The sequence below is a fragment of the Ruegeria sp. BB7 genome (assembly GCF_056539365.1).
The window spans coordinates 443,561-500,401 of sequence record NZ_JBQFUV010000002.1; the positions used below are offsets into that span (position 1 = coordinate 443,561).

General features: G+C 56.4%; 51 protein-coding genes and 2 tRNA genes (2 of these 53 only partly in view). 23 read left to right on the forward strand and 30 right to left on the reverse strand.

Going from position 1 to position 56,841, the window contains the following annotated elements; all coding sequences use genetic code 11:
• On the reverse strand, positions 1-102 hold the start of the coding sequence (locus ACR0D7_RS07385) for a corrinoid protein (RefSeq protein WP_480678445.1). It extends 597 nt beyond the left edge of the window; the window shows 102 of its 699 coding nt (coding positions 1-102); the start codon lies at positions 100-102; its stop codon lies off the left edge, out of view.
• Positions 103-401: 299 nt separating this feature from the next.
• Here ACR0D7_RS07385 and ACR0D7_RS07390 point away from each other — a divergent pair, with 299 nt between their 5' ends.
• Positions 402-1,466, forward strand: a complete 1,065-nt coding sequence (locus tag ACR0D7_RS07390; RefSeq protein WP_480678446.1) for a PA0069 family radical SAM protein — start codon at positions 402-404, stop codon at positions 1,464-1,466.
• Positions 1,467-1,514: 48 nt separating this feature from the next.
• Here ACR0D7_RS07390 and gltA read toward each other — a convergent pair whose 3' ends face one another.
• The gene (gltA, locus tag ACR0D7_RS07395; protein ID WP_480678540.1) at positions 1,515-2,810 is read right to left on the reverse strand and encodes a citrate synthase; all 1,296 of its coding nucleotides are present in this window, start codon (positions 2,808-2,810) and stop codon (positions 1,515-1,517) included.
• A gap of 121 nt (positions 2,811-2,931) precedes the next feature.
• The gene (gene gltX, locus ACR0D7_RS07400; protein ID WP_480678541.1) at positions 2,932-4,332 is read right to left on the reverse strand and encodes a glutamate--tRNA ligase; all 1,401 of its coding nucleotides are present in this window, start codon (positions 4,330-4,332) and stop codon (positions 2,932-2,934) included.
• 78 nt (positions 4,333-4,410) lie between these two features.
• Between gltX and ACR0D7_RS07405 the strand changes: the two genes are divergently transcribed.
• Positions 4,411-6,462 carry a ComEC/Rec2 family competence protein gene (locus tag ACR0D7_RS07405; protein ID WP_480678447.1) on the forward strand — a complete coding sequence of 684 codons (2,052 nt, stop codon included), beginning with the start codon at positions 4,411-4,413 and terminating at the stop codon, positions 6,460-6,462.
• Here the strand turns inward: ACR0D7_RS07405 and lexA are convergent.
• From lexA to ACR0D7_RS07435, 6 genes are all read right to left on the reverse strand, one after another.
• Complete coding sequence (gene lexA, locus ACR0D7_RS07410) at positions 6,456-7,154, reverse strand: transcriptional repressor LexA (protein ID WP_170381036.1); 699 nt, start codon at positions 7,152-7,154, stop codon at positions 6,456-6,458. The genes ACR0D7_RS07405 and lexA overlap by 7 nt on opposite strands.
• A 78-nt stretch (positions 7,155-7,232) precedes the next feature.
• Positions 7,233-8,405 (reverse strand): molybdopterin molybdotransferase MoeA, encoded by a 1,173-nt coding sequence (locus ACR0D7_RS07415; RefSeq protein WP_480678448.1) that lies wholly within the window; start codon positions 8,403-8,405, stop codon positions 7,233-7,235.
• Positions 8,402-8,875 (reverse strand): cyclic pyranopterin monophosphate synthase MoaC, encoded by a 474-nt coding sequence (gene moaC, locus ACR0D7_RS07420; protein ID WP_174818965.1) that lies wholly within the window; start codon positions 8,873-8,875, stop codon positions 8,402-8,404. Before moaC ends, ACR0D7_RS07415 begins: the two co-directional genes overlap by 4 nt.
• Entirely contained in the window at positions 8,875-9,687 is an 813-nt protein-coding gene (trpC, locus tag ACR0D7_RS07425; RefSeq protein WP_480678449.1) for an indole-3-glycerol phosphate synthase TrpC, read from the reverse strand. The genes moaC and trpC overlap by 1 nt, the downstream gene beginning before the upstream one ends.
• The gene (gene trpD, locus ACR0D7_RS07430; RefSeq protein ID WP_480678450.1) at positions 9,684-10,703 is read right to left on the reverse strand and encodes an anthranilate phosphoribosyltransferase; all 1,020 of its coding nucleotides are present in this window, start codon (positions 10,701-10,703) and stop codon (positions 9,684-9,686) included. Before trpD ends, trpC begins: the two co-directional genes overlap by 4 nt.
• Positions 10,700-11,281 (reverse strand): anthranilate synthase component II, encoded by a 582-nt coding sequence (locus tag ACR0D7_RS07435; protein ID WP_480678451.1) that lies wholly within the window; start codon positions 11,279-11,281, stop codon positions 10,700-10,702. The genes trpD and ACR0D7_RS07435 overlap by 4 nt, the downstream gene beginning before the upstream one ends.
• Before the next feature lie 196 nt (positions 11,282-11,477).
• Between ACR0D7_RS07435 and ACR0D7_RS07440 the strand changes: the two genes are divergently transcribed.
• The gene (locus tag ACR0D7_RS07440; protein ID WP_480678452.1) at positions 11,478-12,872 is read left to right on the forward strand and encodes a divergent polysaccharide deacetylase family protein; all 1,395 of its coding nucleotides are present in this window, start codon (positions 11,478-11,480) and stop codon (positions 12,870-12,872) included.
• Positions 12,873-12,917: 45 nt separating this feature from the next.
• On the opposite strand, the gene trpE is transcribed toward ACR0D7_RS07440, so the two are convergent.
• From trpE to fabI, 5 genes are all read right to left on the reverse strand, one after another.
• Positions 12,918-14,429, reverse strand: a complete 1,512-nt coding sequence (gene trpE, locus ACR0D7_RS07445; protein WP_480678453.1) for an anthranilate synthase component I — start codon at positions 14,427-14,429, stop codon at positions 12,918-12,920.
• Positions 14,430-14,441: 12 nt separating this feature from the next.
• On the reverse strand, positions 14,442-16,283 hold the full coding sequence (locus ACR0D7_RS07450; RefSeq protein WP_480678454.1) for a peptidylprolyl isomerase: 1,842 nt from the start codon (positions 16,281-16,283) through the stop codon (positions 14,442-14,444).
• A 79-nt stretch (positions 16,284-16,362) separates the two neighbouring features.
• Positions 16,363-17,538, reverse strand: coding sequence for an aminotransferase (locus tag ACR0D7_RS07455; RefSeq protein ID WP_480678455.1), 1,176 nt, complete (start codon positions 17,536-17,538; stop codon positions 16,363-16,365).
• 25 nt (positions 17,539-17,563) lie between these two features.
• On the reverse strand, positions 17,564-18,073 hold the full coding sequence (gene gpt / locus ACR0D7_RS07460) for a xanthine phosphoribosyltransferase (RefSeq protein WP_170381046.1): 510 nt from the start codon (positions 18,071-18,073) through the stop codon (positions 17,564-17,566).
• A gap of 3 nt (positions 18,074-18,076) precedes the next feature.
• Positions 18,077-18,883 carry an enoyl-ACP reductase FabI gene (fabI, locus tag ACR0D7_RS07465; RefSeq protein WP_480678456.1) on the reverse strand — a complete coding sequence of 269 codons (807 nt, stop codon included), beginning with the start codon at positions 18,881-18,883 and terminating at the stop codon, positions 18,077-18,079.
• Between the two features lie 135 nt (positions 18,884-19,018).
• Here fabI and pdxH point away from each other — a divergent pair, with 135 nt between their 5' ends.
• From pdxH to ACR0D7_RS07485, 4 genes are all read left to right on the forward strand, one after another.
• Positions 19,019-19,624: a pyridoxamine 5'-phosphate oxidase gene (gene pdxH, locus ACR0D7_RS07470; RefSeq protein ID WP_480678457.1), complete on the forward strand. Its 606-nt coding sequence runs from the start codon at positions 19,019-19,021 to the stop codon at positions 19,622-19,624.
• A gap of 142 nt (positions 19,625-19,766) precedes the next feature.
• The gene (locus ACR0D7_RS07475; protein WP_174818975.1) at positions 19,767-20,273 is read left to right on the forward strand and encodes a cold-shock protein; all 507 of its coding nucleotides are present in this window, start codon (positions 19,767-19,769) and stop codon (positions 20,271-20,273) included.
• 6 nt (positions 20,274-20,279) lie between these two features.
• Positions 20,280-20,747, forward strand: a complete 468-nt coding sequence (locus tag ACR0D7_RS07480) for a DUF192 domain-containing protein (protein ID WP_480678458.1) — start codon at positions 20,280-20,282, stop codon at positions 20,745-20,747.
• A 44-nt stretch (positions 20,748-20,791) separates the two neighbouring features.
• A tRNA-Pro gene (locus ACR0D7_RS07485) sits at positions 20,792-20,868 on the forward strand.
• 10 nt (positions 20,869-20,878) lie between these two features.
• On the opposite strand, the gene ACR0D7_RS07490 is transcribed toward ACR0D7_RS07485, so the two are convergent.
• Entirely contained in the window at positions 20,879-21,349 is a 471-nt protein-coding gene (locus tag ACR0D7_RS07490; protein WP_480678459.1) for a hypothetical protein, read from the reverse strand.
• Between the two features lie 498 nt (positions 21,350-21,847).
• Between ACR0D7_RS07490 and ACR0D7_RS07495 the strand changes: the two genes are divergently transcribed.
• Together ACR0D7_RS07495 and ACR0D7_RS07500 are read left to right on the forward strand one after the other, a co-directional pair.
• Complete coding sequence (locus ACR0D7_RS07495; RefSeq protein WP_480678460.1) at positions 21,848-25,468, forward strand: vitamin B12-dependent ribonucleotide reductase; 3,621 nt, start codon at positions 21,848-21,850, stop codon at positions 25,466-25,468.
• Between the two features lie 548 nt (positions 25,469-26,016).
• Positions 26,017-26,262 carry an EF-hand domain-containing protein gene (locus tag ACR0D7_RS07500; protein ID WP_480678461.1) on the forward strand — a complete coding sequence of 82 codons (246 nt, stop codon included), beginning with the start codon at positions 26,017-26,019 and terminating at the stop codon, positions 26,260-26,262.
• Between the two features lie 48 nt (positions 26,263-26,310).
• On the opposite strand, the gene ACR0D7_RS07505 is transcribed toward ACR0D7_RS07500, so the two are convergent.
• A complete protein-coding gene (locus ACR0D7_RS07505; RefSeq protein WP_480678462.1) occupies positions 26,311-27,855 on the reverse strand; it encodes a trimethylamine methyltransferase family protein in 1,545 nt (514 codons plus the stop codon).
• Positions 27,856-28,272: 417 nt separating this feature from the next.
• Between ACR0D7_RS07505 and ACR0D7_RS07510 the strand changes: the two genes are divergently transcribed.
• Entirely contained in the window at positions 28,273-28,785 is a 513-nt protein-coding gene (locus ACR0D7_RS07510; protein WP_480678463.1) for an outer membrane protein, read from the forward strand.
• Positions 28,786-28,791: 6 nt separating this feature from the next.
• On the opposite strand, the gene ACR0D7_RS07515 is transcribed toward ACR0D7_RS07510, so the two are convergent.
• Positions 28,792-29,982 carry a pyridoxal phosphate-dependent aminotransferase gene (locus ACR0D7_RS07515; RefSeq protein ID WP_480678464.1) on the reverse strand — a complete coding sequence of 397 codons (1,191 nt, stop codon included), beginning with the start codon at positions 29,980-29,982 and terminating at the stop codon, positions 28,792-28,794.
• Between the two features lie 51 nt (positions 29,983-30,033).
• Here ACR0D7_RS07515 and ACR0D7_RS07520 point away from each other — a divergent pair, with 51 nt between their 5' ends.
• From ACR0D7_RS07520 to ACR0D7_RS07535, 4 genes are read left to right on the forward strand one after another with little or no spacing between them, the layout of a single operon-like run.
• Positions 30,034-30,249: a hypothetical protein gene (locus ACR0D7_RS07520; RefSeq protein ID WP_480678465.1), complete on the forward strand. Its 216-nt coding sequence runs from the start codon at positions 30,034-30,036 to the stop codon at positions 30,247-30,249.
• Positions 30,246-31,643 (forward strand): cysteine--tRNA ligase, encoded by a 1,398-nt coding sequence (cysS, locus tag ACR0D7_RS07525; protein WP_480678466.1) that lies wholly within the window; start codon positions 30,246-30,248, stop codon positions 31,641-31,643. The genes ACR0D7_RS07520 and cysS overlap by 4 nt, the downstream gene beginning before the upstream one ends.
• Positions 31,643-33,277, forward strand: a complete 1,635-nt coding sequence (cimA, locus tag ACR0D7_RS07530) for a citramalate synthase (RefSeq protein ID WP_480678467.1) — start codon at positions 31,643-31,645, stop codon at positions 33,275-33,277. Before cysS ends, cimA begins: the two co-directional genes overlap by 1 nt.
• A 2-nt stretch (positions 33,278-33,279) precedes the next feature.
• Positions 33,280-34,056: a squalene/phytoene synthase family protein gene (locus ACR0D7_RS07535; RefSeq protein ID WP_480678542.1), complete on the forward strand. Its 777-nt coding sequence runs from the start codon at positions 33,280-33,282 to the stop codon at positions 34,054-34,056.
• A gap of 3 nt (positions 34,057-34,059) precedes the next feature.
• Here ACR0D7_RS07535 and ACR0D7_RS07540 read toward each other — a convergent pair whose 3' ends face one another.
• Complete coding sequence (locus tag ACR0D7_RS07540; protein WP_480678468.1) at positions 34,060-35,289, reverse strand: MFS transporter; 1,230 nt, start codon at positions 35,287-35,289, stop codon at positions 34,060-34,062.
• A 98-nt stretch (positions 35,290-35,387) separates the two neighbouring features.
• Here ACR0D7_RS07540 and ACR0D7_RS07545 point away from each other — a divergent pair, with 98 nt between their 5' ends.
• Both ACR0D7_RS07545 and ACR0D7_RS07550 read left to right on the forward strand, forming a co-directional pair.
• On the forward strand, positions 35,388-36,020 hold the full coding sequence (locus ACR0D7_RS07545; RefSeq protein ID WP_480678469.1) for a DNA-3-methyladenine glycosylase family protein: 633 nt from the start codon (positions 35,388-35,390) through the stop codon (positions 36,018-36,020).
• Positions 36,017-36,682, forward strand: coding sequence for an alpha/beta hydrolase (locus ACR0D7_RS07550; RefSeq protein ID WP_480678470.1), 666 nt, complete (start codon positions 36,017-36,019; stop codon positions 36,680-36,682). The genes ACR0D7_RS07545 and ACR0D7_RS07550 overlap by 4 nt, the downstream gene beginning before the upstream one ends.
• Positions 36,683-36,806: 124 nt before the next feature.
• On the opposite strand, the gene ACR0D7_RS07555 is transcribed toward ACR0D7_RS07550, so the two are convergent.
• Positions 36,807-37,232: a VOC family protein gene (locus ACR0D7_RS07555; protein ID WP_480678471.1), complete on the reverse strand. Its 426-nt coding sequence runs from the start codon at positions 37,230-37,232 to the stop codon at positions 36,807-36,809.
• Between the two features lie 31 nt (positions 37,233-37,263).
• Positions 37,264-37,869, reverse strand: a complete 606-nt coding sequence (locus ACR0D7_RS07560) for an rRNA large subunit pseudouridine synthase E (RefSeq protein ID WP_480678472.1) — start codon at positions 37,867-37,869, stop codon at positions 37,264-37,266.
• 214 nt (positions 37,870-38,083) lie between these two features.
• Between ACR0D7_RS07560 and ACR0D7_RS07565 the strand changes: the two genes are divergently transcribed.
• Entirely contained in the window at positions 38,084-38,671 is a 588-nt protein-coding gene (locus tag ACR0D7_RS07565; protein WP_170381064.1) for an HNH endonuclease, read from the forward strand.
• Here the strand turns inward: ACR0D7_RS07565 and ACR0D7_RS07570 are convergent.
• Complete coding sequence (locus tag ACR0D7_RS07570) at positions 38,668-39,135, reverse strand: disulfide bond formation protein B (RefSeq protein WP_480678473.1); 468 nt, start codon at positions 39,133-39,135, stop codon at positions 38,668-38,670. The genes ACR0D7_RS07565 and ACR0D7_RS07570 overlap by 4 nt on opposite strands.
• The gene (locus ACR0D7_RS07575) at positions 39,132-39,710 is read right to left on the reverse strand and encodes a YqaA family protein (protein WP_170381066.1); all 579 of its coding nucleotides are present in this window, start codon (positions 39,708-39,710) and stop codon (positions 39,132-39,134) included. Before ACR0D7_RS07575 ends, ACR0D7_RS07570 begins: the two co-directional genes overlap by 4 nt.
• 145 nt (positions 39,711-39,855) lie before the next feature.
• Here ACR0D7_RS07575 and ACR0D7_RS07580 point away from each other — a divergent pair.
• Positions 39,856-39,941: transfer RNA gene (locus ACR0D7_RS07580), tRNA-Leu, on the forward strand.
• Positions 39,942-40,061: 120 nt separating this feature from the next.
• Here ACR0D7_RS07580 and ACR0D7_RS07585 read toward each other — a convergent pair.
• On the reverse strand, positions 40,062-41,555 hold the full coding sequence (locus ACR0D7_RS07585; RefSeq protein WP_480678474.1) for a BCCT family transporter: 1,494 nt from the start codon (positions 41,553-41,555) through the stop codon (positions 40,062-40,064).
• Positions 41,556-41,931: 376 nt separating this feature from the next.
• Between ACR0D7_RS07585 and ACR0D7_RS07590 the strand changes: the two genes are divergently transcribed.
• The 3 genes from ACR0D7_RS07590 (at position 41,932) to ACR0D7_RS07600 (ending at position 46,041) form a co-directional block, all read left to right on the forward strand.
• A complete protein-coding gene (locus ACR0D7_RS07590) occupies positions 41,932-42,900 on the forward strand; it encodes a TAXI family TRAP transporter solute-binding subunit (RefSeq protein WP_480678475.1) in 969 nt (322 codons plus the stop codon).
• A 103-nt stretch (positions 42,901-43,003) separates the two neighbouring features.
• A complete protein-coding gene (locus tag ACR0D7_RS07595; protein WP_480678476.1) occupies positions 43,004-45,613 on the forward strand; it encodes a TRAP transporter permease in 2,610 nt (869 codons plus the stop codon).
• Positions 45,610-46,041 (forward strand): universal stress protein, encoded by a 432-nt coding sequence (locus tag ACR0D7_RS07600; RefSeq protein WP_480678477.1) that lies wholly within the window; start codon positions 45,610-45,612, stop codon positions 46,039-46,041. Before ACR0D7_RS07595 ends, ACR0D7_RS07600 begins: the two co-directional genes overlap by 4 nt.
• Before the next feature lie 2 nt (positions 46,042-46,043).
• Here ACR0D7_RS07600 and ACR0D7_RS07605 read toward each other — a convergent pair whose 3' ends face one another.
• The 3 genes from ACR0D7_RS07605 to ACR0D7_RS07615 are packed head-to-tail and all read right to left on the reverse strand — an operon-like array spanning position 46,044 to position 50,132.
• The gene (locus ACR0D7_RS07605) at positions 46,044-47,084 is read right to left on the reverse strand and encodes a lipocalin-like domain-containing protein (protein WP_480678478.1); all 1,041 of its coding nucleotides are present in this window, start codon (positions 47,082-47,084) and stop codon (positions 46,044-46,046) included.
• Positions 47,074-49,488, reverse strand: a complete 2,415-nt coding sequence (locus tag ACR0D7_RS07610; protein WP_480678479.1) for an FtsX-like permease family protein — start codon at positions 49,486-49,488, stop codon at positions 47,074-47,076. Before ACR0D7_RS07610 ends, ACR0D7_RS07605 begins: the two co-directional genes overlap by 11 nt.
• The gene (locus ACR0D7_RS07615; protein WP_480678480.1) at positions 49,485-50,132 is read right to left on the reverse strand and encodes an ABC transporter ATP-binding protein; all 648 of its coding nucleotides are present in this window, start codon (positions 50,130-50,132) and stop codon (positions 49,485-49,487) included. The genes ACR0D7_RS07610 and ACR0D7_RS07615 overlap by 4 nt, the downstream gene beginning before the upstream one ends.
• 144 nt (positions 50,133-50,276) lie before the next feature.
• On the opposite strand from ACR0D7_RS07615, the gene ACR0D7_RS07620 reads away from it, so the two are divergent.
• Positions 50,277-50,720 (forward strand): ion channel, encoded by a 444-nt coding sequence (locus ACR0D7_RS07620; protein WP_480678481.1) that lies wholly within the window; start codon positions 50,277-50,279, stop codon positions 50,718-50,720.
• Here the strand turns inward: ACR0D7_RS07620 and cls are convergent.
• The 4 genes from cls to ACR0D7_RS07640 form a co-directional block, all read right to left on the reverse strand.
• On the reverse strand, positions 50,717-52,129 hold the full coding sequence (gene cls, locus ACR0D7_RS07625) for a cardiolipin synthase (RefSeq protein WP_480678482.1): 1,413 nt from the start codon (positions 52,127-52,129) through the stop codon (positions 50,717-50,719). The genes ACR0D7_RS07620 and cls overlap by 4 nt on opposite strands.
• Before the next feature lie 22 nt (positions 52,130-52,151).
• Complete coding sequence (locus tag ACR0D7_RS07630) at positions 52,152-53,126, reverse strand: HAD family hydrolase (RefSeq protein WP_480678483.1); 975 nt, start codon at positions 53,124-53,126, stop codon at positions 52,152-52,154.
• A gap of 63 nt (positions 53,127-53,189) precedes the next feature.
• The gene (locus ACR0D7_RS07635) at positions 53,190-54,791 is read right to left on the reverse strand and encodes an arylsulfatase (protein ID WP_480678484.1); all 1,602 of its coding nucleotides are present in this window, start codon (positions 54,789-54,791) and stop codon (positions 53,190-53,192) included.
• Between the two features lie 213 nt (positions 54,792-55,004).
• Positions 55,005-56,081: an AI-2E family transporter gene (locus ACR0D7_RS07640; RefSeq protein WP_480678485.1), complete on the reverse strand. Its 1,077-nt coding sequence runs from the start codon at positions 56,079-56,081 to the stop codon at positions 55,005-55,007.
• Between the two features lie 157 nt (positions 56,082-56,238).
• On the opposite strand from ACR0D7_RS07640, the gene ACR0D7_RS07645 reads away from it, so the two are divergent.
• Positions 56,239-56,841 carry the 5' portion of a YihY/virulence factor BrkB family protein gene (locus ACR0D7_RS07645; RefSeq protein ID WP_480678486.1) on the forward strand. It continues 264 nt past the right edge of the window, so 603 of the gene's 867 nt are visible here — the first part of the coding sequence; the start codon lies at positions 56,239-56,241; the stop codon falls past the right edge of the window.

Sequence of the window (56,841 nt, forward strand, 5' to 3'; positions counted from 1 at the left end):
TTCGATTTCTTCTTTCAGGCCGTCATAAAGATCGTCGAACATCTGTTCGACCAATTCGTCGTCATTCAGTTCGGACAGGACGATGTCTTCTTCATCGGACATGGGGTATTTCCCTGAGCTGTGCGGGCCGTGGGCCCATGGTGGCATTTTTTCCGTTTTGGCCAAAACGTCGCAGTTTGACTGTGACGATTGCGACCTCAGTGGTTTCGGGACCGACCTATACGTCAGATTTTCGCGCTGCTCGACAGAATTTTCTGCATGATGATCCTGCATGCGGCTCATTTTTGTCCAAGCTCGTTGCTGGATCCAAGTCGCTGGAATCTACGCAGAACTAATTAGCAAGCTTGCTGTGGCATTAGGTTGACGATATAACTCAAAAAAAGAACAAAAAGCGAACAGATATGATTGCATCGAACATTCCAGGTCGTGGAACCACCACAAATGCCGCAGGACGGTTCGAACAATTTGATACTGTTCCTTATGATGATGGCTGGGATATTGAAGAAGACCTCCCTCCGTTGCGAACTGATGTAAGGGATGAAATCGCACGGAGCCTAGTCACCTATAACCGCTCACCCGACCTGCCGTTTGACCGCTCGATCAATCCGTATCGCGGGTGCGAACATGGTTGTGTGTACTGTTTTGCCCGCCCGACCCATGCCTATCTGGGCCTTTCCCCGGGTCTGGACTTTGAAACTCGACTGATCGCGCGACCGAACGCGGCCGATACATTGCGCAAGGAATTGTCGGCCAAAGGCTACAAGGTGGCTCCCATTGCCTTGGGTACGAATACGGACCCGTATCAGCCGATAGAAAAGACCCGATCAATAACAAGGGATTGTCTGGAGGTTCTGCAAGAGTTCAATCATCCCGTTGCTATCGTTACCAAGGGTACCCTGATCGAGAGAGATTTGGACATTCTGGCACCTATGGCGCGGAAAGGGCTGATACGGGTTGGGATTTCCCTGACCACTCTTGATGCCGACCTATCCCGGCGGATGGAGCCGCGCGCTCCTTCACCTCAGCGGCGTTTGGCCATCATTCGTCGCCTGACCCAAGCGGGTGTGCCCGTGCGGGTGATGACTTCTCCAATCGTGCCGGGTTTGACGGATCACGAATTGGAACAGTTGCTTGAAGCGGGAAAAGAGGCCGGGGCAGATGCCGCCAGTTGGATTATGCTGCGCCTACCGCGCGAGGTATCTGCGCTGTGGCAAGATTGGCTGCAGGAGCACGTACCGGAAAGGGCCGAAAAGGTAATGTCCAAGCTGCGCGAGATGCACGGAGGCAGGGATTATGACCCGCGCTGGGGTCATCGGATGCGGGGCGAAGGGGAATATGCCGAACTGATTGCCAAAAGGTTCAAGTTAGCCGTCAAACGGCTGGGCCTTGCGACGAAAACACCGCCGCTGCGATGCGACTTGTTTGAGCGGCCAGCTCAGGTCGGTGACCAAATGAGCCTTCTGTAAAAAAAGCCCCAGACCTTGGTCCGGGGCTTTCTTGTTTTATCGCAGCGATCAGCGCTTTTCGATATCGACATAGTCGCGCGTTGTCTCGCCCAAATACAGCTGGCGTGGGCGGCCGATCTTGTTCTGAGGATCTGCAATCATCTCTTTCCATTGGCTGACCCAGCCAACGGTGCGCGACAGCGCGAAGATGGGGGTAAACATGGAGGTCGGGAAACCCATCGCCTCAAGAATGATGCCCGAGTAGAAATCGACGTTCGGGAACAGCTTCTTCTCGGCGAAATACGGATCTTCCAGCGCCTGTTTTTCCAGCGCTTTGGCGACCTTTAGCTTCGGGTTGTTTTCGATGTCCAGCAGGTCCAGCACTTCGTCGGCCGACTGCTTCATCACCTTGGCGCGCGGGTCAAAGTTCTTGTAGACGCGGTGGCCAAAGCCCATCAGGCGGAACGGATCGTCCTTGTCCTTGGCGCGTGCGATGTATTCAGGGATGCGATCAACCGAGCCGATCTCTTCCAGCATCTCCAGACACGCCTGATTCGCACCGCCATGGGCCGGCCCCCAAAGACAGGCAATCCCGGCGGCGATACATGCAAACGGGTTCGAACCTGAAGACGACGCCAGACGCACGGTCGAGGTCGACGCATTCTGTTCATGATCCGCGTGCAGCGTCAGGATACGGTCCATCGCGCGGCTGAGGATCGGGTTGACCTCATAATCCTCGGCTGGAACGCTAAAGCACATGCGCAGGAAGTTCGACGCGTAATCCAGATCATTGCGAGGATACACGAAGGGCTGGCCAGTGTGATACTTGTAAGCCCAAGCTGCAATGGTCGGCATTTTAGCGATCAGGCGGTGCGAGGCGATCTCGCGTTGGTTCGGGTCCGAGACGTCGGTCGAGTCGTGATAGAAGGCCGACATCGCACCAACAACGCCCACCATGATCGCCATTGGATGCGCGTCACGGCGGAAGCCACGATAGAAATACTGCATCTGCTCATGCAGCATGGTGTGGCGAGTGATGGTGGTTTCGAACGTTTCCAGATCCTTGGCGGCAGGCAGCTCTCCGTACAGCAGCAGATAGCAGACTTCGAGGAAATGAGATTTCTCGGCCAACTGGTCGATCGGATAACCTCGGTGCAACAACTCACCTTTTTCCCCGTCGATATAGGTTATGGTGCTGTCGCAGCTGGCCGTAGACGTGAAGCCCGGATCATAGGTGAACACACCAGCGTCGCTGTACAGTTTGCGAATGTCGATCACATCCGGACCTGCGGTTGGCGAGTGAACCGGCAACTCGTAGTTTTCGCCATTTACGGTGAGAGTGGCTGTCTTGTTGTTGTCGGTCATCGTTGTCCCTTCTTCGTTCATGCGCGCACCAAGCGAGTGGTCGGTAACGCTGTCTACGGTCACGCACCAATGTGCTGACCGGGTCGTAGCTGAGCAGCGTTACCTGAATATGAAGTCAGGACTAATTTGCTGCGTCGGAAAGCCGCGCCAAGGTTTCATCGCGCCCCAGCACAAGCATCATGTCAAATACCGAAGGAGTCACAGCACGACCTGCCAGCGCCGCCCTCAGCGGGCCAGCGAGCTTGCCGAACTTAACGCCCTGCGCCTCGGCAAAGGTATTGAGGGCTTCCTCCAGCTCTTTCCGCGTCCAGCTAGCATTTTGCACGTGCGGCGTCAATTCTTTCAGTATACCGTCGGATACAGATTGTAGCGCCTTTGTCGCTTTCTCATCCGGCTCTACCGGTCGAGTGGCTAGAATAAAGTGAGCTTTTTCAAGTAATTCAGGGAATGTTCTGGCGCGATCCTTCAGGCAAAACATCGCACGTTCCAAATCACTTGATTGTGTCGTGTTGAGAGCGGGACGCTCTGCCGCAGTCAGATAGGCCTCGATTTCATGCCGCAACGCAGCATCATCTGCAATTGCAATGTGCTGCCCACATAGATTCTCAAGTTTTTTGAGGTCGAAGCGAGCGGGGCTTTTGCCGATTCCATCCAGATCGAACCATTCCTTAGCCTGCTCATCAGTGAAAAACTCGTCATCGCCGTGGCTCCAACCGAGGCGCGTAAGGTAATTGCGCATTCCCGCAGCCGGGTAGCCCATCGCCTGGTATTCCTGTGCGCCCAGGGCACCGTGGCGTTTGGACAATTTCTTACCGTCCGGACCATGAATCAGCGGGATATGAGCCCAAACCGGAACGTCCCAGCCCATCGCTTCGTAGATCATCATCTGGCGCGCAGCATTGTTCAGGTGATCATCGCCTCGGATTACATGGGTCACTCCCATATCGTGGTCGTCCACCACCACGGCCAGCATGTAGACCGGGGTTCCGTCCGAGCGCAGCAGGACCATATCGTCCAGCTGATCGTTGCGGATGGTAACATCTCCCTGCACTTGATCGCGGATCACGGTCGCGCCGTCCTGCGGGGCTTTGATGCGGATAACATACGGCGCATCAGGGTGTGTCGCAGGGTCGGCGTCACGCCAAGGGCTGCGGAATAGGGTCGATTTACCCTCGGCGCGGGCCTGTTCACGGAATGCAGCGATTTCATCTTGGGTCGAGAAACACTTATACGCTTTCCCCTCAGACAGCAGTTGATGCGCGACCTCTGCGTGGCGCGCCGCACCATCGAACTGACTGATTACGTCTCCGTCATGGTCCAGCCCCAGCCATTCCATGCCCTGCAAGATCGCCGCCGTTGCCTCGGGTGTCGACCGTTCGCGGTCCGTATCCTCAATCCGCAAAAGAAACTTACCACCGCGGCCCCGGGCATAGAGCCAGTTGAACAGTGCTGTGCGCGCACCACCGATGTGCAGAAAACCGGTGGGTGATGGGGCGAAACGGGTGACGACCTGATCGGACATTGTATGGATTAACCTTTTGGTAACCGTGTCTGGCATAGTTTGGCGCCTGTCTAACGAGCCCGAAGGACGGGGGCAACCATGCGTGTTCTGGCACGGGCCGAAGCCGCATTATTGAACCAGACCGGATATTTGTTTCAGTGGTCTCCGGTGTGTCTGGCGGTCGGCATTGGCCTGTATTTCAGCCTCAGGTTTGAACCCGGCTGGCAGGTTTATGCGTGGCTGCTGGGTCTGATTGCAGCGCTGATAGGGATCGGCTGTTTGGTTCGCACTGGCTGGGCTGCGTTGGCAATTGGGGGTGCGCTGATTGCGGCTGGGTTCATTCTGGCTGGTGCGCGGGCTCACTCGGTTGCAGAGCCGGTTTTGTCATGGCGTTACTACGGCCCCATCGAGGGGAGGGTCGTTGCGCTGGACCGCTCTGCGTCGGGCGCGTTGCGGGTAACGCTGGATCGGGTGCGAATACGGGATGTGCCCGAAGACCGCCGCCCGCATCGCGTCCGGCTTTCGCTGCATGGCGGTTCCGCGGCGCTAATGGCTGGCCAGAGGATCATGACCACTGGTCATCTGTCTCCACCGCAAGGCCCGGTCGAGCCTGGCGGTTTTGATTTCCGGCGTCATGCCTGGTTTCAACGATTAGGCGCGGTCGGCTACACACGCGCCCCAGTGATGACCGTAGCGCCTGCAGAAAGTGCGCAGGAAGGAGTCCGCATCACAGCCTGGCGAATGGCGATTTCAGAACAGGTGCGTTCCATCCTGACCGGGGAAGTCGGCGGATTCGCTGCAGCCGTCACAACTGGCGATCGCAGCGGTATGGGACAAGAAACACTGAAGACTCTGAGGGCGTCTAACTTGGCGCATCTGCTGGCCATTTCCGGGCTGCACATGGGGTTGCTAACGGGGTTCGTGTTTTTGGTATGCCGGTTGGGGTTGTCAGCAATCCCTGCAGTTGCTCTGAGGGTGCCTGTTCGCAAACTGGCTGCAATCGGTGCACTGATCTCGGCAGTTACCTATTTGATGTTGTCCGGTGGTAACGTTGCCACTGAACGAGCATTTGTCATGGCGAGTGTCATGCTTGGCGCCATCCTGATCGACCGCCGCGCCATTTCATTACGCGCAGTGGCAGTGGCAGCGTTGATCGTATTGGTGCTGCGCCCCGAAACTCTGCTCAGCCCCGGGTTTCAGATGTCTTTTGCCGCGACGACAGCACTTGTTGCTGTATTTGGGTGGTTGCGGGACTTGGGTCAGTTACCGGGGCCGAAATGGTTGAGACCAGTGGTCGGGTTACTGCTGTCTTCGGCCATTGCCGGTTTGGCAACCGCGCCGATCGGGGCAGCTCACTTCAATACAATGTCCTACTATGGGCTGCTCGCAAACATGTTGTCGGTTCCCGTAATGGGGTTGATCGTCGTACCCGCTGCCTTTGTTGCCGCGCTTTTGGCACCACTTGGGCTGGAAGTAATGGCGCTAAAGGTCATGGGGCTGGGGTTGGAGTGGATTCTGGTCGTTGCAGAGCGGGTGTCTGCGTTGGACGGAGCCCAAGGATTTGTCGCAAGCCCGCCATCTTATGTATTGCCCATGTTTGCACTTGGCGCCTTGTGGTTGGCGCTGTGGCGCGGTCATGCCAGATGGGTGGGGGGGGCAGTGCTTGCCGCCGCTTTTTTGTTGTGGGGGCAGGGGCATCGTCCCGAAATCCTCGTTGCAGATTCAGGTGGGCTCGTGGGCGTTATGACCAAGGCCGGTCGAGCGTTGAGCAAAGAGAAAGGAAGCGGATTTATCGCGTCGGTCTGGTTGGAAAATGACGGAGACGGTGTGGATCAGATCAAAGCAGCCAGCCGATGGCCTAACGGTGCGGATTTAGTTCCACGCTATGTTTGGCAAGGAAAAGAGCTGGTCCACATTACTGGGAAGCGCGCGGCACAAGGGTTCGATGAGTGTAGGGAAAATCAGATCGTTGTGTCCGCTGTCGATCTCGACCTGAAAGGAGAGTGCGGTTTGTTCGACCCAAGCCGACTGAAAGAGACTGGCAGCCTTGCCCTGTTAGATGGTCGCATTACGACCAGCCGAGAGATGATTGGCCACCGCTTGTGGTCCCCGGACCCGGCCAAGGACCATAAGCGCTTGCGGGATCAGTAGCTGCGGATAAGTCCGACCAGCCGTCCTTGAACTTTGACTTTTTCCTCAGGCAGAACGCGGGTTTCATAGGCTGGGTTCGCGGCTTCAAGCGCGATGGCATTTCCCCGGCGGAAGAACCGTTTCAATGTCGCCTCCTGATCCTCGACCAACGCCACGACGATGTCACCGTTATCAGCTGTCTTGGTTTCGCGGATTACAACGACGTCGCCGTCATTGATGCCAGCATCAATCATCGAGTCGCCCCGCACTTCCAATGCGTAGTGATCGCCTCTGCCCGAGACCATGCTGCCAGGTACGGCAACGCGGTGCGATTCATGGCTGATCGCTTCGATCGGGACACCGGCGGCGATGCGACCCATCACCGGTAATTCCAAAGCATCGACGGTGACGGGTTCGAAATTCGCCGGGCGCGCACCTTCTGGTTTGTCACCTTCGATGACGCGTGGCTTGAAGGCGGCTGTCGGCTCACCGCCCAAACTCTCCGGCAGTTTCACGATTTCAATCGCGCGGGCGCGGTGGGCAAGGCGGCGGATAAAACCACGTTCTTCCAGCGCGGTAATCAGTCGGTGGATGCCGGATTTTGATCGCAGATCCAATGCAGCCTTCATTTCGTCAAAGCTGGGCGGAACACCGTCCGCTTGAACGCGTTTGTGGATGAATTCCAACAAATCCAACTGTTTCTTGGTCAGCATTGCTCACACCTCGTCGGTTATGCGTTTTCTTTTGTTCTACGCATGTTCACGTTTTGTGTCAACGGATTTGAATGTGGATTAGATTGGAAGGTACAGTACTTCATCCCCAGCAGGACGCTCCGGATCATGCGGTTCGCGCAACAACAGCGCATTGGCCTGTGATAGAACGCTAAGCAACGAACTATCCTGATCGGCGCATGCGCGAATGCCATCGTCGCTGAGAACGGCACGCATGTAATGTTCGCGTGGGCCGTTCTTGCTGAGAGGCTCTGCCAAGCGGGCACTTCGAAAGGGTGTCAGAACCTGTTCTACACCCAGCATTCGACGAAGCATCGGCAACAGGAAGAGATAGCCGCAAACCATTGCACTTACAGGATTACCTGGCAATCCGACCATTGCCGTTCCATTTAGATGTCCAGCCATCAAAGGTTTGCCCGGGCGCATACGAATTTTGTAGAAAGACCGCTCCATCCCAAGGTTTTGAGACACATCTGCGACCAGATCGTATTCGCCAACCGAGGCGCCGCCGATGGTAACGACCAGATCAGCGTCTGCAGCCAGCCCGAAAGCTGTCTCAAGGGAGGCACCGGTATCGCGTGCGATCGGAAGGATACGCGCCTGTGCCCCCTCGTTTTCCAGCAGGGCTTTTAAGCCGAAAGTGTTGGACGCGATGATCTGGTCCGGGCCGGGTTTCTCACCCGGCATCACCAATTCGTCCCCGGTCGAGATCAGCGCAACGACGGGTTTACGAGCGACAGGCACTGTGGGGATGTTCATTGCCGCCATTAGGGCCACGTCTTCGGGGCGCAGTATACGCGGAGCGGTGATTTTGTTGCCAGCCTTAAAGTCAATTCCCGCGGGTCGGATATTTGTTTTGGTGCCGGGTTCGTCAATGATTGTGATCAGGTCTCCGCGCCGCTCCGTATCTTCTTGAATGATAACGAAATCAGCGCCTTCGGGAACGGGCGCGCCGGTAAAGATGCGTACGGCTTGGCCTGGCCCGACAGTCCCTTGATAACGGCGCCCGGCCGCCGATTCACCGATGACCTTGAACATGGCGTGCAGCTCGACTTCGGCCGATTTCAACGCATAACCGTCCATTGAAGACGCTGGAAATGGAGGTTGATCTCGGGTGGCGCTGACATCCTGTGCCAGTACTCGTCCCGCTGCTTCGCGAAGAGAAACGGTTTCGTTCTCTAGCGGTGAAACTAGATCAAACAGCAGCGATCGGGCGTCTTCGACGGTAATCATTTCGCCTCGTAACGCCCTGATTTACCGCCATCTTTCAGAAGAACGCGGAGACCTCCAATTTCCATGGCTTTGTCGACCGCCTTGGTCATGTCATACACGGTCAACGCCGCTGTCGAGGCGGCTGTCAGTGCCTCCATTTCAACTCCGGTCTGGCCCGAGGTCTTCACAGTTGCTTCGATCTGGACGCCAGGTAAATCGGGATCCAGCTTTAATTCGACTGCAACTTTGGTGACAGGCAGAGGATGACACAGTGGGATCAGGTCGGGCGTCTTTTTTGCCCCCATGATTCCTGCCAATCTCGCTACTCCTAAAACATCCCCCTTTTTTGCACGGCCTTCTGAAATTAAATCAAAGGTTTCCGGCGCCATCTTGATGTGGGCCGCTGCCACGGCTACCCGATCGGTCACGGCCTTGTCCGAGACATCAACCATATGGGCCTGGCCTTGCGCATCAAAATGGGTAAGCGGCATCACATTACTCCGGGGATCAGAGGGTTCGCCAGCAGGTGCCGGGTGGCAGCCGTGACGTCGTCCTGACGCATCAGGCTTTCGCCAATCAGGAAGCAGCGCGCGCCATAGCGGGCGATATCGGCCAGATCTTCAGGCGTGCTCAGCCCGCTTTCGCAGACGATGGTCCGGTCGCCGGGCACAAGTTTGGACAAACGACGTGTTGTATCAAGAGTGGTCTCGAACGTCTTGAGATTACGATTGTTTATTCCGATTAGGGGGCTTTTCAACTGGGTGGCGCGTTCCAGTTCATCTTCGTCGTGAACTTCGATCAGAACGTCCATGCCCCAGTCAAACGCAGTCTGTTCCAGCTCGGCCGCCTGTCCATCCTCGACCGAAGCCATGATGATCAGGATGCAATCCGCACCCAAGGCGCGGGCTTCGACCACTTGATAAGGGTCGTACATGAAATCCTTGCGTAGAGCAGGCAGAGACGTAGCTGCACGGGCCGCTATCAGATACTCTTTGGCCCCCTGAAAGCTTGGCGTGTCTGTCAACACGGACAAGCAGGCTGCGCCGCCATCTTCATAAGCTTTGGCCAGAGCAGGTGGATCAAAATCGGGGCGGATCAAACCTTTGGATGGGCTTGCTTTCTTAACTTCGGCGATCAGGCCATATCCCCGGCGGGTCGCCTTTTGCAGTGCTTCGGCAAAGCCGCGAACCTCGGGTGCAAATCTAGCTTCAGAATCCAGCGTATCTAGGGACTTCTCAGCCTTATCTGCAGCAACTTCTTCAAGTTTATAGGCTTTGATCTTGTCTAGTACCGTCTCGGTCATGCGGCCTCCTGAGTCATTCGGGCCAGTGCCGCGATCTTTTCTTTTGCTTTTCCACTGTCGATGCTCTCGGCAGCTTTGGCGACGCCATCGCGCAGGTCTGTGGCGGCTTCTGCAACCACCAGCGCTGCGGCTGAGTTCAGCAGAACTGCGTCGCGGTAGGCCGAAGGCTCTCCGTCCAGCAGCGCACGGAAGGCGACGGCATTTTCTTCGGGTGAGCCACCGAGGATGTCCTCAAACGGGTGCACTGGCAGGCCCGCGTCTTCTGGGTGGAGTTCAACTTCTTTGACGACTCCGTCCTCCAGCGCCGCAATCCAGCTTATGCCTGTGATTGTCAGCTCATCCGTGCCATCCGATCCGTGTACCAGCCATGCGCGGTCTGATCCGAGCAGGCCCAGCGTTTCGGCCATGGGGCGGATCAAGTCGCGGCTGAAGGCACCGGTAAGCTGACGCTTGACGCCCGCAGGGTTGGTGAGTGGCCCGAGGATGTTGAAAATCGTGCGGGTTCCAAGCTCTTGCCGGGAAGGCATCACGTGGGCGATGGCCGGGTGGTGCATGGGCGCCATCATGAATCCGATGCCAACATCTTTCAAAGCATTTTCAACAATTTCAGATCCAACCATAACGTTGATCCCAAGCTGCCCTAAAGCGTCCGCAGCCCCAGACTTTGAACTGAGATTGCGGTTGCCGTGCTTAGCTACAATGACACCGGCACCCGCGACGACAAACGCCGTAGCGGTCGAGATGTTCAGAGTACCTTTGCCATCGCCCCCGGTGCCGACAATGTCCATTGCACCTGCGGGCGCGTTGACGACGTTACATTTCGCGCGCATGACGGCCGCGGCTGCAGCGTATTCTTCAACCGTTTCTCCACGGGTGCGCATGGCCATCAAAAACCCGCCGATCTGGCTGGGTGTGGCTTCGCCATCAAACAGGATGCCAAAGGCCTGCTCGGCCTCGGCGCGTGTCAAAGGCCGGTCGGCGGCGGCTCCGATCAGCGGTTTCAAAGCATCGCTCATGCGGGTTCTTTCATCTCAGACAGGAAATTCTTAAGCAGGGCATGACCGTGCTCGGAGGCGATAGATTCCGGGTGGAACTGAACGCCGTGTATCGGCAGATCTTTGTGCTGGAGACCCATGATAGTGCCGTCTTCAAGCTCGGCCGTAACCTCAAGGCAGTCGGGCAGGGTGTTCGGATCGACCACCAGTGAATGATAGCGCGTCGCCTCAAACGGCGAGGGCAGCCCGGCGAATACGCCTTTACCGGTGTGGTGCATGGTGCCCATCTTGCCGTGCACAATTTCATGGCATCGGATTACGTCGCCACCAAAGACTTGCCCAATGGTTTGGTGACCCAGACAAACACCCATTAATGGTGTCTTAGTCTCAGCCGCAGCTTCGGTCAGAGCTAGGCATATTCCAGCTTGATCCGGGTCACAGGGGCCGGGGCTAAGAAGGATTCCGGTTGGGTTCATGGCCATAGCTTCCTGAACATCCAGGGCATCATTCCGCCGAATGACCATTTCGGCGCCAAGTTCACCTAAATAATGTACCAAATTGTAGGTAAACGAGTCGTAGTTGTCGATCAGCAGCAGCATTTGGGCACTTGTCTCGGCTAGGGCATTTCGGGCTGGTGATGCAGGCCCGGGCCACGGTATAATGTCGGGACATACATGCTCAGGCTTGCGCGGCAGCGTCAAGGGTACATCCCGTTCTTGGCGCTCGGGTAAGTAAATGCCGCAGCAGACGGCGGACATGTAATCGAAGCAGGGCCAGAATGAGAGGCGAAAAGGTATGGGCGGATTTGTCAGCGGAATGATCGTGGCAACGGTCGTTGTCCTGGTGTTGGGGGCAGTATTGTCTCTGAACGCACCTCTGACGAAAAAACCGGATGTGGTCACCGCGGCCCCGGAACCCGAAGTTGTGCAAGTTCCAAACTTGGCGTCCGAGTCCACCGAAGCCATCGGTGACAGCGATGTACTTGATTTGCCGCCGGCAGCGCCTGATTCTAGTTCAACGCAGGCGGATACATTGGCCGAGCTGTCGGATGTCGAGGTTGAGCCCGACGCGCAGCCGCTTGTGCCGGATACTTCGGTGATTTTTGACACACCCGATGCAGCAAGTTCGTCACCTGTAAACGTGCGGACAGAGGCGCCTGTTGCGCCTCAATCTCCGCCGCTGCTGCAAGTTTCGCCGAACACTGAATCTCTGCCGGATGTTTCTGTCGAAGTACCTGCCGTTCAGACCCAACCGGAAATCGCCGAGACCGCACCGAAATCAGAGCCTGAAACGGCTGAGGTCGTGGCGCAGGAACCAGAACAAAATCCGTTTGAGGACAGTCCGATTGCCGTTGAGGGGGATGAAGACACAGCACCACGCAAACTACCTCGTATCGCTTCAGTTCCACGGATTGGTGGAGGCGGCGAGGGTTCCACGTCGCCGACTATTGGCCAGCGCGTGGTTCCGTTGACCGATCGCGATGCAGGTGAAGCCACTGTAGATGCGGCCGTTCCAGGGAAACCCATCGAAAACTTTGCTGCAGACTTCGAAAACCCCGACTCAAAACCGCTGATGTCGATCATTCTTATCGATGATGAGGGTGCTTATGGCGCTGAGGCGTTACGTGAATTTCCGTATCCTCTGACCTTTGCGGTCAGCCCGGAAGATCCCGAGGCCGCTGAAAAGATGGCGCGTCACCGTGAGGCCGGGTTCGAGGTGCTTGCACTGGCCGATCTGCCCAAAGCCGCCAGCGCGCGCGATGCTGAGGTTTCGCTGGCCGTCTGGTTGGATACCTTACCGGAAACCGTGGGCATTCTTGAGGGCGTGGAAACTGGTATTCAGGGCAACCGAAAACTGGCCGATCAGGTAGCCGAGATTGCTGCTGGGACCGGTCGCGGGCTGATCACGCAGGATAACGGATTGAACACCGTACAAAAGTTGGCGGCTCGGAATGGGGTGCCGTCCGGCGTGATCTTCCGCGACATTGACGGTGCGCGTCAGGATCCAAAGGTCATGCGCCGTTTCCTCGACCAGGCTGCGTTCCGCGCGGGGCAGGAAGGTTCCGTTGTTATGCTTGGCAGGCTGCGACCAGATACGATCTCGGCCCTGTTGCTGTGGGGACTCGAGGATCGGGGAAACCGTGTTGCGATGGCCCCGATTTCTGCGGTGATGATAAAGGAAGTTCAGTAAGACCTGAACAAACAAGCGGCTGCCCCCTAATGGCAGCCGTATTGTTTAGCTGTTGCCTGAGCCCGTAAATCGCGCTGCATCGGCAGCCGCACGCCGGATAGCGTTCGATTTGTGTACGGTCTCCATATACTCGGATTCGGGATCGCTGTCGTAGACGACGCCGCCACCGGCCTGAATGTAAAGCTTGTGGTCTTTCACAATGGCCGTGCGCAAGGCGATACACATATCCATGTCGCCACCGGCACTGAAGTAACCGACGCCACCGCCATATACGCCGCGTTTTTCAGGCTCTAGTTCGTCGATGATCTCCATCGCGCGTACTTTCGGGGCACCCGAAACGGTGCCGGCGGGCATCCCAGCAAAGAACGCATCCAGCGCGTCCTTATCCTCGGCCAGTTCGCCTACAACGTTCGACACGATATGCATCACGTGGCTATAGCGTTCGATGATAAACTCTTCGGTTGGGCGCACAGTACCGATCTTGGCCACGCGGCCTGTATCGTTGCGGCCCAGGTCCAGCAGCATCAGGTGCTCGGCCAGCTCTTTCTTGTCGGCCAGCAGGTCAACCTCGTTAGCCTTGTCCTCTTCGGGAGTGGCACCACGGGGGCGAGTGCCCGCGATGGGACGGATCGTGACCTCATCGCCGAAGACACGCACCAGAATCTCGGGGCTGGCGCCCACGACCTGAAAGCCGCCGAAGTTGAAATAGAACATGAAGGGCGACGGGTTGGTGCGCCGTAGCGAGCGATAAAGCGCAAAGGGCGGCAACGGGAAATCCTGCGTCCAACGCTGTGCCGGGACAACCTGAAAGATATCACCTGCTCGGATGTATTCCTTGGCCTTCTCAACCGCCTCCATATAGCCGGATTTGGTGAAATTCGACACTGGTGGTGCGACCTCGGACGCATCGCCAAGATCGCGGCTTTCTGCAGGCATAGCGCGTTCCAGATCACGTACGGCGTCCATCACGCGCTCAGCCGCTTGTGCATAGGCGGCCTTGGCAGATTGCCCTTCGCTAACCCAAGCCGGGGAAACCACGGTGACTTCGCCCTTCACGCCGTCCAGAACCGCAATAACCGACGGGCGCAGCATGATCGCATCGGGCAAGCCCAGCGGATCAGGGTTCACGTCCGGCAAATATTCGACAAGCCGCACCATGTCATAGCCTAGATAGCCAAACAGTCCCGCTGCTGCCTGTGGCAGGTCGTCGGGCAACTCTATCCGGCTTTCGGCGAGCAAAGCACGCAGATTGTCCATCGGGTTTCCGTCCTGGGTCGAGAACGCCTCGGTATCGAACCGGGCCTCGCGATTCAGTTCAGACGTTTCCCCCCGACAGCGCCAGATCAGGTCTGGTTTCATCCCAATGATGGAATACCGACCGCGCACTTCGCCACCGGTGACGGATTCCAGCATGAACGCATCTTTTTGCGCCCCAGTCAGCTTGAGCATCAAAGAAACGGGCGTATCTAGATCAGCCGCGAGACGGGTGTAAACGACCTGATTCTCGCCGGCCTCATAGGCGCGGGCAAAGCTGTCAAACTCGGGGGTTAGGGCCATCTTTGGTCTCTTTTAGTAACTTGACTGCACGGCGTTCAACGCACGCTGATCAATGACAGGTCGTGCGCGGGTCTGTGCGTCGCGCACGTAAACGTCGAAAATGTTCTGGGCCAAAGCCTGGTTCAGCTGTGCTTCAAGCGCGGCCTTAGCCTGACGCAACTCATCGGTTTCGGCAGGTGGCAACAGCTCGTCCACTCGGACGATAAAGGCGGAACCGGAACCGGGGATAACACGCAGTTCGCCGGTGTCCATCTCAAACACCTGAGCCATGAAATCCGCGGGAACATCGTCAAGGAACGCCGTGCGGGTCAGTGCGTTTTCAATGCGGAACGGCAGGCTGGTGGCCGTGAAGTCACCATCTGTTTCAAGCTGTCCCAGAACTGAATTGGCGTGTTCCTCCAGCGCTTTGTTGGTTTCCTCCAACGTCCATGCCGCAGCAACGCGATCTCGCGCACTTTCGAGCGGCTCAGGGCGTTGCGGCAATACTTCGTTCAGACGCAGGGCAAAGATTGAGCCGTCCTCGAGGAAGCCAACCTCGGGGAAGTCGCCTTCGCTTACCGCTTCGGCGGCCGTGCGGAAGCCATCATAAGCCGCGACACCGTCGTCACTCTGACGTGTCCAGTCGATTTGGCCCAATTCCATCTCGGTCTCGCCTGCCAGTTCTTCCAGCGTCGCGCCACCGGCCAGCAGATCGTCGATATCCTCGGCTTGGGCTTCAATCTGACGGCGGGCGCGGTCGGCGGCCAGTTCCTCGCGCAGTGCGGGGGCGGCGTCTTCGAACGGCGTGTTGTTTTCTGCCAATGATCCGTTGATGCGGAACAAGGCGGGGCCGAAGGTCGAGGGCAGGGGCCCGACGACTGTGTCCAGGTCGGCGGCGAACACGGCGTCGGCAGCCTCACCAAGATCGTCACGTGTCACGTCGCCCAAATCGATATCGCTGAGTTCAAGTTGGCGATCCCGCACCAATTGTTCAAAAGAGGTGCCGCCTGCCTCCAGCTGGGCCTTGGCAGTTTCGGCTGCTTCCTGGTTTGGATATGTAAGGCGTTCTACCAAACGGCGTTCGGGTTGATAGAATTCCGAAGCGCGTTGATCGTAAAGGCGGCGTACCGAATCTTCATCAACTTCGACGCTGTCCAGCAACATGTCGGGTGAAAGGATCGCATAAGTCAGTTGTTTGGTACGGGGCAGGGTGAACTGATCCTGGTTGTCCTCATAGTAAGCCTGAACCTGCTCATCCGTTGGCGCAGGCACGGTCGCGGGCAGGGCGTCTGTGTTTACGGTCGCAACCGTAAAGCTGCGGCGCGCGCCGACATAGTCGGTCAAAACTTGCGTCAATGTCGAGGGCATCTCAACCCCGCTGACAACCGCATTTTGTACAATCGTGCGAGAGGATTCTTTACGCAGGTCAGTTTCGAAATCGGTATCCGTCATGCCGACCTGATCCAACTGGAACTGATAGGCGTCGCGGTCAAAAGTACCGTCGACGCCTTGAAAGGCCGGGATGGCGACGATTTCCTTTTGCAGGTTCGCGTCCCCGATTGAAATTCCCAGCTCACCGACTTCGTTGTCCAGGGCCGCCAGTGCCGTCAGGCGCGCCAACGCCAATTGGTCCAGACCGAATTCATGCGCTTGAGACATTTGCAGCGGTTGTCCGGTTTGCTGTTCTACGGCACGAATTTCGCGCTGTAGTTCTCGAACATACTTGTTGACCGAGATATCTTCGTTCCCCACCTGCGCGACGGTGCGCACAGTGCCGGTCAGGCTGGTTGCGCCAAAACCCGCGAGGCCCAAAAACAAAAGGCCCATCAGTATCCAGACAAAGGTTTTCGATAGGTTTTTCACGCCTGCGGCCATGGTGCCCTCTTATTTTTTGGCAAGGATCTGCCCTGTCGGTTGCGGCCCTGAATACGACGCGTGTCGCCGGGGGGCAAGCTTAGAAGGACAGGGTCTGAAGCCGTTCGAATAATTGCTTGATGCCAGCCCTGTCCAGATTGGCAAAAGCTATTCGAACCTGTCGTTTTCCAGAGGGGGCTCCCTCGGGCATGAACATCGTACCGGGCAGCAGCAGAATTCCCACCTCGGACACCAGTCGGCGGGCCAAGTCGTCCGAAGGGATGTCGAACGGATGTTCGAAATAGGCGAAATACGCCCCCAGCCCGAGCAAACGCCATCCCTTGTCAGCCAGCGGTGGCAACAGATCTTCAATCGCTGCGCGGCGGTCGAGAATTTCGGCGCGTTCGCCAGCGACCCACTGTGACAGGTTTTGCATACCCCAAAGAGCCGAGAATTGACCAATCTGGCTGGGACAGATCGCGACCGTGTCCAGAAATTTTTCCACATCGCTCAGCATATTGGCACCAGTTGCAATCGCGCCGATACGGTGGCCGGTCAGGCGGTATGCTTTCGAGAAGGAATACAGGTGCACTAGCGTGTTTTCCCAACCTGGCTGCCCAAACAGGTCATGCGGCGGGCCGTTGCGGCTGTCGAAATCCCGATAAGTCTCATCAACCAGCAAACGCAGGCCATTTTCACGAGCCAGTTCGTAAAAAGCGCGGACCAGTGCAAAGGGGTATTCCACGCCGCCGGGATTGTTCGGGGTCACCAAAACGATGGCGCGGGTCTTGTCAGTGATGAGGGCGCGGGCCGCGTCCACATTTGGCAGGAGGTCATCCCCGGTTTGCAAGTCAACTGCTTGAACTCCTGCCATGTCCAGCCACATTTTATGATTGAAATACCATGGGGTTGGCAGGATGACCTCATCGCCCTCATGCGTGATGGCCGAGATCGTGGCGGCAAATGCCTGATTACAGCCTGAGGTGATGGCGACCTGTTCCGTAGTGATCATGGCGCCGTAGTGATGGCCGATCTGTTCCGCCAATTCGGCGCGCAATTCAGGGTTTCCAAGAACCGGCCCATAAAGGTGCGCGCGGTCTTCGTTTACCGCGAACTCGGCCATTGCTTGTCGCAGCGCCAAAGGCGGCGGGTCAACTGGTGCGGCTTGACTGACATTGATCAGGGGCTGATCTTCGGGGAAGACCACGCCCTCCAGCCAGCGCCGCGCCTCCATCACCGGAGGGGCGAAGGTGGCGGCGGTGCGTGTGCGGTTCATACGTGGTCCCAAACTTCAGCAGCGATCAGTCGGTTCCGCGATAGGGCTCGACATATTGCAGGGCCATATCCCACGGGAAGAAAATCCACGTATCCTGGCTGACCTCAGTGATGAACGTATCCACCATTGGGCGGCCCTTGGGTTTGGCGTATACGGTGGCGAAATGCGCCTTTGGATACATTGCACGTACCAATTCCAGCGTTTTGCCGCTGTCGACAAGATCATCCACGATCAGAATGCCCTCACCATCGCCCATCAGGGCAGCATCAGGGGCTTTGAGCACTTCGGCCTCACCCTGTTCCTGATGGTGGTATGAGCGGACGCTGATTGTATCGACGGTACGAATGTCCAACTCGCGACTGACGATCATCGCCGGGGCCATTCCGCCACGGGTGATTGCGACAACGGCGCGCCAGGCGCCGTCATCTGGTCCTTGACCGTCCAGACGCCACGCCAAGGCGCGCGAGTCGCGATGAATCTGGTCCCAACTGATGTGAAAGCCTTTTTCGTGGGGCAGGCGGTCTTTGGCGCTCATGACTTAACCCTTTTCCATGTCTGGCGCGTCGACGGCCTTCATGCCGACGATGTGATAGCCCGAATCGACGTGCAGGTTCTCGCCGGTGACGCCACTGCTGAGATCGGACAACAGGTACAGTGCGGACTTGCCAACATCGTCGATGGTCACGTTGCGGCGCAGTGGCGAGTTATATTCGTTCCACTTCATGATATAGCGGAAGTCGCCAATGCCACTGGCGGCCAAAGTCTTGATCGGGCCGGCCGAAATCGAGTTCACGCGGATACCGTCCTTACCAAGATCCTCGGCTAGGTATTTCACCGATGCTTCCAACGCGGCTTTGGCAACACCCATCACGTTATAGTGCGGCATCACCTGTTCGGCACCGTAATAGGTCAGGGTCACGGCGCTGCCGCCGTCGGACATCAGCTTTTCTGCGCGCTTAACGACAGCGGTGAAAGAGAATACCGAAACATCCATGGTCAACTTGAAGTTGGCGCGGCTGGTGTCCAGGTAACGCCCCCTCAGTTCGTTCTTGTCGGAGAAGCCGATGGCGTGAACGATAAAGTCCAGCTTTCCCCATTTCTCTTCCAGTTCAGCAAACAAAGCGTCAATTGAGTCCTCGTCCCCAACGTCGCATGGCAGCACGATGTCGCTGCCGAGTTGTGCCGCCAGCGGATCAACGCGCTTTTTCAGCGCTTCACCCTGATAGGAAAAGGCCAATTCGGCCCCAGCTTCGGACAAGGCTTTCGAGATGCCCCATGCGATTGATTTGTCGTTTGCCAGTCCCATGATGAGGCCGCGTTTGCCAGCCATCAACTGATTAGACATGTGTGGTTCTCCGCCTGTCGTCGCAATGTGTTGCGTTGGTTTATGCCATTGGTAGCGCTGCATCAAGGCCGCGCGCTCTTGCCCGCGGCGGGTTCTCGCCCTAGGGTGGATATTAAAAGTTTCCGGGGGATGGAAATGACCGAACGTGACGGCATCTTTGCCGGCGACGATCCGTTTGAAATAGCGGGCCGGTGGCTGGCCGAGGCCAATGACAGCGAGCCGAATGACCCCAATGCAATTGCGTTGGCGACGGTAGACCCGGATGGTCTGCCAAATGTGCGTATGGTGCTGTTGAAAGAAATCGAACCCGCTGCGTTCGTGTTTTACACCAACTACGAAAGCGCCAAGGCGACCGAACTTGAGTCCGCAGGAAAAGCGGCTTTTGTAATGCATTGGAAATCATTGAGGCGACAAATCCGAGTTCGTGGTACAATAACACGGGAAAGCGGGCCGCAGGCGGATGAATATTATGCCTCGCGCTCGTTAAAAAGCCGTCTGGGAGCGTGGGCTTCAAAGCAGTCTCGACCCTTGAGTAGCCGAACTGCCCTTATGGCAGAGGTCGCGAAAGTAACTGCGAAGCTGGGACCAAACCCTCCGAGGCCGCCATTTTGGGGTGGATACAGGCTGGTGCCGTCCGAGATTGAGTTTTGGGCCGATGGTGCGTTTAGGCTGCACGATAGGTTCCAATGGCGCCGGGATGAGGTGGGCTCGGCTTGGGAAGTTCAGAGGTTGAATCCGTGATGTTCGCGTATCGTGAAATGCAACTAATAGGAAATAAAGAGTTTTTTCAGCTTGAAATTGCGAGCCAATCTCATACACATCGGACCCTTAACGAACTGTTAAAATTTGCGATGGGAATGCCGTGCCAGAAGACCTGAACAATATGTACCGCGTCCGTGGACACGTAAAATGGTTCGACCCCGCCAAGGGGTACGGATTTGTCGTGTCGGACGAGGGGGGTCCGGATATTCTGTTGCATGTGAACGTGTTGCGTAATTTTGGCCAAAGCTCGGTCGCGGATGGTGCCGGGATTGAGATCATGACGCACCGGACTGACCGTGGTGTTCAGGCGGTAGAGATTCTCAGTGTTGATCCGCCTGCGCGTACCGACTCAATGATGTTGGCAGATTTTGCCGAACTGGATCCGGTGGTCATTGCGGAAGCACCGCTAGAGGCCGCGCGGGTGAAATGGTTCGACAAAGGTAAGGGCTTTGGCTTTGCCAATGTCTTTGGTCGGGACGAGGACGTTTTCCTGCATATTGAGGTTCTGCGTCGATCCGGGCTTGCCGATCTGCAACCGGGTGAAGCGCTGGCTATGCGCGTCATTGACGGCAAGCGTGGTCGCATGGCGGCTCAGGTGCTGGCCTGGGAAGCGGCACTGGACGACTGATTCAACATGAAAAGATTCCTCGCGGTTCTTGCTGGTGTGACAATGCTTTGGACCGGAGAGGTTTTGGCTGAATGCAACGCTGAACGCGTCAATCTGCGTAACGACAAGACGCAAATCACCTTTAATGTAGAGTTGGCGATTAGTCGGGAAGACAGGGCGCGCGGATTGATGTTCCGTGAGTCGATGCCGAAACGTTCCGGTATGTTGTTTGTGTTTGATCCGCCGCAGCGGACTGCATTCTGGATGAAAAATACCCTGATTCCTTTGGATATCATTTTTCTGAATCGTGCCGGTTCGGTCGTCCATGTTCATGAAAACGCGATTCCCGGAGACGAAACACTTATCGAAGGTGGGGATTCGATCTTTGCAGTGCTTGAAATCAACGCAGGATTGGCTTCTCGATACCTGATCACGCCAGGAACACAGATGCAGCACGAAATTTTTTCGCAAGGTCCTGCAATTTGGCCCTGTTAGGGCTTTTCAAATCAGATTGTCATCGTTAGGAACAGCGCACGGTCCGGGGCGTGGCGCAGTCTGGTAGCGCACCTGTTTTGGGTACAGGGGGTCGTAGGTTCGAATCCTGCCGCCCCGACCACTTCTTTCTCTTATGTCGATGAACCACCCATCGCTTGGAAAAGCGCGCCAAGCGCTTTGTCCAATGCTTTGCTTTCTACTGGAACTTGGGCTGAAGGGCCGTTTTTGCGTGGCACGTTGAAGAACAGTTCAGCCTCAACGCGATAACCTGATGCGTTCTTGGTCGAGGTCATGCGCATCACGCTTTTAGGCAGGTCCTGCGGATATCCGCCGTAGTTGAGAATCAGATAGGCTGTAGTTTCTGGTGGCAGCAGTTCGGTGCATTCGAAAACCTGATTTTCGGTCTTTGTGAACTCTTCTCCCGGTCCATTGCACTCGATCTCGAACGCGTCGAAGAGTTGTTCAGGATAGCTGTCAAACTGTGCACTGCGCGTCGAAGGGGGCACATCTTGTGGTGTGCATGCCGTCATCAGGCTAAGCATTAGAGACCAGAAAAAGGCATTTCTCACGGTTGGGGCCCAGTTTTTGTCTATTTTCTGCATGCGGCCCCTTGGGTCTTTGCCCGATCGACTGTGACTTGATTCTCTTTGAGCCTAGCCATCTTACGTTGGGTTTATCAAATGCTGCTAACTCTGCTGAGAAAAACGGTTAATCCTGTTGGCGATTCAAGGGGCTGATGGGAATGCCTGGTGGATGAACCTGTGGAGGAATCGGAATCTCCGGTGCTGGATGGCCAGAAAACAATCGGGTCAACAAAAAAGATTTCAAAAATGACAGAAAAATGGCGTTGACGATCTATGGGTGAATACGCCAGATTGTATGGGCCGAATGTGGTGCCACTAAATCTGGTAGTAAAAGCAGAATAGGGCATAGGGCGAGGGTCGGAAAGCACATTAATTAAACGTGCAACCGTAAAGGCGGTTTTGCGCTGTTAGAGACAGCGCCTGATCGTTTGCGCCTTGAATTTCGGGCACGGCGGATGGGTTGCAAGAGCACCTTTGATGCCAAGGGACAAGTTGATTGAATCTAGGGCTGCGGACATGAAGATTGACAGGAAATTCACCAAATCGGGGCAAGACGCGTACGCAGAGTTGGACTTTGTTTCTGCAACGTCTGAGATTCGGAACCCGGACGGTACCATTGTCTTTCGCCTCGAAGAAATCGAAGTTCCAGCGAAATGGAGCCAAGTTGCAAGCGATGTTATCGCACAAAAATATTTCCGTAAAGCTGGGGTTCCGTCCGCTCTGAAAAAGGTGAAAGAGAAGGACGTTCCCGAATTTCTGTGGCGTTCGGTCCCGGCAGAAGGCGCTGAATTTGGTGGGGAAACCTCGTCGAAGCAGGTCTTCGACCGGCTGGCTGGAGCATGGGCGTACTGGGGTTGGAAAGGTGGTTATTTCTCGAGCGAGGAAGACGCGCGTGGTTACTTTGACGAGATGCGCTATATGCTGGCCACCCAGCGCGCCGCGCCGAACTCGCCGCAGTGGTTCAACACCGGTCTTCACTGGGCCTACGGAATCGACGGCCCCGCTCAGGGACACCACTATGTCGATTATAAAACCGGCAAGCTGACCAAATCGAAATCCGCATACGAACATCCGCAGCCACACGCGTGCTTCATCCAGTCTGTCGGCGATGATCTGGTCAACGAAGGCGGCATCATGGATCTGTGGGTGCGCGAGGCGCGCCTGTTCAAATACGGCTCGGGTACCGGGACCAACTTCAGCCATCTGCGTGCAGATGGCGAAGCGCTGTCGGGTGGCGGCAAGTCTTCGGGCCTGATGGGCTTTCTCAAGATCGGCGACCGCGCCGCTGGCGCGATCAAATCAGGCGGGACAACCCGTCGAGCAGCAAAGATGGTAATCGTCGATGCAGATCACCCCGACATCGAGCAATTCATCGAATGGAAGGTGATCGAAGAGCAGAAGGTGGCCTCGATCGTTGCCGGATCGAAGATGCACGAGAAGATGCTGAACGGCATTTTCGAGGCCATCCGCAGCTGGGACGGCGCGCAGGAAGACGCGTATGACCCCAACAAAAATGACAGCCTGAAGAAAGCGGTTCGCGACGCCAAAAAAGTTGCGATACCAGAGACTTACATCAAGCGCGTTCTGGATTACGCCAAGCAAGGCCACGACAGCATCGAATTCCCGACCTACGACACGGACTGGGATTCGGAAGCCTATAGCTCGGTCTCGGGCCAGAACTCGAACAACTCGATTCGCGTGACCAACGCATTTCTGACTGCCGTCGAGAAAGACGCCGATTGGGAGTTGATCAACCGTACCGATGGCAAAGTTGCCAAGACCGTCAAGGCGCGGGATCTGTGGGAAAAGGTAGGCCACGCCGCTTGGGCCTGTGCCGATCCGGGCATCCAGTTCCACGATACCGTAAACGAGTGGCACACATGCCCGGAAGACGGTGAGATTCGCGGCTCGAACCCGTGCTCTGAATACATGTTCCTTGATGACACGGCCTGTAACCTAGCGTCGATGAACCTGCTGACCTTCCTCAAGGATGGTGAGTTCCAGGCGGCTGACTACATGCACGCCTCGCGGCTGTGGACCCTAACGCTGGAAATCTCAGTGACGATGGCACAGTTCCCGTCGAAGGAAATCGCGCAACTGTCTCATGACTTCCGCACCTTGGGTCTGGGCTATGCGAACATCGGCGGTCTGCTGATGAACATGGGCTACAGCTATGACTCGGATGAGGGCCGGGCTATCTGTGGCGCGCTGACCGCGATCATGACCGGTGTGGCCTATGCAACCTCGGCTGAGATCGCCGGAGAGCTTGGCTCGTTCAAGGGCTACGAACGGAACGCCGATCACATGCTGCGCGTCATCCGCAACCACCGCCGTGCATCGCAGGGCGTGACCGAAGGTTATGAGAAACTGGCGGTGAAGCCTGTGCCTCTGGACCACGGCAACTGCCCAGACAAGCGTCTGGTCGATCTGGCCATGTCGGCTTGGGATGAGGCGCTGAGCCTCGGTGAGAAAAACGGCTACCGCAACGCACAGGCCACCGTGATCGCGCCAACCGGCACCATCGGACTTGTGATGGATTGCGACACCACCGGGATCGAGCCGGACTTTGCGCTGGTCAAGTTCAAGAAGCTGGCCGGTGGCGGTTACTTCAAGATCATCAACCGCTCGGTGCCGTCGGCGCTGGAAAAGCTGGGTTATTCCTCGTCTCAGATTGAAGAGATTGTTGGTTACGCGGTCGGCCACGGCACCATCGGCAACGCACCGGGGATCAATCACACCTCACTGACTGGCCATGGTTTTGGCCCGAACGAACTTGCCAAGGTTGACGCTGCGTTGGAAAGCGCCTTCGACATCCGGTTCGTCTTCAACCAATGGACGCTGGGCGAGGACTTCTGCACCGGTGTGCTGGGCATCCCGGCGACCAAGCTGAATGACCCGACTTTTGATCTTCTGCGTCATCTGGGCTTTACCAAAGCCGATATCGACGCAGCGAACGATCATGTCTGCGGGACGATGACGCTGGAAGGTGCGCCGCACCTGAAGGAAGAGCATTACGCCATCTTCGACTGCGCCAACCCGTGCGGCAAGAAAGGCAAGCGTTTCCTTGGGGTTGATAGCCACATCACCATGATGGCCGCAGCGCAGAGCTTCATCTCGGGTGCGATCTCGAAGACGATCAACATGCCCAACGACGCGACCATCGAGGATTGCCAGAAGGCCTACGAACTGTCGTGGTCGTTGGGTGTGAAGGCCAACGCGCTCTATCGTGACGGTTCGAAACTTTCGCAGCCTCTCGCGGCGGCGCTGGTCGAGGATGATGACGAGGCGGCAGAAGTTCTGGAAAGCGGATCGGCCCAGGAAAAAGCTGTCGTTCTGGCCGAGAAGGTGATCGAGAAGGTTGTGGTCAAGGAAATGATCCGCAGCCATCGCGAGAAGCTGCCGCATCGCCGCAAGGGTTATACCCAGAAAGCAATTGTTGGCGGCCACAAGGTCTATCTACGGACCGGTGAGTTCGAAGACGGCAAGCTTGGCGAGATCTTCATCGACATGCACAAGGAAGGCGCTGGCTTCCGGGCGATGATGAACAACTTTGCCATCGCGGTATCGGTCGGCCTGCAATACGGCGTGCCGCTGGAGGAGTTTGTCGACGCCTTCACCTTTACCAAGTTCGAACCGGCGGGGATGGTGCAGGGCAACGACTCGATCAAGAACGCGACGTCGATCCTCGATTACATCTTCCGCGAACTGGCTGTGTCCTATCTGGACCGCACCGATCTGGCCCATGTAAAGCCCGAAGGCGCAACCTTCGATGATCTCGGCAGGGGTGAAGAAGACGGTCTGCCTAATGTCTCGGAAATTAGTGAAAGTGCGGCGTCCAAGTCATTGGAAGTACTGAAGCAAATCAGTTCCACGGGGTATCTGCGCAAGCGGTTGCCGCAGGATCTGGCCGTGTTCAACGCGGGTCAGGTTGAATTGAACGGCATGGCTGAAACAGCGGCTGCATTCGAGGCTCCGGCAACGGAAACCGCTGTCGCAACAAGCATGGATGCCCGAACCAAAGCCAAGATGCAGGGCTATGAGGGCGATCCTTGCGGCGAATGCGGTAACTACACGCTGGTGCGCAACGGCACCTGCATGAAATGCAACACCTGCGGCGCGACCAGCGGGTGTAGCTAAGGCAAGCGCCCCGGCAACCCGGGGTGTAGGGACCAGGATTTCCCCCCGGACTTCCGGTCCCGACGAATACGGGGCAAGGCATAGCCTGAGACTTACCTCTGGGCGCCTTGCTTCACTCGGCCGACATGCCCGTGTTGGCCGGGAACAGGGTGGGGCGGAATATTTGCTCCCTCCCACTCTTTCACGGGGCGGGTGCGCTCGTCCCATGCGCAGTCCAGGCCGCAGGCAAAAAAATACCGGGCGGTCAACGAAATGAGCCTGGAAGGCGAAACTGACAGGGGGCTTCGGCCCCCTTCTTCTTTTTGCCCGAAATTGGATATCTGAGCAGAGGATTGCCTGAACAACCATGTTTCGTCGGGCAAGTGTTGCCGGCAAGGGTAAGGTGAATTTTGCCAAGCGGCTCGCCGCAAACGCGACTCTGTCAAACACGCGGAGATTGGCTCGAAAGCGGCTTGAGCACGCAATGCGGGTGACAGGGTAGGGGTTTACATTCTTTTTGATGCTTGTCCGGACGACCAAACGAACAAATTGAATCAGGAGGCATCACAATGAAACCGCAAACTCTGGCAACTCTGACCGCCCTTGCAATTGGATTGCCCGTGCTGGCCATCGCACAATCTGTAGCTGACGCAAATGGCGATGGTGTTTTGACCATCGAAGAGGTTCAGGCTGTATTGCCCGAAATGAATACAGACACATTTTCGGCGATGGACACAAATGGCGACGGCGCGTTGGATGAAGCAGAAATCGCTGTGGCTCAGGAAGCCGGGCTTTTACCAGCAAGTGATGGTTGATCACTCAAGGAAAGCGGCCAGATTTATTCTGGCCGCGTTTACGGGGAGTTATAATGGTAGGTGAATGTTAAATTTTTCCCGAAGCTCGGCGTCCAATAGCGGGTCGAACCGGGCCGGAGATGCTGTAGACAAAATCTCCTCCTTCCGTTTGATGGCCTTTTCGATCAGATCGGGTTTGCCTAGTTCCGCCCATTCCTTTGGTGAGGTGCGATCTCCGAAGTTGGGATAGACATAGTCCGCCTGCATCCGGCCGAGTGTTGCATCGGTGCCCAGATAGTGTCCCGGTCCGCCCATGCAGACCTCGGCAATCTGATCCAGTGCCAAAGTTTCATCCGTGACCTCAATGCCGCGCACGCAGCGTTGCGCCTGGCCGATCAAGTCATCGCTGAGGATCAGGCTTTCGTGGCAAAAACCCAGCAGTGAGGCGTGCATGCCTGCAGCTTCGTACACCATATTCAGTCCCGATAGGCCCGCCATGACGTTTGAGCACATCTGCTCCCAGCCGGCTTGCATATCAGGCAATTTTGAATCCGAGGCACCGGCAGCAGCTCCGCCCGGCAGATCGTAGAAACGGTGCATCTGGGCGCATCCTGCGGTCAGCAGGGCCTGCTCGCCAGATCCGATGGACATCGCGCCCGTGCGCAGGTCTAGACCAAAAGGCCAAGTGCCAAAAATTGCCGGAGCCCCTGGGCTTACAGCGTTTACATAAACCAAACCGGCAAGGCATTCCGCAGTGGCCTGAGTAATTGCGCCCGCGATTGTTGACGGCGCGGTGGCCCCAGCCATCCCGGCGGACAACAGCAGAACCGGCATTCCGGCTTTGATGCACTCCTCCATCACTTCGCAGCTTTCGGTTGCGAATTTCATCGGAGGCACGACAAAGCAGTTGGAGTTTGAAACGAAAGGCCGCTCTCGATACTTGTTTTCGCCACCTGCGATCATGTGGATCATCTCCATCGCGGGGGCCACATGGCTGGGTTCGGTAAACGATGTTCCGATATGTTTGAACGTGCCTGAGCAGGCGGCGTAGATCGTGTTCAGGTCCATCTCAAGGTTGTCTGGGATATCGCGACAAACCATAGGGCGCTGGACAAAGTGAATATTTTCCAACTGTTCGCAAATGCGGGCGGCATCGTGCAGATCCTGAACGGTCGAGTCACGGTATTCCTGCCCATGAACGTCGACCATGCTTACTGCTGCACCAGCGGTACCGTAGTGAACCTTTGTGCCCGACAGTTCGAGATCGGTTTTACCGTCCCGACTGTAGAGGGTGATTGTCCGATTGGCCTTGGCGATCGTGTCTTCAACCAGCGCGCGGGGGAACCGAATGCGGCCATCATCGCCAAGAATACACCCCGCGGCGACCAGATAGTCGATGCCGCTTTGGGGGGCATCCGCCAGACCAATTGTTTCAAGCGCTGTCAGAGCGGCTTGGTGGATGCGTTCGATCTGTGCGGGGGTCAGGACATTGAGAACGCCACCCTCCATGCCGGGGCGGACGGGGCGCAGATGCTCGGGCAGGGCAGTGGCGCGGGCAGCACGCCGCGCGGCGCGTCCACCGCTGCGGGATGTGGTGCGGGATTGATCGTTCATGGTTTGGATTCCGGAATTTGAGTGGGGACAGGGTGGCTTAGTTTACGCCCCCGATGGCCGCCCACGCGCGGCACGACCACGATCCGCACCGATAGTGCGGCTGACCAGTCGAATTTTCCAAACTTCGTTTTGCATAAAGCTCCTCACCTTATGAGCCGAAGTATTCCGCTGCGCACCTGTATATTCTGTTCTGTTTGCGACTAGGGTGCTCAAAAGCGAAGTGTAAATGGGAATGTCACACTGTTTTATATATCTGCATATTTTTTCCCAGATGAGGTAAAAAATTTGTTATAGTTTATTCACTTATTTTAAATTGGTTCCGGATCTAAATTGAATCTTAAGGATTTTGAGCCAGATTTCTAAGTTAACTTGACTTTAAAGACTGAAGCTGCGGCAATTGGTTTTTAGGAGAGATTAATGAAAGCCCTTAAGGCCCTCAGTTTAATAGCGTTTGTGTCGCTCGCGACACCGCTGCTGGCTGAGGATTGGTCGGGGGCTTATGCTGGTTTCAGCTTTGGATATGCAGATGCGGATGGGCCAAAAGGCTCGGGCGACGACGACCTTAGTTTTGGCCTTCATGCCGGATTCGATCGTGATTTCGGAAATTTTGTTCTGGGCGGTGAACTTGAATATAATCGCCTGTCCCTGGATCTGGGTGAGGGCAGCCTGGACAGTGTATCAAGCCTGAAAATTCGCGGTGGATATGATTTTGGTGCGGCGTTGGGCTACGTGGTGGTTGGTGCCGCCAGGGCCGACTCCACAGTTGATAACGACACGGCCGCCGTTTACGGAATTGGCGTCGCTTATCCTGTAAATGATCGTTTGATCATCAGCGGTGAAGCGTTGAGGCAGGAATTCGATGATGTCACCCGTTCGAACGGCACTTTGGACACCAGCATCTTTAACCTGCGGACATCGTTCCGCTTTTGAAGCCTGTCAAACCCTGGCAACGGTATTTTGGGCTAACTCTTTCGCCAATTCACATATTTTATTCAGGGCAGATTCGAACCTCTCGTCGTCGATTGTCATGGCCACCCGAATATGACCAGCGGCTGCAGCCCCGAAGCTTTCACCCGGCATCACTGCAATGGAATGAGTATCCAGTAGCGTATTGGCAAATTCTTCGCCGCTAAGGCCGGTGGCGCGGATGTCCAACATAACGTACATCGCGCCTTGCGCCGGAACCAACCCGACAGTGTTCTGATTGCTTAGGATGCTAACTGCGAGGGCACGCCGCCTGCGGAATGGCTCGGAGATTTTATCCTCCAACGAAGTACCAGCGTTCAAAGCAAAGCTTGCGGCGTCCTGAATAAATCCGGGAACCCCATAGGTCGTATGTGTCGCGAGGTTGATCAGATGAGATATCACCTCTTCCGGGCCAACGATCCATCCGCAGCGAGAGCCAGTCATGGCATGGGATTTGGACATCGAACCAACTACCAGGGTGCGTTCTTTCATATCAGGCAAAGTGCGTGGTGAGATGTGCTCACCGTCCCAGACCTGCGTATCGTAGACCTCATCCGAAATCAGCCACAGGTCGCGTTTCTGACAGACTTCGGCAACTCCTTCCAATGTCGGGCGCGAGTAGACCGCTCCGGTCGGATTATTAGGCGTGTTGATCAGCAAAGACACAGCGTCATTTGCGGCAGCCTCGATCTGTTTTGGCCGCGGTTGGAAGGCATCTTCGGCCGTGGTCTGGATCGCCCGAGCAGTTGCGCCACTGGCACGGATCGTACCGGGATAGGTGGCGTAGTAAGGATCGAGGTACAGGCCCACATTGCCCGGACCGCAAACGGCAACATGGGCGGCAAACAGAGCCGATTGGCCGCCGGGCGTGATCAGCACATTGTTGCGTGTGGTGGGGACACCGGTGCGAGCCTGCAGACGAGCGGCCACCGTGTCTCGTAATAGATCGGTTCCGGGAACCATAGCATATCCGGTGTGACCCTGCCGTGCCGAAAGGTCCATCGCCTCAAGAATCGACGGATCGGTGCGGATGTCGTGTTCTCCAATGGTCAACTCGGTCACGGCGTAGCCATCGCTGATCATCTGACGGGCACGATAGAACACATCCCAACCATCACTGCCACCTCCGGTCAGATGCGTGATGCAATGCGACAGCTTCATGGTCCACCTCCCATTGGTCTTGTGCGCAGACAGGGCCAGAGGAGTTGAGTAATGTCAATCAAAGTCGCTTGGACATACCTCAGCACTTGGCTCAGTGCGATCTGCGTGTTACTGGGTGGTTATGAACCCGATGACCTGCACCATTATTTGCTGCATTACCTGCTGATAGTTCAAGCGGGCCGGTTTCTTTCGTTTTCATCCCTGAGACAAGTTGCTAAGCCCGCGTCAACGCGAGAAGTTACGCTGTTCTTAGGAGCCAACCGATGACGACGATCAAACTGCACAACACAAGGACGCGGACGAAAGAGGATTTCGTGCCGATTAACGCCGATAATGTGCGGATGTATGTCTGCGGACCCACTGTTTATGATCGCGCTCATTTGGGTAACGCACGGCCCGTAGTGGTGTTCGATGTGCTTTACCGTTTGCTGCGGCATGTTTATGGCGCTGATCACGTGACCTATGTGCGGAACTTTACCGACGTCGATGACAAGATCAACGCAACCGCTCTGGCGCGTCAGAAGGCCGGTGCCGAGGGGACGTTGGAGCAGTTGGTCCAGGAACGTTCCGACGAGACCATCGGTTGGTACCTGCATGACATGGGCGCCTTGGGGGCGATGGAGCCCAATGAGATGCCACGCGCGACACAGTATATCGACCAGATGATCGCGATGATCGAAGGGCTGATCGAAAAGGGCCATGCCTACGCGGCTGAAGGCCATGTTTTGTTTGCTGTAGACAGCTGGAAAGAGCACTACGGAGCTTTGTCCGGACGTTCGGTGGACGACATGATCGCGGGCGCGCGGGTCGAGGTTGCTCCTTATAAGAAAAACCCGATGGATTTCGTGCTGTGGAAGCCCTCGACCGACGAACTGCCGGGGTGGGACAGCCCTTGGGGTCGGGGACGTCCGGGCTGGCATATTGAGTGCTCGGCCATGGCCTTTGAGTTGCTGGGTGAGAGCTTTGATATTCACGGCGGTGGTAACGACCTGATGTTCCCGCATCATGAAAATGAGATCGCCCAAAGCCGCTGCGCGCACCCTCATGGTGAGTTCGCAAAAGTCTGGCTGCACAATGAGATGCTACAGGTCGAGGGCAAGAAGATGTCCAAGTCGCTGGGCAATTTCTTCACTGTTCATGATCTGTTGGAACAGGGTGTTCCGGGTGAAGTGATCCGATTTGTATTCTTGCAAACCCATTACCGCAAACCAATGGATTGGACCGAGAAGAAGGCCCGCGAGGCCGAGTCGACGCTGCGCAAGTGGCGGGCGCTGACAGCGGGCATTGAGCCCGCCGCCAGCGCGGCGCCCGCGGTCATTGCTGCGCTGAGTGACGACCTGAACACAGCGGGCGCTTTGGCTGAACTTTACCGTTTGGCTGGAGATGGCGATGCGGCGGGGTTGCTAGCGAGTGCGCGAATACTTGGTCTGTTGTCGCCTGAAATGGGGGCTTGGGCAGACACAGCTTCGGTAGACTTGGCAGTTCATGCGGACCGACTGGCAGACGCGCGTGCCGTTGCGATGCAAAACAAGGACTTCTCTGAAGTGGACCGTCTGAAAGCCATCTATCTGGCGGCTGGTCTAGAGGTTCGCATGAGCAAGGACGGCGTTGAACTGGTGCCCGGTGCCGGTTTCGATGCCGCCAAGCTGGAGGAGGTGTGATGCCCAAGGAACGCCTCTACCTCTACGACACGACCCTTCGCGACGGACAACAGACGCAAGGGGTTCAGTTCTCGACCACTGAAAAGGTGCAGATTGCGCAGGCTCTGGACGAACTAGGCGTGGACTATATCGAAGGTGGCTGGCCCGGGGCAAACCCAACCGACAGCGCATTTTTTGATGTTGCGCCCAAGACTTCGGCGCGTCTCACCGCGTTCGGTATGACCAAACGATCGGGCCGTTCGGCTGAAAATGATGATGTGCTGGCCGCAGTGATGAATGCGGGGACGCAAGCGGTGTGTCTGGTCGGCAAATCGCATGATTACCATGTGACTCATGCGTTGGGCATTTCGCTGGATGAGAATGTCGAGAACGTGCGCGCCTCGGTCGCGCATATCGTGGGACAGGGGCGCGAAGCCCTTTTCGATGCCGAACACTTTTTCGATGGCTACCAGGACAACACCGGTTACGCGGTCGAGGTCTGCCGGGCCGCGCTGGATGCCGGTGCGCGTTGGGTTGTGCTGTGTGACACCAACGGTGGTGCGTTGCCGGCTGAGGTCGCCAAGATCGTCTCTGATGTAATCGCCGCAGGGTTGCCGGGGGATCGGCTGGGCATTCACACCCACAACGATACAGAAAATGCGGTGTCCTGTTCACTGGCCGCTGTCGACGCGGGCGCGCGCCAGGTTCAGGGCACATTGAACGGGCTGGGCGAGCGTTGTGGCAACGCGAACCTGACCGCATTGATTCCCACCTTGTTGCTGAAAGAGCCTTATGCGTCGTCGCTTGATATAGGTGTCAGTGCAGATGCTTTGGCGGGTTTGACCCGCATAAGCCGGATGTTGGACGATATCCTGAACCGGGTGCCGAGTAAGCAGTCCGCCTATGTCGGCGCGTCAGCTTTTGCCCATAAGGCGGGGCTGCACGCCAGCGCAATTCTCAAGGATCCGTCGACCTATGAGCATGTGGACCCTGCCTCGGTCGGGAATGCGCGAATCATTCCGATGTCTAACCAGGCGGGACAGTCGAATCTGCGAAAGCGCCTGACCGAGGCTGGGTTGGTCGTGGAAAAAGGCGACCCGGCGCTGGAACGCATTCTGGACCGGATCAAGCAGCGAGAGGCTGAGGGATATTCATATGACACCGCCCAAGCCAGTTTCGAATTGCTGGCACGCGATGAACTGGGACAACTGCCCGAGTTTTTCGAGGTCAAACGCTATAAGGTGACCGTTGAACGGCGCAAGAATAAGTACAACCAGATGGTCAGCCTGTCCGAGGCGGTGGTTGTCGTGAAGGTCGATGGTGAGAAGAAACTCTCGGTCAGTGAGTCCATGGACGAAAACGGCAATGATCGGGGGCCGGTGAACGCGCTGGCCAAGGCACTTTCAAAGGATCTGGGGCAATATTCCGAAATTCTGTCCGATATGCGGCTGGTCGACTTTAAAGTCCGCATAACGCAGGGTGGCACCGAGGCGGTTACGCGTGTCATCATCGACAGCGAAGACGGGCAGGGTCGCCGCTGGTCGACCGTGGGCGTCAGCGCGAACATAGTTGATGCCTCATTCGAGGCGCTGCTGGATGCGATTCAATGGAAACTGGTACGCGATTGCGGGTCGCATGCGGCGGTGGCTGAGTGACCGTGGAGTTCGACGACGACGTCAAAGCGTGCGCGTCACTGGTGCACCGTGCTGATCCGGATCGGTTTATGGCGGTAATGGCAGCGCCGGTGACGGTGCGACCATTGCTATTCCCGCTCTATGCGTTGAATGTCGAGGTCGCACGCGCTCCTTGGGTCACGCAAGAGCCGATGATAGCTGAAATGCGCCTGCAATGGTGGCGCGACGCGCTGCAAGAGATCGCCGAGGGTCAGGCTGTACGCAGACATGAGGTCGTGACGCCCCTGTCACAGGTTTTGTCACCACACTTGGCTGCCATGCTTGATGAATATGTGGCCGTAAGGCGCTGGGATATCTACCGAGATCCGTTTGAGGATGAGGCGCACTTCGACTCTTACATCAACCATAGTGCCGGATCTCTTATGGTCGCGGCGGCGCAAGTGCTAGGGACAGCGGACGAGGATGTGTTGCGCGATGTCGGTTACGCTGTTGGAGTGGCAAATTGGCTCCGAGCCATTCCGGACCTAGAGGCACGAGGCCGGATTCCGTTGCTGGATGGAACGCCCGAGGGGGTTCGGGCTTTGGCAGGACAGGCCCTTGACCGGCTCAAGCGTGCAAGGTCCAACGCATCAGGGATTTCGGCGAAAGCACGCCCAGCACTCTATGCCGGGTGGCAGGCTGATTGGATTCTGCGGCGGGCTGTTGCCAGACCGGAACGTGTGGCGGCTGGTGATCTAGCACAGGGTGAAATACGGCGCCGCTTTTCCCTGATGAGGACTGTGGCCAGCGGGCGTTGGTAGGCGTCAGACTGTTTCCGGTTCGGATGGTTTCAGAACCAGCCATAGCAGAGCGCCGCCAGCCAATGTCAGCAGAGGAATCATGGCAAGGTTTACGGCCGTCCAGCCTTCGACCGGAGACCCGCCCGAACAGTTCATCAACCCGCCTGATGCTAGCGATGCAAGGGTGACGCCGCCGAACACCAGCAGATCATTGAGGCCTTGCATCCGACCGCGTTCGCTGACGTCATGGGACTCGGCCAGCATTGTGGTGGCGCCGATAAACCCGAAATTCCAGCCAACCCCCAGCAGAATCAGCGCGACGAAAAAATTGCCCAACTCGATACCTTGCAGGGCAACAACGCCCGCGCCAGCAAGAATGGCAAGGCCGAGGGCGACGATTTTCTCGACCCCAAATCGTGTGATGAGCTGGCCGGTGAAAAAGCTGGGAAGAAACATTGCAAGCACATGGCTGGTGACAACATCCGCAGCGTCATTTGCAGTAAACCCGCAACCCACCACAGCCAAGGGGGTCGATGTCATCACAAGGTTCATCAGCGCGTATGACACCATCGCACAGATGATTGCCACGGCAATGCGCGGGGTTTTGAGCATCGCAAGCCGGGTTCGGCCATTGGGGGCATCTTCTTTGGGGGCCGCAGGGGTCGGGATGTCGAGAAAAAAGAACAGTGCCGAGCCAAAGATATTAACCGCAATCACGGACAGATAGGTGCCGAGAAAGGGAATAACATAGGCTGTTGATGTTAATTTAACGATCTGCGGACCAATGATAGCTGCAGCCAGCCCGCCAGCCATAACGTAGGAAATCGCCTTGGGACGAAATTCGTCGGACGCAGTGTCAGCTGCGGCAAACCGGTAGAAACCGTGCGCGCTCATATAGATGCCGGTTAGCAGACTGCCCAGAAGAAAGACGGGGAACGAGCCCAAGAATAAGCCATACGCACCTACAACACCTCCGCAGGCACCGGCTGTCGCGCCAACCAAGAACCCCGCGCGGCGGCCCCAGCGTTGCATGATCGTCGAGATTGGTGTGGCCGCCAGCATCGAGCCCAGAACGATCAGTGAAATGGGCAGGGTGGCCAGACAAGGGTTTGACGCCAAAGACTGCCCCGCCAAACCGCCCACGATGAAGATCATCGGCATTTGCGCGCCCAGCACAGCCTGAGCCGCCACCAGAACGGCAACGTTTCTTTTGGCCTGACTGTTGTCTGGCGGGGTGGCAGCGGCAAGTGTCATGGGCTCATGCGTATCTTTGAAAGACGGGTCATACAAGCGGGTTGCATCTGCGACAAAGCACCCTAACGTGAGCCCATCGCCAACGGCCCGGAGCCTCCATGTCTGTCGGACGCATCATCGAAACACCCGACTGTGTTGCCGAAGGGGCTGCTTGGCTGGCCGAGACCTGTCCGCGCATGGCGTGGGCGATGGAACAAACCGGGCCGCTACCGCTGCGCCGACGCCCGGATGGGTTCGCGCAGCTACTCAGCGCGATTGTTAGTCAACAGGTCAGTGTCGCCTCGGCCAATGCGATCTGGAAGCGGTTGCAGGATGCCAAGCTCACCGGACCGCGTAAGATCATGTGGGCGAACGATGACGATCTGCGCGCCGTGGGGCTGAGTCGTCAGAAAATCCGATACGCCCGTGCGTTGGCCGAAGCGCGTATAAATTACAATGCATTGCGCGATGCTTCTAACGCGGATGTCGTTGCGACATTGACCGAAGTGCCGGGCATTGGAGTATGGACTGCAGAGATCTACGCCATGTTCTCGCTGGGTCGTGCGGATGTGATCGCAACCGGTGATCTGGCGCTGCAAGAGGCCGCGCGTCTCATCTATGACCTGCCCAAACGCCCCACCGACAAGGAACTGCGACAGATGGCCGAGGCCTGGTCGCCCTGGAGGTCGGTTGCGGCCCGTGTTTTGTGGGCCTATTACCGGGTGGCAAAAGAACGAGAAGGGATCAGATGACACGGGTTTTGAATGCGCTCCGAAAAGAGCCGGTTTCGGGCGTTACACGCTCGGTCGTGGTGTTCGTGCACGGCTATGGGGCCAATGGTGCCGATTTGCTGGGGCTGGCCGATCCCTTGGGCGAGCACCTGCCGGACACGCTGTTCGTTTCCCCAGATGCCCCCGAGCAGATTCCCGGTATGCCCAATGGGTTTCAATGGTTCCCGATCCCTTGGATTGACGGTTCTTCCGAGGAAGAAGCGCGGCGGGGCATGGAGATGGCGGTCGAAGACTTCAACGCTTTCCTCGATGCTTTGATGGTGGACGAAGACGTGCTTCCCGAGCAGGTCGTTCTGTTCGGTTTCTCGCAAGGCACGATGATGAGCCTGCACGTCGCCCCGCGCCGCGAAGACCCGGTTGCCGGCATCGTTGCATTCTCGGGCCGGTTACTTGAGCCCGATCTGTTGCCCGATGAAACGGTCAGCCGGATGCCGGTTTTGCTGGTGCATGGGGATACTGACGATGTTGTACCACCGCAATCGCTGCCTGAAGCCGCGGAGGCCCTGCAAGCGGCTGATTTCAAAGAAATCTACGCCCATGTGATGAAGGGCACCGGCCACGGAATCGCTCCGGACGGTCTGAGCGTCGCGCTGGCCTTCATGCGTGACAAGCTGAGTCTGTAGGGTTTTTGTGGCCCGCCCGATGCCGCCCGAGGGTGTGGTAACGGCGTGCCGCTGCGCAGTGGCGTTCCGGTCGACAGGATCTCTCAGAGGTTTGAGCTGCGGGCAGCAACGGTGCTGTGCGCAGTCAGGCCCACAGATGCCCTTCGGCAAACTCGATCGAGTTTCCCGCCGGATCACGCACATAAAGCGAGCGCGCGCCGCCGGGCCAATCAAACTCGGCATCTACGGGGATATTCCAATCCAGTAGATGTTTGCGCATCACGTCAATCTCGGCGCGCGTCAGAATGAGGCAAACATGACCAGGACCACGCGCGCCATGGGGCGGGACGGGCAAATCCGGATTTCCCGGCGGTTTTTCCGTTTCGTCCGCATTGAACAGTAGCAGGACCGAGTTTCCAATCCGATAGAACACGTGCCGGTCGGCCACGCGTTGAATTTTGTTCAGCGCCAGGATTTCTCCGTAGAATTGCTCGGCCGCGTCCAGGTCATCAACATAAAGCGCGGCTTCGAGAATGCCGCTAGGAACTGGTATGTGCGGGGTGACCTTCATACTGTAAGTATATCACAACATGCGGTTTTAGTCACCGGCGAGGGCGGCGGTCCCGTTTGCGGCCCGGCGCAGTGCTTACAGCAGGTGCGGGCAAGCTATCCCATTGGCCCGGCGCCAGCCCATCCAAGTTCCAATCCCCGATCCGTGCCCGGATCAGGCGCAAGGTCGGGTGACCCACTGCCGCTGTCATCCGGCGCACCTGACGGTTGCGCCCTTCGCGCAGGGTAAGTTCAATCCAGCAATCCGGCACCGTCTGACGTACCCGGATCGGAGGATTCCGCGGCCACAATCCGGCGGGCTCATCCATTAGACGCGCTTTGGCGGGGCGGGTCAGACCGTCCTTTAACTCAACACCGTTGCGCAAGGCTTGCAGAGCCGTTGCGTCAGGCAGCCCTTCGACCTGAACCCAATAGGTTTTCGACATCTTATGCTTGGGATCAGCGATTTGCGCCTGCAGTCGCCCGTTGTCGGTCAGCAGCATCAATCCCTCGCTGTCACGATCCAGCCGACCGGCGGGATAGACACCGGGCAGGTCGATGTAATCCGACAGGGTGCTGCGCGGCGAATCCGCATTAGCACGGTCGGTGAATTGCGGCAGCACGTCGAAAGGTTTGTTGAATCGGATGAACCAGCTCATGCTCAACGCCATAGCCTGAGGGGCATTGCCGAAGCAACCTGTGGATAACTGTCATGTCTCTGTTACGGATCTGGCTTACCGAGTACCCGACATATTGTGTATACTCAGGGCTTGTCAGAGTTTTAACACGATATATAGTTAAAGTAAGGCCGGGGCGGGTGTTCCCCGCTCTGATGTCAAAAACGGGCAGAGCAGAGCGAGGAGCGATTCTGAGATGGATGGAGACTTCAGGACCGAATTTGTCAGGGAACCCGGTGCGCTTAAGCATCATCCGGCATTGGTTTTGAACGCCGATTATCGCCCCTTGTCCTATTACCCGCTGTCCCTGTGGCCGTGGCAAGAGGCGATCAAAGCGGCCTGGCTGGACAGGGTGGACATTGTGGCCGAGTACGATGAGGTCGTCCGAAGCCCGAGTACCGAGATACGAATACCCTCGGTTGTTGTCCTCAAAGATTATGTAAAACCTAGAAAGCGCGTGGCCTTCACGCGCTTTAATTTATTTCTAAGGGACGAATTCCGCTGTCAGTACTGCGGCAGCAAAGGTGATCTTACCTTTGACCATGTGGTTCCCCGCGCTGCGGGTGGTGTTACAAGCTGGCAGAACGTGGTGGCGGCCTGTAGCCCGTGCAACCTGCGTAAGGGCTCAAAATCACTGCGGCAGGCTCGGATGACATTGCGCAAACCGCCGCGCCAACCAGATGCCGAGGCGTTGCGGAATATTGGTCGTAAGTTTCCGCCCAACCACCTTCATGACAGTTGGATCGACTTTCTGTACTGGGATGCAGAGTTGGACGAGCTTTAACGACCCACCCGCCACGCGGCGAGCCAGACCAGCATCAGACCGCCCGAAATTACGGCGTTCCATCCGGCCATGGACAAGCCAAACATCTCCCACGGGATTTCATCGCAGCGCACAAGCGGGGCAGACATGATCTGGTCCATCAACTCTTGCGTTGACAGGCCGCCAATATCTCCCGAGGTGCAGCTGGTAGGGCCTTCCCACCATTTCAACTCGACCCCGGCGTGGAATACACCGATGACTGCCGTTGTCAGCGCGGCTAGCGCACCAAGCAATGGCAATAGGTTCACTCGCGGCAAAACCAGCGCCAATGCGCCAATCACAACGGCCGCACCGTGCGGGTAGCGCTGCCAGATGCACATTTTGCAAGGAGCCATTCCACCAAGGTGCTGGAAACCCCACGCGCCAAGTAGCATGGCCGCAGAACCACCAGCAGCAATCAAGACCAGAGTGTTTTTTCGTATCATAGGTATTTCACCACTAGAAAACCGCCAAACAGCAGGATGATGAACAAGGTGAACATCAGGCCCAACCGTTTTTCGATGAAGTCACGGATAGGCTCACCAAACTTCCAAAGCAGGCCAGCCACAAGGAAAAACCGAAGGGCGCGTGCTAGAATAGAAGTGGCGATAAAAGTACCCAACGGCATTCCGGTCCAGCCGGACATGATGGTTATGACCTTGTAGGGGAAGGGGGTTACGCCAGCGCCCAGTACGGCCCAGAAGCCGAAGTCGTTGAAGCGGGTGTTGAACTCCTCCATCGCATGCGCCTTGCCCATGGACTCCAGAATCGGCTGCCCAATGCTTTCATAGAAAAACGCACCGATGGCATAACCCAACAGGCCACCAAGCACGGAAGCGACCAGAGCAACTGTTGCAATAAGCCAGGCGCGTGACGGACGGGCAAGGATCATAGGAATCATCAAGACATCAGGTGGAATCGGGAAGAACGAGCTTTCAACAAAGGCCACAACAGCCAGAGCCCACAGGGCATGCGGGTGTTCAGCCAGACGGATGGTCCAGTCATAGAGCGATCGCAACATTCGGTGCTAAAATCCTGATTTGCCGTAGGGCCAGCCAAACCATGCACCCAGAAGGGCGTCAAGCACTGCTGTGAAAACAAAGTGGATTTGGGTTGGTTTTTGCCTCTGGACCTTCCCGATGATGGGCGCTAATTCAGTGTTCGTGGCCCAAGTGGCGGAATGGTAGACGCAGGGGATTCAAAATCCCCCGCCTTCACGGGCGTGAGAGTTCGAGTCTCTCCTTGGGCACCACCTCAGACAATGACGTGAAAACGTGGCATGGTTACGGATCACGCCGCAAGCTCAGCCAGATCAAGAAGCCGATATAGGCGAATACGCTGAGGTTCAGCATTGTGTCGATGAATTGGCCGCTCATGTCCGGTCCTCCCGTGACAGGCTTTTGAAAAGGCAAACCACTAGGACTGGTACGATAAAGACGAAGGCCATGGCAGAAAGTGCGATGATCGACCTGACCAATGAGATATCGCCGACCAGAATCATCGCCAGGCCCAAAGCGCCCAGTATGACGCCCCAGATGGTGCGAACGCGCGGCGAAGGATTATCGTCTCCTCCGCTGCCGATCATTGCAAGGGTGAAACCGGCGCTGACGACGCTGGTCACGACAAACAGGAATGCGGCCAGAATTGTTGCGGTTTGCGTGATACCACCCAGCGGGAATTTTTTCAGCAAGGCAAAGGTGGTTGCGTCCAAATTCTCTGCGTTGACGGCGGACAGAGTACCCTCCTGGCGCAGCACATCGAAAAATCCTAGCCCTCCGAAAATACCGAACCATAGGATCGAGAACAGAGTGGGGGCAACGATAACGCCGATCAGAAACTCCCGGATTGTCCGCCCGCGTGAAATCCGTGCGATGAAAATTCCCACGAAGGGCGACCATGCCAGCCACCAGATCATGTAGTTCAGCGTCCAGCCGTGAAACCAGTCGATTAGAAGCTCATCAAAGAACTCGGCAGTTGAAAATCCTGCAGGCAATACGCCGAACAGATAGCGTCCAAACCCTGAAACGATACCGTCCATCAGGAACGAAGTGGGGCCAAGGATCAGAAGATAAACCATCATCCCCACAGCAATCAGCATGGCTATGTTTGATAGCTGCGACATCCCTTCGCCAAGGTCGCGGCGCAAGGGGATGATGTAGGCAATACATAGCAGCGCAAATACTGGCAGAGTCAGAACACCCGGCGAGTCGATGCCTATCAGCCCGGCCAATCCGGTTTGAATCTGGAATACGCCCATCGCCATGGACCCAGCCAACCCCACGGCAATGGCAACAATGGAAAGCAGGTCGAAAATCCAGCCCAATGCTTTGGTCCAGCGCGCTTCGCCCAGGGTATCGGTCAAAGGAGCGCTCAGTAGTAATGTACGCTGGCGGCGATAGGCAAAGTAAGCGATGACCAGCCCAACGATTGCGTAAATGGCCCATGCGTGGAAGCCCCAGTTCAAGTAGGTCACAAACAGGGCATGACTGGCAGCCACTGGATCGGAACTGTATTGGCGAAGCACTTCGAAATGGGTCAGGGGTTCTGCTGCGCCGTAAAACAACAATCCAACTCCCATCCCTGCTGCAAACAACATTGCAATCCAGGCCGGGGTTGAAAATTCTGGTTTGGCGCCGTCGGGTCCAAGGCGAATGTCACCATAACGGGACAGCGCCAGATATAGGGAGACTAACAACAAACCGCTGACTTCGAGCATAATGAACCAGCCACGACTGTTGAATTGCGTGGCCACTGCCGATGAGGCGAGGCGCCCTAGGCCCTGTGGGTCGGCAATGCCCCAGGCCGCAATTGCGGCGCTGATAGCCAAGGCGATAAGTAGCAAAGGGCTTGGAGAAGCAGGTTTCATCAATGATCACCTATATTGGATCGCAAAATAATTCTTTTGCAGTTCGGCACTTACCTGAGACATTCACATTTTGAGATAACATTAGTTAGCGTCGGGCGGAGTTTCAAAAGCTTTGTTTGGATAGCCAGAGGGTCGATTATTCAGATTTCAGGGGGAAATTTCCCAAATACCCCTCAGATTTGCGGCTCTGGAAGGTTCTGCCATGTCCGGGGGTTGACAAGTAGAGTGTCTGAATGAAACGTCGAATATGTTGGGAGACTTTTAAAATTCAGATGCTTGACCTGTAAAGCGGGTCCGTTTGCCGTACCGGCAATGCCCCTTGGGTGGGGCAGCTGATCGGTTTCCCATCCACAATAAGAGTTGGGAGTTCTCAAAAATGAAAAACAGCAGCAAGCTCAGCCTCGGCGCGGTCGTCACCGCGGCCCTCATGGCTCCGGCAGCGTATGCGGAAGAATTCATCACCATTGGCACAGGCGGTGTGACCGGTGTTTATTATCCGACTGGCGGCGCAATCTGCCGTCTGGTCAATAAAGGCCGTAAAGAGCACGGCGTGCGCTGCTCGGTCGAATCAACCGGCGGTTCTGTCTACAACATCAACACCATCCGCGAAGGTGAGCTGGAATTCGGTGTGGCGCAGTCAGACTGGCAGTACCACGCGTATAACGGCAGCTCGAAATTCGAAGAGGCTGGCCCCTTCGAAGGCCTGCGCGCCGTGTTCTCTGTACACCCTGAGCCGTTCACCGTAGTGGCCCGTGCTGATTCCGGCATCGCGAACTTCGAAGACCTGAAAGGCAAGCGCGTCAACATCGGCAACCCCGGTTCCGGTCAGCGCGGCACCATGGAGGTGCTGTTGGGCGAAATGGGGTGGACCACCGATGATTTCGAACTGGCGACCGAGCTGAAGGCGGCGGAACAATCGGCTGCGCTGTGCGACAACCAAATCGACGCGATGGTTTACACCGTGGGTCACCCGTCGGGTTCGATTCAAGAAGCGACCACTGCGTGTGACTCGGTTCTGGTGAACGTCAGCGGCGAAGCGGTTGACAAGCTGGTGGGCGACAACTCGTTCTATCGCACCGCGACCATCCCAGGTGGTATGTATCGCGGTTCGGACGGTGACACCGCGACCTTCGGTGTGGGCGCAACCTTTGTGACCTCGGCAGATGTATCGGAAGATGCGGTTTATGCGGTTGTCAGCTCGGTCTTCGAAAACTTCGACGACTTCAAAAAGCTGCACCCAGCTTTTGCCAACCTCAAGCCCGAAGAGATGATCGCGGACGGCCTGTCGGCTCCGCTGCATCCGGGTGCCGAAAAGTACTATAAGGAAAAAGGCTGGATTCAATAAGCCAGACCTGATGCAGGGTGCCCAGGCGGGCACTCTGCGACCAAAACCCATGCAAAACGGGTGAATTAGAAGGCCGGAAAAGGCCGCGACGGGGAGACGTTTTATGAGTTCCGACACACAATCCAATCGTCCGCTATCCGAAGAAGAGCTGCAGGAGCTTGTGGCCTCGTCCGATGCGGGCGGGCGCAATCCGGTCGGTAATGTCGGGATTTTTCTGGCCGTTGTGGCGGCGATCTGGTCGATTTTCCAGGTTGTACTAGCCTCACCGCTGGCCAACTATGTGCTGCCCGGTAGCGTTGTAAACAATTCGCGCCAGTTCCATCTGGCCTTTGCGATGTTTCTGGCCTTCGCTGCCTACCCGGCGCTGAAATCCAGCCCACGTAATTACATCCCTGTTCAAGACTGGATCATGGGTCTTTTGGGCGCGTTTGTCGCGCTTTACGGGTATTTCTTCTACAACAAGATCGTCGATGCAGGCGGTCTGGCGGACGATATGGACAAGTGGGTCGCCCTTGGCGGCTTGATCCTGCTTTTCGAGGCCGCGCGCCGTGCGCTTGGCCCGGCGATGGCGATTATTGCGACAATCTTTCTGGCTTATGTATTCTTCGGCTCATCCGAGTGGGTGCCCGAGGTTATCCGCTGGAAAGGTGCCAGTCTGAAAAAGGCCATGAGCCATATGTGGATTACCTCCGAGGGCGTGTTCGGCATCGCCTTGGGTGTGTCCACGAAATTCGTCTTCCTGTTCGTTCTGTTTGGTGCTTTGCTGGATAAGGCCGGGGCAGGGAACTATTTTATCAAGATGGCCTTTGGTGCCCTCGGCCACTTGCGCGGCGGTCCCGCCAAGGCGGCGGTTGTAGGATCGGCGGCAACCGGTCTGATCTCGGGCTCGTCCATCGCGAACGTTGTGACAACAGGTACCTTCACCATTCCGCTGATGAAGCGCGTAGGATTTTCCAGCGAACAGGCTGGATCGGTCGAGGTCGCCTCATCTGTCAACGGGCAGATCATGCCTCCGGTTATGGGCGCTGCAGCCTTCTTGATGGTGGAATATGTGGGCATTTCTTATGTTGAGGTGATCACCCACGCCTTCCTTCCCGCCGCGATCTCGTACATCGCGCTGGTATATATCGTGCATTTGGAAGCTGTTAAGCGGAACATGCCCACGTTGGGCGATCGCGACGTACATCTGGCGCGGACGGTTGTGGGGATGCTGTCTTTCTTCATCGTATTCGCGGGACTTTGCTATGGCTCGCAATTCCCGGTTGATGCGGTGTCCAGCTGGGCACCGTCGTCAGCGGGGCTTATCCTTAGTCTGATTGTCTGTGCGGTCTATGTGGGCCTTCTGTATCTGGCTGCTCAGGTGCCCGATCTTGAACCGGACGATCCGAATGCCAAAGAGGTCACGCTGCCCGTCATCGCGGACATCTACAAAGCCGGGTTGCATTACCTGCTGCCGATCATCGTTCTGGTGTATTTCCTGATGATCGAACAGAAATCCCCGGGTCTTTCAGCCTTTTGGGCGACTGCGCTTCTGTTCGTGATCCTGTTGACTCAAAAACCGCTCAAGGCGCTGTTCCGTGGGCAGAGTAATCTGCACAACAGCTTTATCGACGGGGTGGCGGATCTGTGGCAAGGCATGATCGACGGTGCGCGCAACATGATCGGGATCGCGCTGGCCACGGCCACGGCGGGGGTTATCGTGGGCACTGTTACGCTGACCGGTGTAGGGCAGGTGATGGCTGATCTGGTCGAGTTCCTGTCCGGCGGTAATTTGATCCTGATGCTGATCATGGTCGGCATTCTCAGCCTAATATTGGGCATGGGTCTGCCAACCACGGCGAACTATATCGTGGTAAGCTCTCTTATGGCCGGTGTGGTGGTCGAGCTGGGTGCTCAGAGCGGCCTGATCGTGCCGCTGATCGCTGTGCACCTGTTCGTGTTCTATTTTGGGATCATGGCGGACGTGACGCCTCCGGTTGGATTGGCAAGTTTTGCAGCCGCCGCGGTATCGGGCGGTGATGCGATCAAGACCGGTTTCACCGCGTTCTTCTATAGCTTGCGTACGGTGGCACTTCCGTTTGTGTTCATCTTCAACACCGATCTGCTGCTGATCGACGTGACATGGATCGAGGGGATAACCGTCGCGATATTCGCCACGATAGCCATTCTCGTCTTCACGGCGGGCACAATGGGGTATTTCCTGACCCACAGCCGTATCTACGAAAGTGTTGCTCTGATCTTCGTGGCCTTTGCGCTGTTCCGGCCGGATTTCTTTATGGATCGCGTTGCGCCGCCTTATTCGTCTGTTGAACCTTCGGCCTTCGTTGAGACGATGGGTCAAACACCACCAGGAACAGAAGTGCGCTTGGTTGTAAGCGGGCCAAATTTTGTCACTTCGAAAATGACCGATACCACTGTAGTTGTGGCAGTTGGCAATGAAGAAGGCGGAGAGGCACGAGTCGAGGCGATGGGCCTGTTGCTGTTCCCCGAAGACGGTCTGGTCAAGTTGGAGGAACCCCTATTCGGCACGCCGGTGGCAGATAAGCTTGGAAATTTCGACTATTACGGGGATGAGGCCGTGCGTCTGACTTCGGTCAGCCTGCCGACCAGCCAGCCTCCCAAGCAACTGATTTATATCCCCGCGATGATCCTGCTGGGTCTGATCGCCTTTCTGCAACGCGGCCGTGCCGCCAGACAAGAGGTGCCCGCATGACCAACTCTGTTCTATGTGCTTTAGACATCAGCAACGGCGATCTGGATGTGAATGTGTTGAAAACGGCTGCCGCTTTGGCGGCTCAGGACGACGCACAGTTGGACGTGGTAACCGTACTACCGGATTTCGGTGAAAGTTGGGTGTCCGGCTTTTTCGAGCCGGACTTCCACGAAAAAGCGTTAGAAGAGGCGCAGTCTAAACTGACTGAACTTTGCAATACGACTTTGGGCGCCGAACGGAACGAAAAAATTCGTCACGTCGTTGCAACTGGTACTGCGTATCAGGAAATTCTGAAAACGGCTGAAAGCGCCAACAGCGATCTTATCGTGATTGGTGCTCATAAGCCGGACCTCAAGGATTACCTGCTTGGCCCGAATGCCGCACGGGTTGTCCGGCATTCCACTGTGTCCGTCTACGTCGTGCGTTAGGATCAGTAGCCCGTCATCTCAAGGTATCCGCGGCCCGTGTGGCTGCCGGATACCTTCACGGGACCTTCCCAATATTCAAACCTTGTGGCCATCCACGCGTCAGGTGTGATGGCTGATACCTCAATATCCAAATTCTTGTCTGGCAGAGACACGCGCCATTGCACAGGCACATCTCGCCCGGCTACTTCTGCTGTGTACAAAGGCGAAAAGCTAGTCGAACCGTCCGGTAGTGGCGCTGCGGTTCCATCCGCGCTGATCCATGTGGCGGCCGTGAAATCTCTGCGTTCTCCGCGCAGGCGAAAGGCCATCAGCTTGTCCCCACTGTCAAAGCTGAGTGAGAACCAGTCCCATCCGCTTTGATCGGCTGCCAAAGGTTGCGAAGACCACTCGCGGTCCAGCCAGCCTTGACCGGTGACTGCGACGTCGCCATCGGGCAATTGCAACACGCCGTCGACCTCATAGAAAGGTTGGGAATAGTAATAGCTGGCCTGCCCATCAGCGGATTTGACCGAATATCCGTCGTCTCCGTGAAAAACAAACGGACCTTGCGCGTTTAATGTTAGGTTATAGGCGAACTCGACACCGCTGGCGGACAAAGACAAGGCGCTGGGGTTTGGTCCGCGCATGTACCACTCGTCAATCCAGGCCTCAAAAGGTTCAGCTTTCGCACCAGCTTGTCCGATTCCCCCGCGCGACAGGCGCTCGGCAAAGTAGTGCGTTTCCGGTGTGGTTATGGCCGCATGTCCCATCCACAGCTGCGGGCTTTGCCAACCTTCGACCTCGGATGGTTTCAGGGCTGATCGGAACAGCGTCCACTGGATGCCATAGTCACGTTCATCCTCGCCGGTCAGATTGGCGGTCAGATACCACCACTCGATCCGAAAGGCGGGATGCGGCCCGTGATCCCGTGGAAATTCGAATTTATGGCCGGGTTGAGGGATTTCAAACCCTTCAGCAGAGCCGCCCAGATTTGCATAGCCTTGTGCGTGTATTGTCGCGGGCAAAAGCATGAGTAGGACAAAGAGCCAGGCTTTAACGTTCATTGGCAAACACCCTTAACAAATCAGCAGGTGGTAGACGCAATAGCCTCAGCGCAGGCAAGGTTGCGGCAACCAAAGCGGCGAGCAAGGTCAGGAGAAACAGATAGGCCCAGTCCATCGGGAAAAGGAACATCGGTAAACGCCAGCCAAAGGCTTGTACATTGATCACGGCGAGTAGCGCCCAAGCCAGAACCAGCCCCAAAGGCAAGGCCAGAACAGCGGTCAGCGCTGCCAACAAAACGCTACGAAGCATTTCCAGCCGCGCAAGCTGAGCCCGTGTCAGGCCAAGCGCCCAAACCGGCGCGATCTGTGGCAGGCGCTGGGTCCACAACGTCAACAGGCTGGTCAGAATGGCAAAGCCAGCGACCCCCAATGTCAGGACGTTCAGCGCCGAAGTGACCACAAAGGTCTTGTCAAAGATCGCGAGCGACTGTGCTTTCATGGCCACCTGTTGCACAACAGCCTGACGGGGCAGGCCAAACCGGTCGCGCAATGCCTGGGCCATTTCGGTGGCAGCCGTTGGGGACAAGCGTATGCCAAATCGGCGCGTATCGGCACCGGGCGCGATCCGGTCTAATTGCGGCATCGAGACGATCGCCTGACCGGTCGGGTTGCCATAGTCTGAATAGACGCCCGATATAGTCAACGTATGACCTTCTCTCAGGGTTACCTCATCCCCTGGCCACAGGTTTCCGCGACGGGCGAACTGTTCGTTAACCAATATCGCTTCACCCGCCAACACCCGATCCCAAACGCCTTCCGACGAGGCGATCAACGGCCAGTGATCGCGATAGGCCTGATGATCTACAACTCCATACAGGAATAGTGGGCCGGTTTCGTGGGTCAATTCAACGCTGCGGATTGGCAAAACCGCATCGACTTGCGGGTCCAACCACTCTGCGATCTGCTGGCCCTGTTGGTTGTCCGTTGCGGTCACATACAGCTCGGACGTCAAGCGTTGATCCAGCCATCCAACAAAGGTCAGACGAAAGCTCGACACCATGGTGCCAACGCCGATATTCGCGGCCAGCGCCAGTAAAAGCGCCATCAGCGCCAGAGACAAGCCCGGCAGTTGCGCTTGCATATCGGCCCAGATCCATTGAGCCAAAGGCCCCTTGGCCCGATGTTGAAATGTCGAAAGGGCAAAGGACAACAAGTAAGGCAAGATCAATGCCGAACCGGTCAGAACGCCGCCGACCATGGCAAATCCGGCGACGAGGCTGTCGATGGTATGGCCAACGGCAAAGCCGCCTACGATCAAGCCAATTCCGATCAGGCCTGTGGTCAGGTGATTAGAGCCTGACACGCGCCAAGCTTGTAAGCCTGCTCCGGTCAGCAATGGCATACGAGACAAACGATACAGGGCCTGACCACTGGCCAGCAAAGTGCCGGCCAAGGCCATCGCCAGTCCGGCCAATGCCCATTGTGGCTGTAAATTTATCTGCCCATCTACCGGAGCGCCGTACAGCCCTCGCAAAGTTGCGGCGACATCGGGTAGAAGTGCTCCGGCCAGAAAGAAGCCAAGGATCAGCCCAAGTGTTCCACCGATGAGCGCCAGCAGGGCTAGTTCGGCAGTGATGGTCCAAACCAGACGGCGCATCGAAACGCCCAGCGCGCGCATGGAACGGATCATTGCGCGCCGTTGGGCCATCGCCAGACCGACGGTTCCGTGAACGATGAACAGACCCACCGCAAAGGACAGCAGGCCAAAGGCCGTCAGGTTCAGGTGAAAACTGTCCGTCAACCGTTCAGCGTTTAGTTGGGTTGATGCTTCGATCCGCTGCAGCTCCGGCGTGATCTCAGAGAGCGGGGGCACATCACGCGGTTGGTCCGGTAAGATGATCAGTCGCGAGATTTGTCCGGGCTTGTCCAGAAGAACCTCGGCAACACCGATGTCAGTCAGGATCAGGTCGGGCGGGACTGCGTCCGATTCCAAGATCGGAGGCAGATTGGGGTGCGCCTTCAGTAACGCAGCCAAATCAGGTTTGGCCAGCAGGTGCCCGGGGGCTGTCAGCACATCGGCCGGATCAGGGGGCGTGTCGCTTTGCTCCATCTGCGTCATGGCGGGCAGGGCGGGATAGGCGATCATATCGACGCCCATCACCTGCACAGTTCGACCGGAGATCCGCAAAGGCCCCTCCAGCACTGCCGCCACCTGCCAGCCGGAACGACGCAGCGCGACGTACCGGTCAAGCGAGGTCGGGCCAGTCGGGTCACGCAGTTCATCAAACAAACCCAACGCTAACTGATCGCTAGCCCGTTGATAGCTGGTCCGCGCCTCGGTGTTGATAGCCTGCACCGCCGACCACAAACCCGTCGCCAGCGCGATGCCAATCAACAGGGTCGCCAGTTGCAGCCAGTGACGCCGCCAATGCGACACCAACGCCTGTATGACCGTTCGGCTCATGTGATGTGACCACCAGAGAGATGCCCGTGCCGGTCAAGCCGGGCCGCGATGTCTTGCGAATGGGTGACAAGCAGCAGTGCAGCCCCGGTCTCGGCAACCAGAGAAAGCATCAGATCCAGCACATTGGCACTGGCGGTTTCATCCAGATTTCCGGTCGGCTCATCCGCAAGCAGCAGTTTGGGTCGAGGCGCCATTGCGCGACCGATGGCAACGCGCTGCTGTTGGCCTCCGGATAAGCTCTCGGGGTAGCGAGATAGCAAATCGGACAGGCCGAGCCGCTCGGCCAGCCGAGCGGTCCAATCGACATCCTCTCGGTCTGCCAGTCGAGCGTGGAATGACAGGTTCTGTCCAACGGTAAGCGATGGGATCAGATTGAACTGCTGAAATACCAACGACACGCTGTGCCGCCGCATAGCTGCCCGGCCGGCGTCATCCAGTGGTGACAGAGCGATGCCATCCAGCGTGATCTCACCCCCGTCAAAGCTGTCCAGTGCGGCGGTGAGGTTTAAAAGTGTGCTTTTGCCGCTGCCGCTTTCCCCGGTCAAGGCCAGAGTCTGCCCGTCATCCAGTGTCAACGACACATCCCGAAGAACCGGGCGTCCACCGGGATAGGATTTCTGGACCTTGTCGATGTTCAGCAACATACAGTTTTCCTTGGACAGTGCCTTCCACAATGTGCAACGCCGCCCGCCAGAGTCCAGCACCAACGCGCATTCTTTTCCATTGGTCGCAGCCTTGTCCTATGCCTGCTAAGCGGCCATTGTGGCAGGGCTTCTCCGGAAAGGGATATGAAATCTATGACTTTGGCAAACCAGATCATTTGGGGCAGTATCTATCTGGGCATCTGCTTTCTGTTCGAGATTATCCTGCTGACGTGGTGCACACAGTTGGTGCGGGAACTGACCCTGCGACTGGAAAACGCCAAAAGGTTCTTTACGATTGCTGCACCGATCTGTCTGGCCCTTAGCTTTATTGTGGCCATTCACACATTCCAAGTCTGGCTATGGGCTATTGTCTGGGTGTTTGGTGATGTTCTGACCGACTGGAATACGGCGCTGTATTTCTCGTTGGTGACCTTCACGACACTGGGCTACGGCGATATCGTTCTGGGCGAGGATTTGCGAATTTTTGGGGCCTTCGCCTCGGTCACCGGCTTGCTGGCGTTTGGATTGTCTACGGCGTTCATGGTGGCGCTGATGACGCAAGTCTTCAAGGAAGAGCTGATCTCTTAGAGGATCGGGGCGAACAGCCGCGCCAGAGGTGAGCCAAAGCGGATGTAGGGCGGTTGTTCGGACAGGTTTCGAGTCAGCTCATAGCTGCAGTCGAAATCTGTGTTCAGCATTTTTTCCAAGGCTTCGGTCGCACGTGGATCAAAAAACAGCGCCATCGCTTCGAAATTCAGCCGGAATGAGCGGTTATCCAGATTGGTCGTACCCACGGCGGCCAGAGTGTCATCGACCACAAACGCCTTTTGATGCATAAAGCCGTTAGTATAGCGAAAAATCCGTGCGCCGCAGTCCCGGATTTCATCGAAATAGGCATAGGCGGCCAGCCAGGGCAGCCGGTGATCGATCACGTCCGGCACCAGAATACGCACATCCACACCTCGCAGGGCCGCGTTTTGCAAGGCGGTCATGACGTCGATATCCGGCACGAAGTAGGGCGATGCGATCCAAATCCGCTCCTTAGCTGCCGTAATTGCCGAGAAGAACATCATCGCGCCGGTTTCGGTGTCATCCCCAGGTCCGGTCGCAACCAGCAGCGCGTTCATGTCTTGTTCGGATTCCGATCCGGCCCAGTTTAATTGGTCGATCAGATCTTCTTCATGCGCCCAGTGCCAGTCTTCTACAAAGATCAACTGTAATTGCCGGACGATATGACCAGTCATTTTCAAATGAGTGTCGCGCCAGTGGCCGAAATGGCTGCTCTGACCCAGATATTCGACACCTACATTGTGGCCACCGATAAATCCGGTCTCACCATCAATGATCACAGTCTTGCGGTGATTGCGGTAATTAAGCTGAAAGCGGTGCTGAGGACCGCGCCGGTCGCGTGGGTTGGCAATCACGACGCCCGCGCCTCGTAAGGTCTCAAGATAAGCTGTTGGCAAGCCATAACTTCCTACAGCATCGGTCATGAAGCGGACAGAAACACCGCGTTGCGCGGCCTCAATTAGTTTGGACTGCAATTTCTTGCCCAGCGAGTCGTCGCGGACAATGTAGAACTGGATCAGGATATAGCTTTGCGCGGTGTCTATTGCCTCGAATATGGAGTCGAAAGTTGCCTCGCCATCGATCAGCAATTCGGCCCCGTTGCCGCGTGACACAGGCAGATGCGCAAGGGCTTCAAAGGGGCGGGGGTTTATGGACATCTTTTCAAGATCGGGCTTTGAAAAATCCGCGAAACTCTTGATGCCCTCCACGACCCGCTCACTGTGCTTGCGGGCGATGCGATAACCCCGAAATCGATGGTGCCCGAGAAACAGATACATCGGCACCCCGAACATCGGTGCTGAGATCAGAAACACCACCCATCCAACCGCGCCCTGTGGTGTGCGCGCGGTCTGTGCGGCCCGGATCGCAAAGACCAATGCCGTCGCGTAGAGAAAAAAGACGGCCGCGGAAACAAGTAATGTCCACATGGGGTTATCAGTCTCTGAGTGTTTATTCGCCCCCAGTGTAGATGCGATCCCAGTCTTGCGCCATATCTACGATGATCCAGCCCAGATCCGGCCCTTTGTCCAACCCGTCGACCAATTTGCCAATGTGGCTTTCGCGGTCATAAGCCCATTCGCGTTCGGCATCGGTGTGGTGGATCAAAACACCAAGGCGCGGCCCATGCCCGGCGGTTGTCCATTCGAGCATGGCAAAATCGCCGTCAGAGTTTCCCACTGACAGAATCGGCCGTCTTCCAATTGTGCGTTCGATATTGATTGGTTTGCCTTCCTTGTCGTCAATAAAGGCAATGCCGGGTGCCTTGATGATGGCTGGTGCACCGTTGGAATTTTCGTAGGTTGCGGCCGAGTATGTACCCAAAACCTGCTCAGGCGGAATGCCATAGGCGTCTTCTGCGAAAACGCGCATAAAGTGCAGACCACCGCCTGACACGATATAGGTTCTGAACCCCTCGTCCCTGAGAAAACGCAGCAACTCGACCATCGGCTGATAAGTCATCTGATCATATGGCAGATCAGTAGCCGGATGCCGGGCAGTGTTCAGCCAATCGGCAGCTATCGCTTTGAATTCTTCCACGCTGATGCCGGAATGGGTGGCGTCCAATACCTCGATCAGGGCGTCGTGACCACCCTCGACCAAGGCATTTAAATCTCCATTTGCAGCGGCCTCTAACGTCGGAGTAATCAAGATCGACGGGTCGGCCTTAGCCAGTTCCGCGAGGCGTTCCATTGCGAAGGTCAGCTGAAAATACACAGGCTGTTCAGCCCAGAGGGTTCCATCGTTGTCAAACACGGCGACACGCGCCGCCGGAGTGACGTAATCCACGCTTTCCGGGTCTGTCACCATCTCAACAAACGCAATGATACGGTCACGGGTTTCGGTGTCTTTCCAGCTTGGCAATGGATCGGCTACGGCCAGCAACGGGGCCGCCAAAAAGAACAGGGCGAGAATGATGCGCAGCATGTCCAAATATCCTGATTTGAAATGGCAGAGGCCGCTGGGAATAGCGACCTCCGGTCTTATCAGCTAGTGCGCGGACGGCGTGGACAGCTTCTGCATGACCTGGTCCAGGCTGAAACTGGCCGCCTTCTGGCGTGGTGGAAATTCTTGGAAGGTGGTCAAGAAATTCCCAACATATTGTTGAGCGGGCACTAGGAAATAAGCACGATCAAGTATCCAGTCGTAATAGGTATTTGACGTGCGATAGCCACGTTCGTACGGGTCACGGCGCAAATTCACGATGATTGGTACGCGCAGTTCGGTGAACGGCTCCATCCATGCGCGCAAGGTCGACCAAGCTTTCTGCTCAAGAAAGATCAGCTTCCAATCATCAAAGCGCAGCGCAGACAGGTCGCCGTCATCGGTGAAATAGAAGATCTCGCGACGTGGGCTTTCTGTAGTTTCACCCGTCAGCAATGGCAGAATGTTGTAGCCATCCAGGTGAACCTTGTAGTCGCGGTCCATCGCAGGCGAGGAATATCCTGCCATCAGCTTATCTTTGATCTCGGGATCACCGGCGACGGCCAGATAGGTCGGCAGCCAATCCATATGATGAACGATTTCATTCATTACTGAACCGGCCTCGATCTTGCCGGGCCAGCGCACCATTGAAGGCACTCGCCAACCGCCTTCCCAATTGGTATTCTTCTCGCCCCAGAACGGGGTCGAAGCGGCGTCGGGCCAGGTGTTGTAATGGGGGCCGTTATCGGTTGAGTAATGGACAATTGTATTGTCAGCGATGCCCAGTTCATCCAGCAGATCAAGAAGTTCACCCACCTGTATGTCATGTTCGATCATGCCAGCAGTGTATTCATCGGCAGGATCACCGATGATCTCATTGGCTTGTGCGCGCATCTCATCTTTGACATGGGTGCGGAAATGCATCCGGGTGCCGTTCCACCAGACATAGAAGGGTGTACCATTCTGGTTGGCCTCGCGGATAAATTCAATCGCCGCCTCAAGCGTTTCCTGATCCACTGTTTCCATGCGTTTGCGGGTCAGGGGGCCGGTGTCCTCGATCGGGCCGCCTGCGGTTGAGTGAATAACACCGCGCGGGCCATATGCTTCGCGGAAGGTACGCCCATCCGGTAAAATAGCATCGCCCGGGTAATCTTCATGCTCGGGTTCTTCTTCAGCATTTAAGTGATATAGATTCCCGAAAAACTCATCAAAACCATGGTTTGTCGGAAGATGTTCATCCCGATCGCCAAGATGGTTTTTGCCAAATTGACCGGTGACGTAGCCGTGGTCTTTCAGCAGCCCCGCGATTGTGGGGTCTTCGATCTGCATACCTTCTTTTGCACCGGGCAGGCCCACTTTGGACAAACCGGTTCGGAATACAGACTGTCCCATGATGTATGAGGACCGCCCCGCAGTACAGGATTGCTCGCCGTAATAGTCCGTAAAGATCATGCCTTCATTGGCTACTCGGTCGATATTTGGGGTCCTGTAGCCCATAAGGCCCATCGTATAGGCCGAGATGTTGGACTGACCGATATCATCGCCCCAAATGACAAGGATATTGGGTTTCTGATCCTGCGCCCAGGCGGGGATTGCAAGACAAGCGGCGAAAGTGGCGGCCGCAAGTTTAGATATCCATTTTGGTATGCTAGAGTCAGGTGGTAACATAGAAAGCTCCTAAAAATACAGGCCATTAGAGGCCGCTTTCAAAGCAGGAACGGTGATTTTGCACCGTCGTAAACCGCTGATCCCCAAATTATTATTCGCGTTATACGGGAACCTCAAATAAAAATAACCGAAAGTTCGATGGCGAAGCTCTTAACATATATAAAAATATAAATATACAGTGTGGACTGAACTCTTCACCTTTGGCGCAGATCTTTAATCTGTATCCTGATCGTCCCCCAGTCGACCATCCAGAGACATCAGGATCGCGACGGGGCGAAGGGCCGGGATATGGCTGAATACGATCAGGATGCAAACGGTCAATGGGACGCTCAGGAAAGCTCCGATAAGGCCCCAGATTGTCGTCCAGAACATCAGGGCCAGAATGACCAAAAAAGTCGACATATTAAGAGATCGGCCCAAAAAAGCAGGGTCCAGGAAGTTGCCAATCAGGAATTGGATGGTCCCGCAGCCAAGGATGATGACGAGGAACGGCCCAATGCTTTCGAATTGAACAAGTGCAATCATCGATGGGAAAATCACCGCGATTATCGATCCGATCGATGGTATGAAATTCAGGGCAAAGGTCAGAACCGCCCAGGTTTCAGCAAACTCCAAACCCAGCACTTTGAAGACCGAGTAACTGATACCAGCGGTTATCAAACTGATCAGCGTTTTTACCCCGACGTACCGTTGCAGGCTGAACGTGATGGCATCTAGAATGGCCGCAAATTCAATACCAGCTTTGGGATCACCTGCAGCCAACTGGATCTTTTTGCGAAAGGCCAGCCGCTCGGCCATGAGGAAGGCGACATAGAGGCTGATCAGAAAGAACTGGTTCAGCAAGGACGTAGCACTGCCAAGCAGAACACGCGCAACGTAAGACATATCGATGTTGATCAGGTTGTCGCGAATAAATTTGGTCACGTCGTTACCCACTAAACCAGTGACCCGGTTCACCGTGTCGTCGAACTGGTCTTCGTAGGTGCCGATCGTTCTGGCAAACTGGGTCGCCTGACTTCCTAGAATATACATGATGACAAAAAGACCGGCTAAAACGACAGTTACACCTGCGATATTGGCCAACCAAACGGGCGCGCGGGTCAGTGTAATGATCCTGTCGCTTAGCGCGATGATCAGGACGTTGATCAGCAGGGCCATCGTCAGCGGGATCAGAAACGCGGAGCCAGCATATAGTCCCAGCACGACAAGTGTCGCGACAATCGAAATGTCCCGCACAACGGAAAGCCTAAGCTTTAAGGGTTCTGCGATGGTGTCATTGTCCAGTTTCATAGGTTGGCCTGTGTCAGGAACTGCGCGTCGCGCGTATAGCTGATCCTGCACAGCAAGTGCGGATTATGCAATGCGCCCAATTGTTTGCCGGGGTTTATCTGCACAGTAGAGCGATTTGGCGGTTCAGCGGACAGAGAAGGCGGGTTAGGGTTTCGCCATGATAACGCGTGTGATTCCCTATTTTGGCCGACCGGTTCAGGCACTTGTGCTTGCCGTGACGAGATTCAGTTCAAAGAACGGTTTTGTTATGAGCAGCCACGTCGCTATGTCTCTGATGATGGCGTTATTCCCTTTTGTTTTGTTTACCGTTGCTCTCGCGGGGTCTCTCTCGCAGGATTACGTGACAAACGAGCTGATCGATTTGATTTTTGGCGCATGGCCTCAGGATGTTGCCGAGCCCATCGTGGCTGAACTACGTTCGGTATTGGCCCAGTCAGGCTCAGGTGTGATTACTCTGGGTGGTTTGCTGGCCGTGTTTTTTGCTTCGAACGGTGTGATGGCGGTTCGTGCGGCGATGAACCAAGCGTATCATGATCGCGATAGCTGGCCTTTCTGGAAGACACGTTTGCTGTGTTTGGGATTGGTGATCACCGGAGGCATTGCCATTCTGGGTATCGCAGCGGTCGAAGTTGTCTTGCCGGTTTATACGCAGCTTGTATCCGAAAAAACCGATGTGAATGTCTCGGACTGGTTGTCAGTAGATCGCCTGCGTTGGACTTTCACTGTCGCCGTTCCCGTCGGTGTCGTGGTTTTGGCGCAT

Bases quoted from the DNA above. Each gene is read 5' to 3' on its own strand.
- ACR0D7_RS07390 (WP_480678446.1), top strand. From the start codon at position 402: ATGATTGCATCGAACATTCCAGGTCGTGGAACCACCACAAATGCCGCA.
- gltA (WP_480678540.1), bottom strand. From the start codon at position 2,810: ATGACCGACAACAACAAGACAGCCACTCTCACCGTAAATGGCGAAAAC.
- gltX (WP_480678541.1), bottom strand. From the start codon at position 4,332: ATGTCCGATCAGGTCGTCACCCGTTTCGCCCCATCACCCACCGGTTTT.
- ACR0D7_RS07405 (WP_480678447.1), top strand. From the start codon at position 4,411: ATGCGTGTTCTGGCACGGGCCGAAGCCGCATTATTGAACCAGACCGGA.
- lexA (WP_170381036.1), bottom strand. From the start codon at position 7,154: ATGCTGACCAAGAAACAGTTGGATTTGTTGGAATTCATCCACAAACGC.
- ACR0D7_RS07415 (WP_480678448.1), bottom strand. From the start codon at position 8,405: ATGATTACCGTCGAAGACGCCCGATCGCTGCTGTTTGATCTAGTTTCA.
- moaC (WP_174818965.1), bottom strand. From the start codon at position 8,875: ATGCCGCTTACCCATTTTGATGCGCAAGGCCAGGCCCATATGGTTGAT.
- trpC (WP_480678449.1), bottom strand. From the start codon at position 9,687: ATGACCGAGACGGTACTAGACAAGATCAAAGCCTATAAACTTGAAGAA.
- trpD (WP_480678450.1), bottom strand. From the start codon at position 10,703: ATGAGCGATGCTTTGAAACCGCTGATCGGAGCCGCCGCCGACCGGCCT.
- ACR0D7_RS07435 (WP_480678451.1), bottom strand. From the start codon at position 11,281: ATGCTGCTGCTGATCGACAACTACGACTCGTTTACCTACAATTTGGTA.
- ACR0D7_RS07440 (WP_480678452.1), top strand. From the start codon at position 11,478: ATGGGCGGATTTGTCAGCGGAATGATCGTGGCAACGGTCGTTGTCCTG.
- trpE (WP_480678453.1), bottom strand. From the start codon at position 14,429: ATGGCCCTAACCCCCGAGTTTGACAGCTTTGCCCGCGCCTATGAGGCC.
- ACR0D7_RS07450 (WP_480678454.1), bottom strand. From the start codon at position 16,283: ATGGCCGCAGGCGTGAAAAACCTATCGAAAACCTTTGTCTGGATACTG.
- ACR0D7_RS07455 (WP_480678455.1), bottom strand. From the start codon at position 17,538: ATGAACCGCACACGCACCGCCGCCACCTTCGCCCCTCCGGTGATGGAG.
- gpt (WP_170381046.1), bottom strand. From the start codon at position 18,073: ATGAGCGCCAAAGACCGCCTGCCCCACGAAAAAGGCTTTCACATCAGT.
- fabI (WP_480678456.1), bottom strand. From the start codon at position 18,883: ATGTCTAATCAGTTGATGGCTGGCAAACGCGGCCTCATCATGGGACTG.
- pdxH (WP_480678457.1), top strand. From the start codon at position 19,019: ATGACCGAACGTGACGGCATCTTTGCCGGCGACGATCCGTTTGAAATA.
- ACR0D7_RS07475 (WP_174818975.1), top strand. From the start codon at position 19,767: ATGTACCGCGTCCGTGGACACGTAAAATGGTTCGACCCCGCCAAGGGG.
- ACR0D7_RS07480 (WP_480678458.1), top strand. From the start codon at position 20,280: ATGAAAAGATTCCTCGCGGTTCTTGCTGGTGTGACAATGCTTTGGACC.
- ACR0D7_RS07490 (WP_480678459.1), bottom strand. From the start codon at position 21,349: ATGCAGAAAATAGACAAAAACTGGGCCCCAACCGTGAGAAATGCCTTT.
- ACR0D7_RS07495 (WP_480678460.1), top strand. From the start codon at position 21,848: ATGAAGATTGACAGGAAATTCACCAAATCGGGGCAAGACGCGTACGCA.
- ACR0D7_RS07500 (WP_480678461.1), top strand. From the start codon at position 26,017: ATGAAACCGCAAACTCTGGCAACTCTGACCGCCCTTGCAATTGGATTG.
- ACR0D7_RS07505 (WP_480678462.1), bottom strand. From the start codon at position 27,855: ATGAACGATCAATCCCGCACCACATCCCGCAGCGGTGGACGCGCCGCG.
- ACR0D7_RS07510 (WP_480678463.1), top strand. From the start codon at position 28,273: ATGAAAGCCCTTAAGGCCCTCAGTTTAATAGCGTTTGTGTCGCTCGCG.
- ACR0D7_RS07515 (WP_480678464.1), bottom strand. From the start codon at position 29,982: ATGAAGCTGTCGCATTGCATCACGCATCTGACCGGAGGTGGCAGTGAT.
- ACR0D7_RS07520 (WP_480678465.1), top strand. From the start codon at position 30,034: ATGTCAATCAAAGTCGCTTGGACATACCTCAGCACTTGGCTCAGTGCG.
- cysS (WP_480678466.1), top strand. From the start codon at position 30,246: ATGACGACGATCAAACTGCACAACACAAGGACGCGGACGAAAGAGGAT.
- cimA (WP_480678467.1), top strand. From the start codon at position 31,643: ATGCCCAAGGAACGCCTCTACCTCTACGACACGACCCTTCGCGACGGA.
- ACR0D7_RS07540 (WP_480678468.1), bottom strand. From the start codon at position 35,289: ATGACACTTGCCGCTGCCACCCCGCCAGACAACAGTCAGGCCAAAAGA.
- ACR0D7_RS07545 (WP_480678469.1), top strand. From the start codon at position 35,388: ATGTCTGTCGGACGCATCATCGAAACACCCGACTGTGTTGCCGAAGGG.
- ACR0D7_RS07550 (WP_480678470.1), top strand. From the start codon at position 36,017: ATGACACGGGTTTTGAATGCGCTCCGAAAAGAGCCGGTTTCGGGCGTT.
- ACR0D7_RS07555 (WP_480678471.1), bottom strand. From the start codon at position 37,232: ATGAAGGTCACCCCGCACATACCAGTTCCTAGCGGCATTCTCGAAGCC.
- ACR0D7_RS07560 (WP_480678472.1), bottom strand. From the start codon at position 37,869: ATGAGCTGGTTCATCCGATTCAACAAACCTTTCGACGTGCTGCCGCAA.
- ACR0D7_RS07565 (WP_170381064.1), top strand. From the start codon at position 38,084: ATGGATGGAGACTTCAGGACCGAATTTGTCAGGGAACCCGGTGCGCTT.
- ACR0D7_RS07570 (WP_480678473.1), bottom strand. From the start codon at position 39,135: ATGATACGAAAAAACACTCTGGTCTTGATTGCTGCTGGTGGTTCTGCG.
- ACR0D7_RS07575 (WP_170381066.1), bottom strand. From the start codon at position 39,710: ATGTTGCGATCGCTCTATGACTGGACCATCCGTCTGGCTGAACACCCG.
- ACR0D7_RS07585 (WP_480678474.1), bottom strand. From the start codon at position 41,555: ATGAAACCTGCTTCTCCAAGCCCTTTGCTACTTATCGCCTTGGCTATC.
- ACR0D7_RS07590 (WP_480678475.1), top strand. From the start codon at position 41,932: ATGAAAAACAGCAGCAAGCTCAGCCTCGGCGCGGTCGTCACCGCGGCC.
- ACR0D7_RS07595 (WP_480678476.1), top strand. From the start codon at position 43,004: ATGAGTTCCGACACACAATCCAATCGTCCGCTATCCGAAGAAGAGCTG.
- ACR0D7_RS07600 (WP_480678477.1), top strand. From the start codon at position 45,610: ATGACCAACTCTGTTCTATGTGCTTTAGACATCAGCAACGGCGATCTG.
- ACR0D7_RS07605 (WP_480678478.1), bottom strand. From the start codon at position 47,084: ATGAACGTTAAAGCCTGGCTCTTTGTCCTACTCATGCTTTTGCCCGCG.
- ACR0D7_RS07610 (WP_480678479.1), bottom strand. From the start codon at position 49,488: ATGAGCCGAACGGTCATACAGGCGTTGGTGTCGCATTGGCGGCGTCAC.
- ACR0D7_RS07615 (WP_480678480.1), bottom strand. From the start codon at position 50,132: ATGTTGCTGAACATCGACAAGGTCCAGAAATCCTATCCCGGTGGACGC.
- ACR0D7_RS07620 (WP_480678481.1), top strand. From the start codon at position 50,277: ATGAAATCTATGACTTTGGCAAACCAGATCATTTGGGGCAGTATCTAT.
- cls (WP_480678482.1), bottom strand. From the start codon at position 52,129: ATGTGGACATTACTTGTTTCCGCGGCCGTCTTTTTTCTCTACGCGACG.
- ACR0D7_RS07630 (WP_480678483.1), bottom strand. From the start codon at position 53,126: ATGCTGCGCATCATTCTCGCCCTGTTCTTTTTGGCGGCCCCGTTGCTG.
- ACR0D7_RS07635 (WP_480678484.1), bottom strand. From the start codon at position 54,791: ATGTTACCACCTGACTCTAGCATACCAAAATGGATATCTAAACTTGCG.
- ACR0D7_RS07640 (WP_480678485.1), bottom strand. From the start codon at position 56,081: ATGAAACTGGACAATGACACCATCGCAGAACCCTTAAAGCTTAGGCTT.